This window comes from Providencia sp. 2023EL-00965 (assembly GCF_033550225.1).
In the GTDB taxonomy this organism is placed as follows: domain Bacteria; phylum Pseudomonadota; class Gammaproteobacteria; order Enterobacterales; family Enterobacteriaceae; genus Providencia; species Providencia manganoxydans.
In genome coordinates this window covers 230,687-288,357 of the sequence record NZ_JAWUEH010000001.1, presented here as the reverse complement: position 1 = coordinate 288,357, position 57,671 = coordinate 230,687, and the positions used below count along the sequence as shown (strand labels likewise).

General features: G+C 39.6%; 53 protein-coding genes, 1 tRNA gene and 1 other annotated feature (2 of these 55 running past the window's edge). Of the genes, 25 read left to right on the top strand and 29 right to left on the bottom strand.

The genetic code is table 11. The features are described from left to right. Positions 1 to 2,168, bottom strand: the 5' portion of a protein-coding gene (topA, locus tag SC428_RS01330) for a type I DNA topoisomerase (RefSeq protein WP_140179542.1). Its footprint begins 427 nt before the window's first position; only the first 2,168 of its 2,595 coding nucleotides appear in the window; the start codon lies at positions 2,166 to 2,168; the stop codon falls past the left edge of the window. A gap of 290 nt (positions 2,169 to 2,458) precedes the next feature. Here topA and SC428_RS01325 point away from each other — a divergent pair, with 290 nt between their 5' ends. Further along, on the top strand, positions 2,459 to 2,707 hold the full coding sequence (locus SC428_RS01325; protein WP_070928116.1) for a DUF2498 family protein: 249 nt from the start codon (positions 2,459 to 2,461) through the stop codon (positions 2,705 to 2,707). A gap of 92 nt (positions 2,708 to 2,799) precedes the next feature. On the opposite strand, the gene sohB is transcribed toward SC428_RS01325, so the two are convergent. After that, complete coding sequence (gene sohB / locus SC428_RS01320) at positions 2,800 to 3,846, bottom strand: protease SohB (protein ID WP_318705632.1); 1,047 nt, start codon at positions 3,844 to 3,846, stop codon at positions 2,800 to 2,802. A 178-nt stretch (positions 3,847 to 4,024) separates the two neighbouring features. Here sohB and SC428_RS01315 point away from each other — a divergent pair, with 178 nt between their 5' ends. Together SC428_RS01315 and cobO are read left to right on the top strand one after the other, a co-directional pair. Further along, positions 4,025 to 4,789 (top strand): YciK family oxidoreductase, encoded by a 765-nt coding sequence (locus tag SC428_RS01315; protein WP_070928120.1) that lies wholly within the window; start codon positions 4,025 to 4,027, stop codon positions 4,787 to 4,789. A gap of 4 nt (positions 4,790 to 4,793) precedes the next feature. Next, the gene (cobO, locus tag SC428_RS01310) at positions 4,794 to 5,384 is read left to right on the top strand and encodes a cob(I)yrinic acid a,c-diamide adenosyltransferase (protein WP_070928122.1); all 591 of its coding nucleotides are present in this window, start codon (positions 4,794 to 4,796) and stop codon (positions 5,382 to 5,384) included. 133 nt (positions 5,385 to 5,517) lie between these two features. Here the strand turns inward: cobO and SC428_RS01305 are convergent, their stop codons facing one another. The 4 genes from SC428_RS01305 to rnm form a co-directional block, all read right to left on the bottom strand. After that, complete coding sequence (locus SC428_RS01305; protein ID WP_070928124.1) at positions 5,518 to 6,426, bottom strand: hypothetical protein; 909 nt, start codon at positions 6,424 to 6,426, stop codon at positions 5,518 to 5,520. A gap of 165 nt (positions 6,427 to 6,591) precedes the next feature. Continuing rightward, positions 6,592 to 7,509, bottom strand: a complete 918-nt coding sequence (gene rluB / locus SC428_RS01300; protein WP_070928463.1) for a 23S rRNA pseudouridine(2605) synthase RluB — start codon at positions 7,507 to 7,509, stop codon at positions 6,592 to 6,594. A gap of 136 nt (positions 7,510 to 7,645) precedes the next feature. After that, positions 7,646 to 8,266 carry an L-threonylcarbamoyladenylate synthase gene (locus SC428_RS01295; protein ID WP_070928126.1) on the bottom strand — a complete coding sequence of 207 codons (621 nt, stop codon included), beginning with the start codon at positions 8,264 to 8,266 and terminating at the stop codon, positions 7,646 to 7,648. Between the two features lie 289 nt (positions 8,267 to 8,555). After that, complete coding sequence (rnm, locus tag SC428_RS01290) at positions 8,556 to 9,428, bottom strand: RNase RNM (RefSeq protein ID WP_318705626.1); 873 nt, start codon at positions 9,426 to 9,428, stop codon at positions 8,556 to 8,558. Between the two features lie 167 nt (positions 9,429 to 9,595). Then, positions 9,596 to 9,696 (top strand) — a sequence feature (Trp leader region). Positions 9,697 to 9,723: 27 nt separating this feature from the next. Here rnm and SC428_RS01285 point away from each other — a divergent pair. The 7 genes from SC428_RS01285 to SC428_RS01255 all read left to right on the top strand — a co-directional run bounded on the left by SC428_RS01285 (position 9,724) and on the right by SC428_RS01255 (position 16,903). After that, the gene (locus tag SC428_RS01285; RefSeq protein WP_070928130.1) at positions 9,724 to 11,298 is read left to right on the top strand and encodes an anthranilate synthase component 1; all 1,575 of its coding nucleotides are present in this window, start codon (positions 9,724 to 9,726) and stop codon (positions 11,296 to 11,298) included. Continuing rightward, on the top strand, positions 11,298 to 11,906 hold the full coding sequence (locus SC428_RS01280; protein WP_070928132.1) for a glutamine amidotransferase-related protein: 609 nt from the start codon (positions 11,298 to 11,300) through the stop codon (positions 11,904 to 11,906). The genes SC428_RS01285 and SC428_RS01280 overlap by 1 nt, the downstream gene beginning before the upstream one ends. A 21-nt stretch (positions 11,907 to 11,927) precedes the next feature. Further along, positions 11,928 to 12,929 carry an anthranilate phosphoribosyltransferase gene (gene trpD, locus SC428_RS01275; RefSeq protein ID WP_070928134.1) on the top strand — a complete coding sequence of 334 codons (1,002 nt, stop codon included), beginning with the start codon at positions 11,928 to 11,930 and terminating at the stop codon, positions 12,927 to 12,929. 1 nt (position 12,930) lies between these two features. Continuing rightward, positions 12,931 to 14,289, top strand: a complete 1,359-nt coding sequence (gene trpCF / locus SC428_RS01270) for a bifunctional indole-3-glycerol-phosphate synthase TrpC/phosphoribosylanthranilate isomerase TrpF (RefSeq protein ID WP_070928136.1) — start codon at positions 12,931 to 12,933, stop codon at positions 14,287 to 14,289. Between the two features lie 64 nt (positions 14,290 to 14,353). After that, the gene (gene trpB / locus SC428_RS01265; protein ID WP_070928138.1) at positions 14,354 to 15,544 is read left to right on the top strand and encodes a tryptophan synthase subunit beta; all 1,191 of its coding nucleotides are present in this window, start codon (positions 14,354 to 14,356) and stop codon (positions 15,542 to 15,544) included. Further along, positions 15,544 to 16,350 carry a tryptophan synthase subunit alpha gene (gene trpA / locus SC428_RS01260; protein WP_070928140.1) on the top strand — a complete coding sequence of 269 codons (807 nt, stop codon included), beginning with the start codon at positions 15,544 to 15,546 and terminating at the stop codon, positions 16,348 to 16,350. Before trpB ends, trpA begins: the two co-directional genes overlap by 1 nt. Positions 16,351 to 16,588: 238 nt before the next feature. Next, a complete protein-coding gene (locus tag SC428_RS01255) occupies positions 16,589 to 16,903 on the top strand; it encodes a BON domain-containing protein (RefSeq protein WP_070928142.1) in 315 nt (104 codons plus the stop codon). A 293-nt stretch (positions 16,904 to 17,196) separates the two neighbouring features. Here SC428_RS01255 and ompW read toward each other — a convergent pair whose 3' ends face one another. After that, positions 17,197 to 17,835, bottom strand: coding sequence for an outer membrane protein OmpW (ompW, locus tag SC428_RS01250; RefSeq protein ID WP_070928144.1), 639 nt, complete (start codon positions 17,833 to 17,835; stop codon positions 17,197 to 17,199). Positions 17,836 to 18,249: 414 nt separating this feature from the next. Here ompW and SC428_RS01245 point away from each other — a divergent pair, with 414 nt between their 5' ends. Then, complete coding sequence (locus tag SC428_RS01245; protein WP_070928146.1) at positions 18,250 to 19,002, top strand: YciC family protein; 753 nt, start codon at positions 18,250 to 18,252, stop codon at positions 19,000 to 19,002. Between the two features lie 61 nt (positions 19,003 to 19,063). On the opposite strand, the gene SC428_RS01240 is transcribed toward SC428_RS01245, so the two are convergent. Then, positions 19,064 to 20,818 (bottom strand): SulP family inorganic anion transporter, encoded by a 1,755-nt coding sequence (locus tag SC428_RS01240; RefSeq protein WP_140179532.1) that lies wholly within the window; start codon positions 20,816 to 20,818, stop codon positions 19,064 to 19,066. Between the two features lie 227 nt (positions 20,819 to 21,045). Between SC428_RS01240 and SC428_RS01235 the strand changes: the two genes are divergently transcribed. Continuing rightward, positions 21,046 to 21,603 carry a septation protein A gene (locus SC428_RS01235; RefSeq protein ID WP_140179530.1) on the top strand — a complete coding sequence of 186 codons (558 nt, stop codon included), beginning with the start codon at positions 21,046 to 21,048 and terminating at the stop codon, positions 21,601 to 21,603. Between the two features lie 53 nt (positions 21,604 to 21,656). Here SC428_RS01235 and SC428_RS01230 read toward each other — a convergent pair whose 3' ends face one another. Further along, positions 21,657 to 21,851, bottom strand: a complete 195-nt coding sequence (locus SC428_RS01230) for a YqaE/Pmp3 family membrane protein (protein ID WP_070928148.1) — start codon at positions 21,849 to 21,851, stop codon at positions 21,657 to 21,659. A 406-nt stretch (positions 21,852 to 22,257) separates the two neighbouring features. Between SC428_RS01230 and yciA the strand changes: the two genes are divergently transcribed. Further along, positions 22,258 to 22,674 carry an acyl-CoA thioester hydrolase YciA gene (gene yciA / locus SC428_RS01225; RefSeq protein ID WP_070928150.1) on the top strand — a complete coding sequence of 139 codons (417 nt, stop codon included), beginning with the start codon at positions 22,258 to 22,260 and terminating at the stop codon, positions 22,672 to 22,674. 65 nt (positions 22,675 to 22,739) lie between these two features. Here the strand turns inward: yciA and SC428_RS01220 are convergent, their stop codons facing one another. Both SC428_RS01220 and SC428_RS01215 read right to left on the bottom strand, forming a co-directional pair. Beyond that, the gene (locus SC428_RS01220) at positions 22,740 to 23,477 is read right to left on the bottom strand and encodes a TonB family protein (protein WP_318705615.1); all 738 of its coding nucleotides are present in this window, start codon (positions 23,475 to 23,477) and stop codon (positions 22,740 to 22,742) included. A 120-nt stretch (positions 23,478 to 23,597) separates the two neighbouring features. Further along, positions 23,598 to 23,780 carry a YciY family protein gene (locus tag SC428_RS01215; protein WP_081335948.1) on the bottom strand — a complete coding sequence of 61 codons (183 nt, stop codon included), beginning with the start codon at positions 23,778 to 23,780 and terminating at the stop codon, positions 23,598 to 23,600. 308 nt (positions 23,781 to 24,088) lie between these two features. Here SC428_RS01215 and cls point away from each other — a divergent pair, with 308 nt between their 5' ends. Beyond that, complete coding sequence (gene cls / locus SC428_RS01210) at positions 24,089 to 25,549, top strand: cardiolipin synthase (RefSeq protein ID WP_070928152.1); 1,461 nt, start codon at positions 24,089 to 24,091, stop codon at positions 25,547 to 25,549. A gap of 21 nt (positions 25,550 to 25,570) precedes the next feature. Further along, positions 25,571 to 25,903: an HI1450 family dsDNA-mimic protein gene (locus tag SC428_RS01205; RefSeq protein WP_318705612.1), complete on the top strand. Its 333-nt coding sequence runs from the start codon at positions 25,571 to 25,573 to the stop codon at positions 25,901 to 25,903. Positions 25,904 to 26,004: 101 nt separating this feature from the next. On the opposite strand, the gene oppF is transcribed toward SC428_RS01205, so the two are convergent. From oppF to SC428_RS01170, 7 genes are all read right to left on the bottom strand, one after another. Beyond that, entirely contained in the window at positions 26,005 to 27,006 is a 1,002-nt protein-coding gene (oppF, locus tag SC428_RS01200; RefSeq protein WP_318705610.1) for a murein tripeptide/oligopeptide ABC transporter ATP binding protein OppF, read from the bottom strand. After that, positions 27,003 to 27,992 carry an ABC transporter ATP-binding protein gene (locus SC428_RS01195; RefSeq protein WP_070928159.1) on the bottom strand — a complete coding sequence of 330 codons (990 nt, stop codon included), beginning with the start codon at positions 27,990 to 27,992 and terminating at the stop codon, positions 27,003 to 27,005. Before SC428_RS01195 ends, oppF begins: the two co-directional genes overlap by 4 nt. Before the next feature lie 11 nt (positions 27,993 to 28,003). After that, the gene (gene oppC / locus SC428_RS01190) at positions 28,004 to 28,912 is read right to left on the bottom strand and encodes an oligopeptide ABC transporter permease OppC (protein WP_070928161.1); all 909 of its coding nucleotides are present in this window, start codon (positions 28,910 to 28,912) and stop codon (positions 28,004 to 28,006) included. A 15-nt stretch (positions 28,913 to 28,927) separates the two neighbouring features. Continuing rightward, positions 28,928 to 29,848, bottom strand: a complete 921-nt coding sequence (oppB, locus tag SC428_RS01185) for an oligopeptide ABC transporter permease OppB (protein ID WP_070928163.1) — start codon at positions 29,846 to 29,848, stop codon at positions 28,928 to 28,930. Between the two features lie 237 nt (positions 29,849 to 30,085). Continuing rightward, on the bottom strand, positions 30,086 to 31,726 hold the full coding sequence (gene oppA / locus SC428_RS01180; RefSeq protein ID WP_070928167.1) for an oligopeptide ABC transporter substrate-binding protein OppA: 1,641 nt from the start codon (positions 31,724 to 31,726) through the stop codon (positions 30,086 to 30,088). Positions 31,727 to 31,821: 95 nt separating this feature from the next. Further along, positions 31,822 to 33,381 carry an ABC transporter substrate-binding protein gene (locus SC428_RS01175; RefSeq protein ID WP_318705788.1) on the bottom strand — a complete coding sequence of 520 codons (1,560 nt, stop codon included), beginning with the start codon at positions 33,379 to 33,381 and terminating at the stop codon, positions 31,822 to 31,824. 676 nt (positions 33,382 to 34,057) lie between these two features. Further along, positions 34,058 to 34,702, bottom strand: coding sequence for a YchE family NAAT transporter (locus SC428_RS01170; protein ID WP_070928169.1), 645 nt, complete (start codon positions 34,700 to 34,702; stop codon positions 34,058 to 34,060). A gap of 620 nt (positions 34,703 to 35,322) precedes the next feature. Here SC428_RS01170 and adhE point away from each other — a divergent pair. Then, on the top strand, positions 35,323 to 37,986 hold the full coding sequence (gene adhE / locus SC428_RS01165; RefSeq protein ID WP_070928173.1) for a bifunctional acetaldehyde-CoA/alcohol dehydrogenase: 2,664 nt from the start codon (positions 35,323 to 35,325) through the stop codon (positions 37,984 to 37,986). Between the two features lie 115 nt (positions 37,987 to 38,101). On the opposite strand, the gene SC428_RS01160 is transcribed toward adhE, so the two are convergent. Continuing rightward, on the bottom strand, positions 38,102 to 38,731 hold the full coding sequence (locus SC428_RS01160) for a thymidine kinase (protein WP_070928175.1): 630 nt from the start codon (positions 38,729 to 38,731) through the stop codon (positions 38,102 to 38,104). 550 nt (positions 38,732 to 39,281) lie between these two features. Between SC428_RS01160 and hns the strand changes: the two genes are divergently transcribed. Beyond that, positions 39,282 to 39,692, top strand: a complete 411-nt coding sequence (gene hns / locus SC428_RS01155; protein WP_070928177.1) for a histone-like nucleoid-structuring protein H-NS — start codon at positions 39,282 to 39,284, stop codon at positions 39,690 to 39,692. A 426-nt stretch (positions 39,693 to 40,118) separates the two neighbouring features. Here hns and galU read toward each other — a convergent pair whose 3' ends face one another. Further along, positions 40,119 to 41,048 (bottom strand): UTP--glucose-1-phosphate uridylyltransferase GalU, encoded by a 930-nt coding sequence (gene galU / locus SC428_RS01150; protein WP_404826904.1) that lies wholly within the window; start codon positions 41,046 to 41,048, stop codon positions 40,119 to 40,121. A 172-nt stretch (positions 41,049 to 41,220) separates the two neighbouring features. Beyond that, a complete protein-coding gene (rssB, locus tag SC428_RS01145; RefSeq protein WP_318705604.1) occupies positions 41,221 to 42,231 on the bottom strand; it encodes a two-component system response regulator RssB in 1,011 nt (336 codons plus the stop codon). Positions 42,232 to 42,361: 130 nt separating this feature from the next. Here rssB and SC428_RS01140 point away from each other — a divergent pair, with 130 nt between their 5' ends. The 3 genes from SC428_RS01140 (at position 42,362) to SC428_RS01130 (ending at position 44,135) form a co-directional block, all read left to right on the top strand. Further along, positions 42,362 to 42,841 carry a YchJ family protein gene (locus tag SC428_RS01140; RefSeq protein WP_070928183.1) on the top strand — a complete coding sequence of 160 codons (480 nt, stop codon included), beginning with the start codon at positions 42,362 to 42,364 and terminating at the stop codon, positions 42,839 to 42,841. Positions 42,842 to 43,063: 222 nt separating this feature from the next. Then, positions 43,064 to 43,912, top strand: coding sequence for a formyltetrahydrofolate deformylase (purU, locus tag SC428_RS01135; protein ID WP_070928185.1), 849 nt, complete (start codon positions 43,064 to 43,066; stop codon positions 43,910 to 43,912). 138 nt (positions 43,913 to 44,050) lie between these two features. Then, a tRNA-Tyr gene (locus SC428_RS01130) sits at positions 44,051 to 44,135 on the top strand. A gap of 1 nt (position 44,136) precedes the next feature. Here SC428_RS01130 and SC428_RS01125 read toward each other — a convergent pair. After that, on the bottom strand, positions 44,137 to 45,012 hold the full coding sequence (locus SC428_RS01125; RefSeq protein ID WP_070928469.1) for a LysR family transcriptional regulator: 876 nt from the start codon (positions 45,010 to 45,012) through the stop codon (positions 44,137 to 44,139). A 455-nt stretch (positions 45,013 to 45,467) separates the two neighbouring features. Between SC428_RS01125 and xthA the strand changes: the two genes are divergently transcribed. Further along, positions 45,468 to 46,289 (top strand): exodeoxyribonuclease III, encoded by an 822-nt coding sequence (gene xthA, locus SC428_RS01120; protein ID WP_318705603.1) that lies wholly within the window; start codon positions 45,468 to 45,470, stop codon positions 46,287 to 46,289. 55 nt (positions 46,290 to 46,344) lie between these two features. On the opposite strand, the gene SC428_RS01115 is transcribed toward xthA, so the two are convergent. The 3 genes from SC428_RS01115 to SC428_RS01105 are packed head-to-tail and all read right to left on the bottom strand — an operon-like array spanning position 46,345 to position 49,886. After that, the gene (locus tag SC428_RS01115; protein WP_140179518.1) at positions 46,345 to 48,276 is read right to left on the bottom strand and encodes a DNA topoisomerase III; all 1,932 of its coding nucleotides are present in this window, start codon (positions 48,274 to 48,276) and stop codon (positions 46,345 to 46,347) included. 3 nt (positions 48,277 to 48,279) lie between these two features. After that, positions 48,280 to 49,320: a selenide, water dikinase SelD gene (gene selD / locus SC428_RS01110; protein WP_140179516.1), complete on the bottom strand. Its 1,041-nt coding sequence runs from the start codon at positions 49,318 to 49,320 to the stop codon at positions 48,280 to 48,282. Between the two features lie 14 nt (positions 49,321 to 49,334). Beyond that, the gene (locus tag SC428_RS01105; RefSeq protein WP_070928192.1) at positions 49,335 to 49,886 is read right to left on the bottom strand and encodes an NAD(P)H nitroreductase; all 552 of its coding nucleotides are present in this window, start codon (positions 49,884 to 49,886) and stop codon (positions 49,335 to 49,337) included. A 310-nt stretch (positions 49,887 to 50,196) separates the two neighbouring features. On the opposite strand from SC428_RS01105, the gene sppA reads away from it, so the two are divergent. From sppA to pncA, 3 genes are all read left to right on the top strand, one after another. Then, the gene (gene sppA / locus SC428_RS01100; protein ID WP_070928194.1) at positions 50,197 to 52,056 is read left to right on the top strand and encodes a signal peptide peptidase SppA; all 1,860 of its coding nucleotides are present in this window, start codon (positions 50,197 to 50,199) and stop codon (positions 52,054 to 52,056) included. Between the two features lie 185 nt (positions 52,057 to 52,241). Beyond that, positions 52,242 to 53,261, top strand: a complete 1,020-nt coding sequence (gene ansA / locus SC428_RS01095; RefSeq protein ID WP_070928196.1) for an asparaginase — start codon at positions 52,242 to 52,244, stop codon at positions 53,259 to 53,261. Further along, complete coding sequence (gene pncA, locus SC428_RS01090) at positions 53,248 to 53,904, top strand: bifunctional nicotinamidase/pyrazinamidase (protein ID WP_070928199.1); 657 nt, start codon at positions 53,248 to 53,250, stop codon at positions 53,902 to 53,904. The genes ansA and pncA overlap by 14 nt, the downstream gene beginning before the upstream one ends. A 47-nt stretch (positions 53,905 to 53,951) precedes the next feature. Here the strand turns inward: pncA and SC428_RS01085 are convergent, their stop codons facing one another. The 4 genes from SC428_RS01085 to msrB all read right to left on the bottom strand — a co-directional run bounded on the left by SC428_RS01085 (position 53,952) and on the right by msrB (position 57,223). Next, complete coding sequence (locus SC428_RS01085) at positions 53,952 to 54,215, bottom strand: bacteriocin immunity protein (RefSeq protein WP_180355057.1); 264 nt, start codon at positions 54,213 to 54,215, stop codon at positions 53,952 to 53,954. After that, positions 54,215 to 56,047, bottom strand: a complete 1,833-nt coding sequence (locus tag SC428_RS01080; protein ID WP_318705595.1) for a colicin-like bacteriocin tRNase domain-containing protein — start codon at positions 56,045 to 56,047, stop codon at positions 54,215 to 54,217. Before SC428_RS01080 ends, SC428_RS01085 begins: the two co-directional genes overlap by 1 nt. Positions 56,048 to 56,413: 366 nt before the next feature. Beyond that, entirely contained in the window at positions 56,414 to 56,716 is a 303-nt protein-coding gene (locus SC428_RS01075; protein ID WP_070928202.1) for a YeaC family protein, read from the bottom strand. 93 nt (positions 56,717 to 56,809) lie between these two features. Then, the gene (gene msrB, locus SC428_RS01070) at positions 56,810 to 57,223 is read right to left on the bottom strand and encodes a peptide-methionine (R)-S-oxide reductase MsrB (RefSeq protein WP_070928204.1); all 414 of its coding nucleotides are present in this window, start codon (positions 57,221 to 57,223) and stop codon (positions 56,810 to 56,812) included. A gap of 355 nt (positions 57,224 to 57,578) precedes the next feature. On the opposite strand from msrB, the gene gapA reads away from it, so the two are divergent. Beyond that, positions 57,579 to 57,671: the start of a glyceraldehyde-3-phosphate dehydrogenase gene (gene gapA / locus SC428_RS01065; RefSeq protein ID WP_318705591.1), read on the top strand. Its footprint extends 903 nt past the window's final position; only the first 93 of its 996 coding nucleotides appear in the window; the start codon lies at positions 57,579 to 57,581; its stop codon lies off the right edge, out of view.

Here is a 57,671-nt window from a genome sequence, read left to right as displayed (position 1 = left end):
CGACCTGTTTTTAGGTGCATTTCAGAACCACATTTATCACACTCAACTACTGGGCCATCATACCCTTTAATGCGGAACTCACCCTCTTCGATTTCGTAGCCTTCACAAGCGGGGTTGTTACCGCATACATGCAGTTTACGTTGGTTATCGACCACATAGCTATCCATCGCAGTGCCGCATTTTGGACAACGACGTTTCGCACGTAACGCATTGGTTTCTGCATCATCACCTTCAAGAATATTCAGAACTTCATGTTCAGGAATAAGGTTGATGGTTTTCTTACAACGCTCTTTTGGTGGTAATGCATAACCTTCACAACCAAGGAATACCCCTGTCGATGCTGTGCGGATCCCCATATGACGTTCACAATCAGGACAAATGATGGATGTGATCACCATTGGGTTAGTACGCATGCCACCTTCTTCAGGCTCTTTTTCTGCAATATTAAGTTGCTTACTAAAGTCTGAGAAAAACTCATCCAGTACCGCTTTCCATTCAGCCTCATGGTTAGCAACATGGTCGAGCTGATTTTCCATGCGAGCAGTAAAATCGTAGTTCATTAGGTCATTGAAGTTCTCTTCCAGCCTATCAGTAACGATTTCACCCATTTTTTCAGCGTAGAAACGACGATTCTCAACTTTAACATAACCACGGTCTTGAATAGTCGAGATAATGGCCGCGTAAGTTGATGGGCGTCCAATACCCCGCTTTTCTAGCTCTTTAACCAGTGATGCTTCACTAAAACGCGCTGGCGGCTTAGTGAAATGTTGGCTTGGCAGCAATTCGACTAATGATAATTCAGAACCCACCTGAATTGGTGGTAATGTTTTGTCTTCGTCGTTTTTGCGTAATGCAGGCATGACACGCGTCCAACCATCAAAGCGTAAAGTACGGCCTTTGGCTTTAAGCTCGAAATCACCTGCTTTCACAGTCAATGTTGTTGAATCGTATTTTGCCGGCGTCATTTGGCAAGCAACAAATTGATTCCAAATCAACTGATACAATTTCTTCGCATCAGCTTCCATATCTTTCAGCGAATCCGTTAATACATCAACACTTGAAGGACGGATGGCTTCGTGCGCTTCTTGCGAATTCTCTTTACTGCTATAGACAATGACATCTTTTGGTAGATATTTATTACCAAAATTGTCACTGATATAACCACGAACCATATTTAATGCATCTTGGCTCAAATTGGTTGAGTCTGTACGCATATAGGTGATATAACCCGCTTCATAAAGACGCTGAGCCATCATCATGGTTTTTTTCACACCAAAGCCAAGCCGAGTACTTGCCGCTTGTTGCAATGTTGATGTGATAAACGGTGCGCTAGGTTTGCTTGACGTTGGTCGGTCTTCACGGTCGACAACTTGAAAACGCGCTTTTTCTAACAGGCCTACTGCCGCTTCAGTTTCTGCTTTGGTAACGGGTTTAAAAGGCTTACCTAATCGATGAGTAACTTCCATTCGCAATGCCGCGATATCTTTATCAGCGAGATCGGCATGGAGCTCCCAATACTCTTCAGGCACAAACGCTTTAATTTCACGTTCACGCTCAACAATCAGACGCACAGCGACTGATTGCACACGACCCGCAGATAGACCACGAGCCACTTTTTTCCATAATAAAGGCGATACCATATAACCAACCACGCGATCCATAAAACGGCGTGCTTGTTGCGCATTAACCCGGTCAATATTTAGTTCACCTGGGCTTTCAAACGCTTGTTTAATCGCATTTTTAGTAATTTCATTAAACACGACACGACTAAAGCGGGAGTCATCCCCTCCAATCACTTCGCGTAAATGCCATGCAATAGCTTCCCCTTCGCGGTCAAGGTCCGTCGCAAGATAGACATGGTCTGCATCTGCCGCTAACGCTTGTAATTCAGAAACTACTTTTTCCTTACCGGGCAAAATTTGATAATTCGCCTTCCAACCATGGTAAGGATCAATCCCCATACGTTTTACTAACGCAGCTTGAGGATCTTTTTTAACCTTTTTGGTTTTGTCGGTAGATGAGCCTGTACTCTTTTGTGAGCCGGACCCGCTTTTCGGCAGATCACGAATGTGGCCAACGCTGCTTTTTACAACGTAGCCACTGCCAAGATACTTATTGATCGTTTTGGCTTTTGCCGGGGACTCCACGATAACAAGAGCTTTACCCATATTTACCTTTACCTAAATTTCTACGATGGCGCATTTCTACATTAAAATGCACAAAATGAAAATCTCTTTTTTATATTGCGGCACAATTGCAATATATCAATATAATTTCTTTAAATTGTTTGCGTTTAAGCAAAAACTACAAAGCAAATCACGCTATGCTAAAAAGAACATAAAGTGTTCTAGCTGACTGATTTTAGCCGTATAATAACTAATTCATATCAACGAAAAGCACACACTCTACCTGATAAAATACGAGACGCAACCAATTATTTTCTTAAGGGAGCTAACTAATGCACGATGATATCCAATCTATAACACAAAACGAACTTCTTGAAAAAGCTAATGAGATCATAAAGAAACATGAAGACTACATTCATGGTATGTTTGTTGATACTGTAGAGCAACATCGCGGCACTTTAGTTTTTAAAGGTGAATTCTTTTTAGATGAAAATGGTATCCCAACCGCAAAAAGTACCGCTGCTTTCAATATGTACAAACATTTATCCCATTTGTTTTCAGAAAAATATCACCTTAAGTAATGGTACGTAATCAAAAAATTACCGGCAATCAGCCGGTAATTAATAATAGATATGAAATAGATAATTTGCGAGCAAACCAAGTCTCAATTTATTTACATAAACGGTTTTTGACCACGCTGCCACCAACGCAATAGTAGTTTGTCTACATTTTCGGACACACTACTTGTAAAACGCTCTAGCATTTTTTTACTCTGCGTATAGCGAATACCGACAATTTCCTTTGTATCAATTGAAGCAATAATAATATCATCACTCACCCCAAGCTCATCAATTAAACCTTTATCTAATGCTTGAGTACCGTACCAATATTCACCTGTAGCAACTGAATCGATATCCAATGATGGACGATTTTGATGAACAAATTGCTTAAATAGATCATGGGTTTCATTGAGGTTTTCAACAAATTTTTTACGACCTTGTTCAGTATTTTCACCTAACATAGTTAATGTTCGTTTATATTCACCAGCAGTATGAAGCTCGACATCAACATCATGTTTTTTCAATAAACGATGGATATTAGGTACCTGTGCTACCACACCAATTGATCCCAATATAGCAAACGGCGCTGCAACAATTTTTGTCGCAATACATGCCATCATGTACCCACCACTCGCTGCCACTTTATCAACAGCCACGGTTAATGGAATATTTTTCTCTTTTAAACGAGATAGCTGAGATGCCGCTAAACCATAACCATGTACCACACCACCAGGGCTTTCAAGGCGTAATAATACTTCGTCCTGCTGATCTGCAACGGCAAGTACAGCACTGATCTCTTCTCGTAAAGAGCTCACTTCACGTGCGTCCATGCTCCCCTTAAAATCGAGGACATATAAACAAGGCTTTTTAACCGCAGTCTGGCCTGTTTTCGCCCCTGCTTTTTCATTTTTTTCTTTTGTTTTCTGCTGTTTTTTAAACGCTTTTAACCACGCTTTATGTTCAGAATCATTCATTTTAACTTGTTGCATTTGACGTTGACGTTCACGGTAGTTTTCACCTAAATCGGTGATTTTTAGTTCACCTCGGCTACCTTGACGACGCATTCCAACACCAAATACAAAAACGGCAAGCACAACAATCGCCACGACAATTGTGACAACTTTGGCTAAAAATAGTCCATACAGAGAGAAATACTCCACAAAATCATCCTTCTGATATTAAGCTTAATAAAAAATAATCTCATGATTGTCGCGAAACAACCAGTAAAATAACTCTGCTTTATCGTCATGTTACTTGAATTTTTACGTCAAATTGGCTAATCATCGTAATCATGCGATGATATCTCAACATGTTAACAAAAAAGATAGGAAAATTACCATGCTCCACTATCAACCCAAACAGGATCTCTTAAGTGGCAAAACCCTTCTCGTAACAGGAGCCGGTGATGGCATTGGCCGTGAAGCTGCATTAACCTATGCCCGATTTGGCGCATCGTTGATCCTCATCGGTAGAACGTTGCATAAACTTCAATCAGTCAGTCAAGAAATTGAACAGCTGACAGGTAAAGCCGCAGATATCTATGTATTAGATTTGTTGACAGCTACCCATCAAGAGTACACCGAACTGGCACAAAGCATTGCCCAAAAACATGCTTACCTTGACGGTGTTTTACACAGCGCGGGTTTATTAGGTGTAGTTAGCCCTATTATTGAGCAGCCTGTAGTTGAATGGCATGAGGTTATGCAGGTCAACGTAAATGGCGCCTTTATGCTAACGCAAGTTTTGCTACCTCTATTACTCAAAGCCCCGAATGCCTCTTTAGTTTTCACCAGTTCAAGCGTAGGTAAACAAGGCCGTGCAGAATGGGGAGCTTATTCGGTTTCAAAATTTGCTACAGAAGGCTTAATGCAAATTCTATCTGAAGAGTATAAAAATAGTAGCTTGCGCGTTAACTGTATTAACCCAGGACGCACTCGTACTAGCATGCGAGCCAGCGCGGCTCCAAATGAAGATCCAATGACTATTAAAACTCCTGCCGATATTATGCCAATATATTTATATGTTATGAGTGATGATAGTCTACGAAAAACAGGGATCAGTTTTGATGCCCAACCTGCTCGTAACGTCAATATAACGGAGTAACCGTATGTCTCAAAGCCGACACGAACAACGCCAACAGCGCCTGAAAGAAAAAGTTGATGCTCGTATTGAATCCGCCCAAATAGAACGTGGTATTTTGCTGGTTTTTACAGGGAATGGAAAAGGTAAAACAACAGCAGCTTTCGGTACCGTTTGCCGAGCGGTCGGCCATGGGAAGAAAGCGGCGGTAGTTCAATTTATTAAAGGAAGTTGGGATAATGGTGAACGTGAGTTACTCGAACCCAATGGCGTCCCTTTTTATGTGATGGCAACAGGTTTCACATGGGAAACCCAAGACAAGGAGGCGGATACTTTAGCTTGCCTTGAAACATGGCAACATGCACGTCAACTATTGTCTGACCCATTAATCGATTTAGTGGTGCTCGATGAAATAACTTATATGGTCAGTTATAACTATCTACCATTAAGCGAAGTCATTGATGCCCTAGAACATCGCCCTGAAAACCAATCAGTTATTATTACAGGCCGAGGATGCCATCGTGACTTGCTAAGTTTAGCGGACACAGTGACAGAAATGCGCCCTGTAAAACATGCCTTTGATGCAGGAATTAAAGCACAGAAAGGTATTGATTGGTGAGTCTATTGGCTGGTGTACATATATACTCAAAATAATTCGAGAGGTAGATAGATGACGCGTAACCGTAGTCACTATGCCTTTAATGAAAAGCCCTGCAATGTGAATTATCGTGAGTATAAGTACATCAGCAATATTAATTAAGCATCAACGTACCCGCCCCAAAAATCGCCTGAGTCTGCTGCATAAACTCAGCATACTTGCGTTTTTCAAGCAATGAACGTTTATCACTCCCCATACGGCTATAAATCACCGCCATATTTGAAATATTATCGTGGTATTTATTATAGTAAAATGCTTTTCTCTGTGGATCTAAAGAACGACGAAAGTTATTAATTAGACATACGACATCTAAAGCATACATTTGCAGTGTTTCATCAGAAAAATGAGGTGGAGAAAGCGGGTAATTAAAATCTACAGTGACCGATTGCACCTCATCATTAATCAGTTTCTTAATTATTAGTTGTGAAAGTAAAACATCTTCATTACGAATTAAATCGACCAACTCTTTATGAGTTAAACATTTAGTTTTTACTTTACTCACTGTCGTCGAGCCGGCGAGTATTTCGGAAACATATTCTCCTACAGCGATATCACAATTAAATACATTATTATCAATTATATAATCATTACTACTATTGATCCTACCCACCAATTCATAGCCATCAATAACTAAAGATTGTTTATTTAAATGATAAACAGCAGGGATCCCCTCAGTGCCATAAATAAAATCATACGCATAATAAAATTGTTGGGTAGGATTTAGAATACCGCCTTTATTACCTGGATAAACAATAAACTGAACCACTTTACCCGTCGCGGTCGTCATCGAGTGAAAACCCGGACTGAGAGAAATACTGCCAACCCCATTTTTGGGGATCACAATAGGCTGATAATCGATTAAAAATATGAAACTATCCGATGAGTCATTAGTAAAATAAAAACGCCCACTTTCAGGAATTACTGTTTGGTTACTATCACAACCACTTAAACTTAATCCTAAACCCAATACCATGACAGCCGACATTAACCGAAATCCATTCATATAAAATAACACCCTGTTTTACTGCTACTAACAAATAAAATATCGTAAATACAGAATATTCTCAATTATGTATTTGTACTTTTGTGACAAATACATTATCAAAATTAATAAAAAAGGCTATGGATCACTCCATGGCCTTTCCAAAAAATAATGATAAATGATTTGTTAGATGCGGGTACGACGCTTAGCCGTTGGTCTTGATGACTGGCGTTTTGATGCAGGTCTAGCGGCAACTTGTGAGTGACGTTTAACCGCACGACGGATTTGATTGGCTTTAATACGTCGTTGATCGCGTTCAACCGCCACTTTAGATTCGGTTTCGGCCTCAAGTTCAACTAATTCTCTTAAATAGTTAGTTTGTTCAAGCCCTAATTCAGTCCAACCACCGCGAGGTAAACCTTTTGGTAAGTCAATATCACCGTATCTAACACGGATCAGGCGGCTAACTTGAACACCCACAGCTTCCCAGAGTCGACGAACTTCACGGTTACGGCCTTCAGTTAAGGTTACGTTATACCATTGGTTCATTCCCTCACCGCCACGATATGAAACCGTTTTAAATGCCGCTGGGCCATCTTCTAGTTGAACACCTTGAGTTAACTGACGAATTTTTGCATCTGTGATTTCACCAAATACACGCACAGCATATTCACGTTCTACTTCACGGCTTGGATGCATCAGACGATTAGCTAATTCACCATCGGTGGTAAATAATAGCAATCCGCTAGTATTCACATCTAAGCGGCCTACAGCAATCCAGCGTGCACCAACTAGCTTAGGTAAGCGAGTAAATACGGTTGGACGCCCTTCGGGATCATGACGAGTACATAGCTCTCCCTCAGGCTTATAATATGCCATCACACGGCAAATCTCTTTTTCTGGCTCTTTAATGGTCAGAATACGGCCATCCATACGGATTTTAGTCGCAGGTTTTACTTCAATGCGATCACCTAACGTCGCCATTTTACCATCAACACTGATGCGACCTTCTTTCAAAAAGGCTTCAATTTCACGACGGGAGCCATGCCCAGAGCGGGCAAGAATTTTTTGTAACTTCTCAGTTTTTTGCGGTTTAGCGCTCATATAACCCTCAAATGTCGCCTTCACAGGCGTCAATAATTTTTCGTGAACTATCACAAAAAATAATGAATAAGAAAACCTGCGCATTATACACAGGTTTTCAAGGATCCCCTATTAATAATCCTTTGACTAAAAAAGCTTATTCAAACGGTGATGGATCACCTGTACCCACACGAACCACCACGGGTGCATCATTAGTTAAATCAATAACCGTGGTCGGCTTTTGGCCAATGTAGCCACCATGGATCACCAAATCGACCTGCTTACCCAGTAAATCACGAATTTCCTCAGGATCAGATTGAGTAAAATCATCCCCAGGCATAATTAGGCTGGTTGACATCAGAGGTTCCCCCACGGCTTCCAATAAATCACGTGCAATCGGGTTTGCAGGAACTCTTAAGCCTATCGTTTTACGTTTTTCATTCATTAAACGGCGTGGTACTTCTTTAGTCGCCTGAAGGATAAATGTATAGTTACCTGGTGTATTATTTTTGATTAAACGAAATGCACTATTATCAACATGTGCATAATTTGATAGCTCTGATAGATCACGGCACATCAACGTAAAATTGTGATTCGCATCCAGTTGACGAATACGACAAATGCGTTGTAATGCATCTTTATCTTCTAATCGGCAACCAATTGCATACCCAGAATCGGTTGGATAAACGATCACTCCACCTTGATTTAAGATTTCAACGCTTTGACTGATTAAGCGCGGTTGTGGATTATCCGGATGGATATAAAAAAACTGGCTCATACAGACCTCGGTTCTTTATTCTTGACAGCATCATCCGGTAAAAAACCTGAAAATGGCACTATCTACTCGCAATTAACAACGCATCAATAAAACTGACGCAGCTTCTTTCATTGGATGTATTCTACACCGCATTTACGATATATACTCTAAATAATTCAAGGTGCAACTAAGCTGCAAGTGAACGAGTCGCCGAGAACTTAGAGAATTATGTGGCAGCCATGAGTGAAGCTAACCACCATAAATCAACCTAACGCATTCCAACTTGCAGCATGATGAATATCACCATGTGTTATCGCGTTTTTACCTCATCCCACAGCCCCCAAACTGCTTGTTCATCGTCAGGAAGCCATAAGTTACGGCCCAATTCAATCCAAGAGCATGGCCGATGAAAATCGGAACCCACAGAAGTCTTCAAATCGCTCACTCGTGCGAGTTCAGCGAGATATTGTTTTTCATTCGGTGCTTGTTGACAATGAGAAACCTCCATCGCGTCCCCCTGACAATCTTTAAAATAAGCCACCAAACGTTTAAGCCATTTATTGGACAGTTGATATTTAGAGGGGTGAGCTAAAACCGCAATACCTCCAGAGCGATGGATAGCATCAACGGCATCTTCAATAGAGCACCACTTTGCAGGGACATACCCCATTTTACCTTTCGATAAATAACGCTTGAAAACATTATTGATATTTTTCTCTTTGCCAATTTTAACTAAATATTGCGCAAAGTGTGCTCGGGTTACTTGTCCACCAGCGGAAATTTTTGATGCATTCTCCCAAGCATCGGGAATACCAACTTTTTCTAGCCGACGCCCTATTTCAATTCCACGCTCTAAACGTAACGCAGATTGTTTTTCTAATAATTGCCTCATCACAGATGATGTTGTAGAAAAATTTAACCCAACAATATGAATTTCCATGTTTTCCCACATAGTGGAAATTTCAACACCATTAATCAATTCCAATGGACGTTGAGTTTGCAAAAGGTACTCACGAGCTTTGATAACGCCGTCACAGGTATCATGGTCAGTAATGGCAAGCACATTTACGCCCATTTCGATAGCCCTTTCAATCACTTCAGCAGGTGTCAGCTCACCATCTGAAGCATTGGTATGACAATGCAAATCATATCGTGTCATCAATGGGCTCGAAATTTGTGACATAAGGTAATCATCTCCTTTTCCAATTACGGAATATTTTTCCTGAATATAAATAACAAACTACTTGACACAATCAATGTGATCCAGTTTACTAGTACACAAGACGGCAGCAATGCCGATATTAATTTGATTATCCAGAGAGGCACTGTATGGCTGTTATCAATCTATCAAATCGTTGGTGGCGTAACTTCCCAAATTGGGCGGAAGACGCACACGCATAGATTCGATATGCCTCAGCGCCAAACCCGCCCTAGTCTGCGGGTTTTTTTATGTCTAAAAATCGTTAAAAGGCAACAAAATGAATAAGCAAAACACAACATTAGCACATTTTAGTTTTCTGGATAGCCCAATTAACTATCAGCAAGACCCAACATTACTGTTTAACCACCTTTGCCAAGAGGTTCCTGCGACCATGTTATTAGAATCCGCAGAAATCAATAGTAAAGCGAATTTACAGAGTTTATTAATTGTCGCAAGTGCCCTACGTATTCGCGCGTTTGGTCAGCGTGTCGAAATTGAGGCATTAACACCAAATGGTGAAAACTTACTGCCTATCATGGCTGAGCAATTAGCAGATAAAGCACTACGGTGTGAATTATCAGCTCAGCACCTGACAATTAACTTCGGTCAACCAAGTCATGAACTCGATGAAGATAGTCGTTTAAAAAGTGCTTCCTGCTTAGATGTTCTAAGGTTACTACCAACTCTCGCACAAGCCAGTACTCAACAGCCCGAAAATTTATTTATTGGTGGATTATTTGCTTATGATTTAATCGCTAGTTTTGAATCTTTACCGGCGACAAAAACAATCAATCAGTGTCCTGACTACTGCTTCTTCGTGGCGGAACACTATTTAGTGATCGACCATCAAAATCAGGCTGCACGTCTGAAAAGCTGTTTTTTTACTGATAATGTGGAACAACAACAAACGATTAAACAACGTCATGATGAAATTATTTCAGCATGTCGTCCTTTTTTATCGCCTCTAGCATTAGGGACCACTGAGACATTTGCCGTTCACACCAATAAAAGTGATGAGCAATATTGTGCAGTGGTTAACTCAATGAAAGAAGCCATCTATCGTGGTGATATTTTTCAAGTGGTTCCATCACGTAAATTTTCGGTGCCTTGTCCTTATCCACTCATTGCCTATCAAAAGCTCAAAGCACAAAACCCAAGCCCTTACATGTTTTTTATGCAAGACAATGATTTTTCACTGTTTGGTGCGTCACCAGAAAGTGCACTGAAATACAGCTCAAGCACTCGGAAAGTCGAAATATACCCAATTGCAGGTACACGCCCTCGCGGTCGTGATGCTTCAGGCGCTATCGATTTAGATCTTGATAGCCGCATAGAACTCTCCATGCGTACTGATCATAAAGAGCTGGCAGAGCATTTTATGTTAGTTGATTTAGCGCGTAACGATTTAGCGCGTATTTGTGAAGCTGGTAGCCGTTACGTTGCCAATTTAACTAAGGTTGACCGTTATTCATTTGTAATGCACTTGGTCTCACATGTTGTGGGTACTCTGCGCGCTGATTTGGATATTTTTCATGCTTATCAAGCTTGTATGAATATGGGAACCCTCACTGGAGCGCCCAAAGTGCGTGCCATGCAATTGATTGCTGAATATGAACAAGAGCGTCGAGGCTCCTATGGTGGCGCGGTTGGTTATTTCACAGGCAAAGGCGACTTCGATACTTGTATCGTGATCCGTTCCGCTTATGTCGAGAATGGCGTAGCTACCGTCCAAGCTGGTGGTGGCGTCGTACTTGATTCTTCACCTCAAGGAGAAGCCGATGAGACACGTAACAAAGCTCGCGCAGTGATCCGCGCAATTGCCCAAGCCCACCAAGCAGAGGAGTTATTCTAATGGCGAACATCTTATTACTCGACAATGTTGACTCTTTTACTTACAACCTCGTAGATCAATTACGCTCTGGTGGTCATCACGTGGTGATTTATCGTAATACCGTTAGTGCGGAGCATATTTTATCAGTTTTAAATCAAATGGAATCGCCGCTACTCGTGCTCTCACCTGGCCCTGGAAAACCAAGTGATGCGGGCTGTATGCCAGAAGTTTTACAACAAGTGATTGGTAAAATTCCTGTGATCGGTATCTGTTTAGGGCATCAAGCCATTATTGAGGCTTATGGGGGTCATGTTTCTGCCGCAGGCGAAATTCTTCATGGTAAATCATCCATGGCAACTCATGATCAACAAGCCATGTTTAGTGGTTTAGATAACCCAATACCTGTTGCTCGTTACCACTCTTTAGTCGGCAGCCAAGTTCCCGAGCAACTCACTATCTGTGCACAATCAAATGGCATGGTCATGGCGGTACGTAATGATCACGACCGTATTTGCGGTTTTCAATTCCACCCTGAGTCTATCTTAACCACTCAAGGGGCAGTGTTACTTGAAAAAACCGTAGCATGGGCGCTTTCGACCCCAATTAGCACAACAACATCATCGCGTTAACAGGGAAGAGAGAACCTAATTATGCAAACTATATTCGATAAATTATTTCGCGCTCAAACATTAACACAGCAAGAAAGCCAACAGTTATTCAATGCCATAATTCGTGGCGAATTAACAGAGGCACAATTAGCTGGTGTATTAGTCAGTATGAAAATGCGAGGTGAACAGCCGGAAGAAATTGCCGGTGCAGCATTAGCTTGCCTTGAAAATGCGCAGCCGTTCCCACGCCCTGAATATCAATTCAGTGATATTGTCGGTACCGGTGGTGATGGTGCAAATAGCATTAATATTTCAACGGCAAGTGCTTTTGTTGCTGCACAAGCTGGGATCAAGGTTGCCAAACATGGTAACCGCAGCGTTTCTAGCCGTTCAGGCTCATCTGATTTATTAGCCTCTTTTGGTATTTCACTTGATTTAAGTGCTCAAAGTGCTCGTGATGCTCTTGATGAATTGGGGGTCTGCTTCTTATTTGCGCCACAGTATCACAGCGGTTTTCGTCATGCAGCTCCCGTACGTACTCAGTTAAAAACACGTACATTATTCAATGTGTTAGGTCCATTAATCAATCCGGCACGCCCACCAATTGCGTTGATTGGGGTGTATCAAGAATCGTTAGTAGAGCCCGTAGCAAAAACACTACAAATGCTTGGTTTTACTCGCGCTGCTGTGGTACACAGTGGAGGTATGGATGAAGTTTCTCTTCATGCTACAACACAGGTTGCTGAGTTAAACCAAGGTGTTCTTTCCTTCTATCAACTAAACGCAACTGATTTTGGTTTACAGACTTATCAGTTATCTGATTTAGAAGGTGGTACTCCTGATGAAAACCGAATTTTACTCACCAATTTGTTACAGGGTCACGGAAAGCCTGCACATGAAGCTGCGGTTGCAGCAAATGTTGCCATGCTAATGCGTATTAATGGCCATGAAGATTTAAAACAAAATAGCGAACACGCTCTGAATATTATTCGTAGTGGTAGCGCGTTTGACCGAGTCACTGCACTAGCTTCAAGGAACCAATAAAATGAAAGCGACTGTATTACAAAAAATTGTTGATGATAAACGCGCCTACCTTGTTGAGCGTAAAATCAAACAGCCACTAGAGAGCTTTATCGATACAATAACGCCATCAAGCCGCAGTTTTTATGAAGCACTATCAGCAAAGCGCCCTGTTTTTATACTTGAATGTAAAAAAGCGTCACCTTCCAAAGGACTGATTAGAGCTGATTTTGATCCTGCTGTGATTGCAAGTATTTATGCGCCTTATGCATCCGCTATCTCAGTGTTAACCGATGAAAAATATTTCCAAGGCAATATGGAATACCTGACCATTGTCAGTAATACCGTTAAACAGCCCGTGTTATGCAAAGATTTTATTGTTGATGCGTACCAAATTTACCTAGCAAGACACTATCAAGCTGATGCAATTTTATTAATGCTATCAGTACTCGATGACCAAGAATATGTCGCCCTTGCTGAGGTTGCCCATCAATTAAATATGGGTGTATTGACTGAAGTCAGTAATGAAGAAGAGCTTGAACGTGCGATTCAACTTAAAGCACAAGTGGTAGGCATTAATAATCGTGATTTACGCGATCTGTCTATCGATTTAAATCGTACTCGCCAGCTCGCACCAAGGCTACCAACAGGCACTGTCGTGATCAGTGAATCAGGCATTCACCGCCATCAACATATTCAATCATTGAGTGAATTTGCTAATGGCTTTTTGATTGGTAGTGCATTAATGGAACAAGCTGACATCGGCAAAGCCTTACGTAACCTCGTAACTGGTGAGCACAAAGTGTGTGGATTAACCCGCGGACAAGATGCTAAAGCGGCACTGGCCGCAGGAGCAACTTATGGTGGGTTAATTTTTGCAGAAAGCTCCCCACGAAAAGTGACACTGTCACAAGCAAGGCAAATTATCCACGCCGTTCCACTTAAATATGTCGGTGTGTTTCGCGATCAATCTGCCGATTTTGTGGCTCATATGGTAGAGCAGCTTGCTTTATCAGCAGTACAGCTGCATGGCAATGAAGATGCAAACTACGTGCAAAAATTACGTGAAACTTTGCCTACGCATTGTGAAATTTGGAAAGCCGTTAATATGTCACACCCCGATTTTAGCCAATTCGATGAACAACCTATAGATCTTTTATTACTCGATAATGGCCGCGGTGGTAGTGGTAAAACTTTTGATTGGAACATGATCCCCACAAACAGTAAGTTTCGATTTATGGTCGCAGGTGGACTAAATGCAGAAAATTGTCGTCAAGCTGCCAAATTATTGTGTAATGGACTTGATTTCAATTCAGGCGTTGAAATCGAACCGGGTATTAAAAGCGAACAAAAAATTAATCAAGTATTCAGTTCACTCGCTTAATCGACAAGCACATTTAAAACTGAACATAATACGCATATAGAATAGAGATTAAGAGACAAATAAAATGAGTAAACTAGACCCCTACTTTGGTGAATTTGGCGGGCAATATGTCCCAGAAATTTTAATTCCAGCCCTGAATCAACTGGAAGAAGCGTTTATTGATGCACAGAATGACCCGACATTCCTAGCCGAATTTCATGATTTATTAAAAAACTATGCAGGTCGCCCTACCGCGTTAACCTTATGTCGTAACCTCACTGAGGGAACCAAAACTAAACTGTATTTAAAACGCGAAGATCTGCTACACGGTGGCGCCCATAAAACCAACCAAGTATTAGGCCAAGCACTGTTAGCAAAACGCATGGGGAAAAATGAGATCATCGCTGAAACAGGCGCAGGACAACATGGTGTTGCAACCGCACTGGCATGTGCATTACTGAATATGAAATGCCGCATCTATATGGGGGCGAAAGATGTTGAACGTCAATCTCCTAACGTTTTCCGTATGAAGTTAATGGGTGCAGAAGTGATCCCTGTGCACAGTGGTTCTGCAACGTTAAAAGATGCTTGTAATGAAGCACTTAGGGACTGGTCTGGTAGCTATGAAAAAGCACACTACCTACTTGGCACTGCGGCGGGTCCTCATCCGTATCCAACCATTGTACGTGATTTCCAACGTATGATTGGTGATGAAGCCAAACAACAAATTTTAGAAAAAGAAGGCCGTTTACCTGATGCCGTAATCGCATGTATCGGCGGTGGCTCCAATGCCATTGGTCTGTTTGCTTCTTTTATCCCTGAAGAAGATGTCCGTCTTATTGGTGTTGAGCCAGCAGGCTTAGGAATTGAAAGCGGACAACATGGCGCACCATTGAAACATGGTCGCGTTGGTATCTATTTCGGCATGAAATCGCCAATGATGCAAACCCATGAAGGGCAAATCGAAGAGTCTTACTCCATTTCCGCAGGTCTTGATTTCCCATCCGTTGGCCCACAACATGCTCACTTAAATAGCATAGGTCGCGCTGATTATGTTTCTATTACTGATGATGAAGCATTGACTGCATTTAAGCTCTTATCACGCAAAGAGGGAATTATTCCTGCCCTTGAATCATCCCATGCCCTCGCCTATGCACTAAAAATGGCCGAGCAAGAGCCTAATAAAGAGCAATTGTTAATTGTTAACCTATCAGGTCGTGGTGATAAAGATATTTTTACCGTGCACGATATTTTGAAAAGTAAGGGAGAGATCTAATGGAACGTTATACTAAGCTTTTTGAACGTTTAAATAGTGTTAATCAAGGTGCTTTCGTTCCATTCGTCACACTTGGTGATCCTGATGCTGAACTTTCACTAAAAATTATTGATGCATTAATCGCGGGTGGTGCTGATGCCTTAGAAATTGGCATTCCCTTCTCTGATCCTCTCGCTGATGGTCCAACGATCCAAAATGCTAATCTAAGAGCATTTAAAAGTGATATCACGCCAACACTATGCTTTGAATTACTAGCACGAGTGCGTCAAAAACACCCCAATATACCCATTGGGCTGCTGGTCTACGCAAATCTAGTTTTCAGTAATGGCATTGATAACTTTTATTCACGTTGCCAACAAGCTGGCGTCGATTCAGTTTTAGTTGCTGATGTGCCTATGCGTGAATCAAAGCCATTCCGTGAATCTGCTATGGCGCATGGTATTGCGCCAATATTTATCTGCCCGCCAAATGGTGATGATACACTACTTAAAGAGATCGGTGAATATAGCCAAGGCTACACCTATTTGTTATCACGCGCGGGTGTGACAGGCACTGAGCAACGAGCGCAAATGCCTCTTACTAACCTCATCAACAAATTAAACCATTATCAAGCGGCCCCCGCACTACAAGGTTTTGGGATTTCAGAACCGGCTCAAGTTGCTGAAGCCATTGCTAATGGTGCAGCAGGTGCAATCTCAGGCTCTGCGGTGGTTAAAATTATCGAAAACAACCTGCAACGTCCTGATACTATGCTGGCTGAGCTCACCCAGTTTGTGGCTAATATGAAGGCCGCCACTGTAAGATAATCTCAAACATAGCATTCTATTCGCCATACCTTTGTATGGCGAATTTACCCTCTCTCATCTCAATTAGACCATTTTAGTTGTATCTTTAAGTTGAATTTTCCCCTATTTCTACTGATACTAAAATTATCAGTGACAATCATTTACTTTATAGTGATTACTCGCTGAAAACTAAATAGCAGCTCTTGCTGAATAACATAACAACCAATAGTTTGTCGTTCGACACGTTAGGAGAGAAAGGATGAAATTATTAAAGTCTGTTGGCACACTACTTGTTGCCACTTTTATGGCATTCACACTCGCTGCTTGTGCACCTACGTCTAAATCAGAAGGCACTGGTGGCTATATCGATGATACGGTCATTACAACTAAGGTTAAATCTGCTTTGCTTGCGGAGAAAGATTTAAAATCGACACAAATTAGTGTTGAAACATTTAAAGGTCGAGTGCAATTAAGTGGCTTCGTTGATTCTAAAGCCAGCGCAAATAAAGCAATCGAAGCGGCTCGAAATGTAAAAGGTGTTCAATCTGTTATTGACTCGATGAAAATACGTTAATATTTTCAATCCAAACTTAAAATATCAGTCCTATTCGGGCTGATATTTTATCACTCTTGTTAATAGTATTTTTTGTTTTATAAAATAAGACTTGTTATGAATATGTTTCCATATCGTTACGGTAATATTTTTAATTTATATTGAAAACTAATAAGATTAGAAATTAAATTCTTAACTGATTATACTTTTTTATCGACTGTTTCCATTATAACAAAAAACCCGAGAATACTTATTCCCGGGTTTCCTACTACCTAACATCCATTTAATATCAGATTGCGTCCTGCTAAATTCAATTAGAAGCGGTAACCGACACCAAACATAAATACGAATGGGTCAAGACGAGTATCCACTTTTTGTTGTTCACCGTTAAATTTAAATTTAACGTCTGTATCAATATCCATCCACCACAGAGAGGCGTTTAACATCCAGTTTTCAGTCAGCATATAGTCCATACCAGCTTGTGCTGCGAAGCCCCAAGAACTAGATAAATCAAGGTCACTCAAGCCTAGCTGTTTAGCACCTGAATTGAATTTTTCGTCAAAGAAGAACGTGTAGTTAATACCTGCGCCTAAATAAGGACGTAATTTGTCTTCTTTGCTACCAAAATAATATTGTGCCATTAATGTTGGTGGTAAATGATGAACTGTCGCAATATTACCTAGTTCACCTAAACTAACTTTATGCTCAAATGGCGTTGCAGCTAATAATTCCACACCGATATTATCGGTCACCATGTAGCTGAATGTCAGACCTAATTGAGTATTATTATTCGCATTAAAATGGCCAAGCCCGCCTAAGACATCGTCAGAGCCTGCATTAGGACGAACAGTTGCAGTACCTGCACGGAAAATAAAGTCGCCTTCTTGATGAGCAATTGAAGCAACTGGAGCTAATGTTGCAGCAGCTAAGACAAGCGCAGTGAGTTTTTTCATTATCAATCCCATTCCTGTGTTTTTTTATTTGGGTGAAATATACCCTTTAATTTTATTTAATGTTCAAATCAAGATCACATCTTTTAATAAAAGAAGCATAATCTGACTAGAGTGAATTTATTATTTCATTTGTAATTTTTTTAATTTTGATTTAAATCAATTTTTATTAGATATATATAAAAATAAAAAAATACTATCGTTATTTTTATATTATTCAGCCAATAAAGTTATATTTAAAATACACCTTTATCCTGATTAAGAATTATTACTTAATTATTATTTGAGAAAATTTTGTGTTTTTCGCTTACTATTTACGACTAACACTAGGTCTTTTCTGAACTTTCTCTACCTATGAGGTTGATACTCAGTTACAATCAGCTAAAAATTTTACCCTTTGTAGATAGGAGCAGTTACATGTCCATTTCGGCCAACTCACTCATTAGTGATAGTATTAACTTTTTTAAGAATCAGTTGGGTGGCCTATCCACAATTGTATTGCTAGCAACCGTCGTCAGTGTCATCATTTATTCGATGATGATCCCAAGCGCTCAGATGATTTCAGTCTTAGTAGATGCACAAGCTCAATTTATTAAAGCAGGAAACTCAGGGCTACAAGATTGGGTTCAAGGGCTTTCTGAAGAAGAGAAAAGTAGCATCTTACGTGTCTCTTTTGGTCTGATCCTATCAGTGACTTTCGGTAGCTTGATATTAATTTGCGGGGTTTTAGCCTATATTGCAGGGCTATCACGCGGGGAAGATATGACTGGCACCCAAGCTTTATTAGCCTCACTCCCTAAAGCACCCTCTATGTTTTTACTGTTAGTCGTATGCTCATTGCTAGTTCAACTAGGTACCACCATCATGGTGTTTCCCGGCATTGTATTAGCAATCGGTTTTTCTTTAGCACCTGCGATTTTGATCAGTGAAAATGTCAACCCATTCAATGCAATGGGTAAAAGCTGGAAAATGGCGTATGCAAATTGGCGGTTAGCCCTTCCTATGGTACTGATTTGGATGGCCTCACAAATGCTAGTTAGCCTACTAATGAGTAGTATGCAGATGAATCACATCGTCAGCAATGGCGTTTCATTCCTAATAAATAATATTATTGCAGCATTTGCTCTGATTTACTTCTATCGCCTTTATATGCTGATCACTCAAAAATAGTTGCAACATAAATCACCACTAAAAACTGCACCGTTTAGGTGCAGTTTTTCTACTCATCAACTCAAGATTCATCTGGCTCTACCTGAACACGCGTAGTCGGCACTTCTCGCTCGTCAATTTCCTTTTGCTGTATTTGCTGTTTACTTTGAATCAAGCGAATTGCAAAATAAATATCAGGTACTACCAATAGATCATCATCTGAACGATTAATCTTATTTTTTTCTAACCAGCGATTTATTGATGTTCGGCGCCCTGCCAAAACTAATGTCACGCCTTTAGCTTTCAGTGCCGTAACAATATCATTCAATGCAGAAAAGACACTGACATCATTATGTGTAAAGCTAACCGCAGCATCCACAATGACCCATGCAGGCCTCTTGGGTTGATTATCAATATGTTTATTCAATCGCTCTTTAAAATAATTCACATTAAAGTAAGTCAATGGTGAATTGAATCGATAAATCAGTACCCCTTCAACAGGCTGGATATCATTATCTTTTGACATTGAATGCAGCATTCCTTGGTCGTCAACACCTAATAGCTGATCTGTCGGACGAAAAATCACTCTAATAAATTGCAATAAGCCTAACAAAACTGCTAAACCAACACCATTGATCAAACCTGAAATCAGCACTGCACCGAGTGTAAAAATACACAGCGTAAACGCTTCTTTGTTACGTTTACGCATTGAAAAAATACTACGAACACTGAGTAATGACCAGGTTGATACAATCAACACCATTCCTAAAGCAGGCATTGGAATATAACCAAGTAAATCAATTGAAAACAACAGAACCGCGAGAATAGCTAACGCAGCAACAATCGAGACTAATTGCGTTTTTCCTCCCATCATGTCGTTCACCGCAGTACGGCTACTGGCTGCACTCACGGCAAATCCTTGTGAAAATGCAGAGGCAATATTCGCCATGCCTAATGCTCGTAACTCTTGATCGGCATCGACGTTATAACCATTTTTGCTCGCAAAACTACGTGCCGTCATCATAAAACTCACAAAACTGATAACAGCTAAGTTTAAGGAAGGCGTGATCAAATCACGCATCAAAGCAGGGTCAAACTGCGGCATAGGGATAAAAGGAAGGCCACCACCTAAATCACCAACAATACTAATACCATACTTTTCAACATCAAAGACATAACTGACCAAGGTTGCAAAGAGCATCGCTATCAGTAATGATGGCCACATATTTCTCACTCTTTTGATCACAATGATGATAGCTAACGTACCAAGTGACATTAATAAAGTAGGAATATGGGTACTTAATAGTGAGGTAGGAAAAGCAATCAATAGTTCAATAAAACCACTAGGTAACGAAGTAATACCAAATATTTTACCTAACTGACCTAAAATAATGGTTAACGCGACCCCATTCAACAGGCCTTGTAAAATCGGTCGAGAAAGAAAATCAGCAAATGTTCCTAGCCTAAATCTCGCAGCAATTAAACACCACAATCCCGTCATAAAACTCATTACGATGATTAATTGCCAACGAATCGAATCATCGCCCAGAGCTAATGGGCTCACGGCGGCAGCGATAACGGCACAAGTTGCCGCATCAGGACCGATAATTAATTGCCTTGATGTACCAAATAATGCATAAATGATCATCGGTAAAATACAGGCATATAAGCCGATAATGGCATTAATACCCATTAGTTCGGCGTAAGCAATAGCAACAGGCAATGCAACTGCTGCAACAGATAAACCCGCTTTAACATCAGGGCCAAAGTCCGCCATACGGTAGTTAAGTAACGTCGCTAAACCGGGCATCCAGACAAACAGTCTTGCCTTTATCATTGTTGGAAAATTCTCTAGAAATTAATATGTTAAACTATATCAGACATTATATATATCTGAAGTATCAAAGATTATCTATCTCTTAACTCAAATAAAAGTAAAATAGTGCAAATATGATTGGTAACAAGGCGTGTTTATTGGTAAAAAGAAGCAAATTTTTAACAATTAGCGCGAAAATCGGTTAAACTATCCTATTATCTTTATGCGAGGCCGTGGTATCCACCGTTATGAAACAACTTATTGATTTTATCCCTCTGGTGATTTTTTTCATTGTCTATAAAACTTATGACATTTTCTATGCCAGCGGTGCTTTACTTGTCACAACACCACTGGCTTTGCTCGCAACTTACTTGATTTATAAAAAGGTTGAAAAAGTTGCTAAAATCACCTGTTTAATTGTGATGGTTTTCGCTTCTTTAACCCTCATTTTTCACAGTGATGCCTTCATTAAATGGAAAGTCACCATTATTTATGCGCTCTTTGCTTTAGCACTGCTTATCAGCCAATGGTTTACCAAAAAACCGTTGATTCAAAGAATGCTCGGCAGCAATCAAGAAATTAAGCTCCCAGATAGCCACTGGGCTAAGCTAAATAGCGCATGGGCCATTTTCTTTATTATCTGTGCAGCACTTAACGTCTATATCGCTTTTTGGTTATCTCTCGATACGTGGATGAACTTTAAAGTATTCGGCTTAACTGCTGGAACGTTGATCTTTACTGTTTTAAGTGTGGTGTATATTTATAAAAATATGGCTAAAGAACACCCTCCTGAAGAAAATCAATAGCCACTCTTTTATCATCTTTCATAAAAAAACCTGCATTAGCAGGTTTTTTTATATCAGCGCCCTCTTCCCAACGCCTGATCAATTTTTTTATCCGTATTGTACTGTGATAATGCATATACCGACCAAATTGCTGCGGGAAGCCAACCAATCAAGGTAATTTGTAAAACAAGGCAGATAATCCCTGCGAATGGACGACCGATGGTAAAAAATTGCAGCCAAGGTAATAATATCGCGAGTATTAGTCTCATTTAATCTCCCAACTTCAGTGTTAGAAAACCTACAAACATTATAAATAGTTAACCAACAATATATACTCTCAATAATTCGAGGTGCAGCTAAGCAACCAATAAACACGTCGCCAAGTGCATGGAAAATAATCTAGATAGTACAAGTTAACACCGTCACTATATCGTAATAAAAAACGCTGTAACTTGAAGTAGATGAGTATAGAACGCAAAAAAAGCTTTTTATAGCATCTTTGAATATCTTTAGTCTATTTACCAATACTTTACTCTTCAGTTTACCATTATCATCATATTGAATTGGTGCTTTTCGCAGCGATAGCGCTAACCAATAATGATTCATCGTGACTGCCAGTGTCATTCTAGTTTATGATTAGCCCGAATTTGATAATGACTATTTAAAGAGCTTGTTATGCAATTACCTAATGGGGAATTAGTTTTACGTACTTTAGCCATGCCAGCTGACACTAACGCAAATGGTGATATTTTTGGTGGCTGGTTAATGTCCCAAATGGATATTGGCGGTGCAATTTTAGCAAAAGAAATTGCACTTGGCCGTGTTGTTACGGTTGCAGTAAATGGGATCAAATTTCAAAAGCCCGTTGCTGTTGGTGACGTGGTTTGCTGTTATGCACGTTGCTTAAAAACAGGGAAAAGCTCCATCACTATCAATATCGAAGTATGGGTCAAAAAAGTGGCTACAGAACCTGTCGGTCAACGCTATCGTGCAACTGATGCCGTATTTACGTATGTTGCAGTCACAGATGACAATACGGCGCGGGAGTTACCAAAAGATAAGCAACACTTTCAATTAGAAAGCACAGAATAATCATTAAGTTAATAAAAATGCCCTGAAAGGGCATTTTTATTTATCATATCAAATAACTAATTAAATTAAACTTGACTGACAGTTCCATCAATTTTGAAATAAATTTCAGTGACATAACCTTTAGCTGGCAACTTTTCAAATGCCCAACGGTTCATGGCTCGTTTGACATCTCGTTCAAATAGCCCTTTAGGTGAAGCTTCGACAAACTCTATATTTGTCACTCGCCCATCTTCATCAATATCATAACGAACCTTAACATAACCATCTTTCCCTAAACGACGTGCACGTTCAGGATAGGCTGGCGCTTGTTTACGAAGTGCCTGAGGCCCACGTTTGCTGGTTGATTGATTATTAGTCGCACCCGTATTTTTTGCTGTCGTATTTGCTGTTGATTTTGGCGCTGCTGTCTTAAGATCAGATAATGGTTTTAAATCACTTTTCGCTAACTGTTTATTTACAGGCTTAGGATCGTGCTTGATTTCACGTTTTTCTTCTTTCTTAGGTTTAGGCTTTTTCTTAACTTCAGGCTTCTTCTCAAGCACAATCGCGGGTTTTACGACTGGCTCAGGCTCAACAATAGGTTCAGGCTCTGGTTCCGGTTCCGGTTCTGGCTCAACAACGGGTTCAGGCTCCGCTGAAACAGGCTCTACAGCAGGTTCATCTGCCTCAAAGGCTATCATGGCAACTGTCATAGGCTCTACAACAGGTGCCATTTTTGGCTGATTAAAAATCCATGCCATAGCCAATCCAGCATGAATAGCCAATGAAATGATGATGATAAGAGGCCAACGGATCCAACGCATAAGAATTTTCTACCCTAAGACAGTATACAAACCTAAAGAATATAGATGATAGTTTAAATGCAAATAGCAATCATATTCAATAAGGTTTGTCACTCAAAGTGAAAATTGTGAAATCAGACCTCAATGTCCCCACTCATTCCATTGTGTAAATAACAAAGAACGTCGCCTTTTATAGATATCAATTTTTCTTAATGAGTAGATGTGCATATTACGTCTCGAATGCCCTTCCAGCCAGCGACGGCGACGACGCAATGACTGTCTTAACATCCGCCAGCGACCCACTTCATGCCTACTGCGTTTCATTTTTTTATCCTTCTTTTACTCTGTTTAACCACCCACTAAATTTGGCAAAATATTATAGACCTTTGCGAGTCAGAACCAAACAATATGGTGAGTTAATACTAAAATGCCCACTTGCTCTGATAGTGACTAAATAAAACTATCAGTAGAAGTAATTGTTTTTTCGTCATTAATCTATATGATTTAACGAAGCTTTTTATATGAAATTTTGCTAAATTCTATAAAGTTTAGTACCAATTTTAATTTGATATGGTCTATTTCTTTTTTTGACTGATTTTACACTCTCCTATTTGTGAGGCATGTAATCGATTATGGCAACAGTATATACGCTATTAAGCTGGTTATTGTTTTTCTTCTATTGGCTAATTATTGCTGCAATTACCGTTAGAATTTTGGTTAAACGGCGCCCTGTAACATCAGCAATGACATGGTTATTAATTATTTATATCCTGCCATTAGTAGGTATTATCGCCTACATCGCCTTTGGTGAGCTCCATCTCGGTAAGCGACGCGTCGATAAGGCTCAACAAATGTGGCCTTCTGTTGCTACTTGGTTAGAGAATTTGCGCCACTCTAAACATATTTTTGCTTCAGAAAATAGCCCCGTCGCTGAGCCCTTGTTCCAATTATGTGAAAAACGCCAAGGCATTGCAGGGGTTAAAGGCAATCGCATCCAATTAATGACGACCTGTGAAGAGTCACTAAAATCCATTGTCAATGATATCAATAATGCCCAACACTCGATTGAGATGGTATTTTATATATGGCAACCAGGAGGGTTGGTCGATGGAGTGACTGAAGCACTTCTCAATGCAGCGAAACGGGGTGTTAAATGCCGTATTATGGTCGATTCCGCTGGTAGCTGGCACTTCTTCCGTAGTGACTACCCAGATAAAATGCGTGCTGCGGGGATTGAGTTTGTCGAATCCTTAAAAGTTAATTTAATGCGCTTTTTCTTACGCCGTATGGATCTACGCCAACACCGTAAAATTATTGTTATTGATAACTATATTTCATATACCGGCAGTATGAACATGGTTGATCCACGCTACTTTAAACAAGATGCAGGTGTGGGTGAATGGGTTGATATCCTTGTACGTATGGAAGGCCCAGTAAGTACCACATTAGGGATTGTGTACGCATTTGACTGGGAAATGGAAACTGGCCAACGCATTTTACCACCACCACCAGATACCAACATAATGCCTTTTGAACAAGCAAACGGCCATACCACCCAAATGATCGCATCGGGTCCCGGCTTTCCCGATGAATTAATCCAACAGTCATTAATGACAGCGATTTTTTCTGCGCGTAAACAGTTAATCATGACCACACCTTACTTCGTGCCGAGTGATGATTTATTACATGCAATCTGCACCGCTGCAATGCGTGGCGTTGATGTCAGTATTGTGATGCCTAGGCAAAATGACTCGTTCCTTGTTCGCTGGGCAAGTCGTTCATTCTATACTGAACTACTCGAAGCCGGCGTCAAAATTTATCAATTTGAAGATGGCTTACTCCATACCAAAAGTGTCCTAGTTGATGGCGAACTAAGCTTAGTTGGCTCGGTAAACTTAGATATGCGTAGCTTATGGCTGAACTTTGAAATCACTGTGGTGATTGATGATAAAAATTTTGGTAGTGACTTAACACTTGTGCAGTATGATTATATTGCACGTTCAACACGTCTTGAAATTGAAGAATGGGAACAACGCCCATTTTGGAATCGAGTGGTTGAACGTTTATGCTATTTCTTTAGCCCATTATTGTAATTTTAAATTTTAGGAACAGTCATGACTCAGCCACAATCTCTTAAACTTATCGATGAAGACGAAATCATTGAAATAGCCTATGACTTGTTCCTAGAAGGCGCTATGGAAAATTTAGAACCTGCTGATCAAGTGATTTTTGCTCTGCAATTTGAAGAGTGTGGCGCTGCTGAAATTGTGCCTCTGAGTCATCATTGGCAAGATATTATTCAGCCTGAATTTAATTTAGAAAATTTTAGTGAAGTCGTTATTGGCCTAGCGCAATCCGATGAAGATGACATTAATGACATTTTTGCTCGCGTTTTGATTAGTCGAGATACAATTCGCCCTTTTAACCATATTTTGTGGAAACGTTAAGTCGTTTTGGCCTCCCCTTAGCCTCGACAATAACTCACCATCATCGTGTTCTATATTCATCACAATGATATCAAAAAGGGCCTTACGGCCCTTATCTCAATTTAAAGGGGATCAACTTTTAAACAAGACACCGCATGTTTAAAACTACCTTCAAGTAGTGGTTTAGTTTTAGCGCACCCTTCATCAGCCAGTGGACAACGAGTTCTGAATACACAACCTGACGGTGGATTAATGGGTGATGGTAATTCCCCTTCTAATAATTCAATAGTCTTGGTTTTTTCTTTATCAGGATCAGGGACTGGAACTGCTGACATCAGTGCCTTAGTATAAGGATGAAGTGGATTATTATAGACTTCATCATAAGTTCCTAATTCAACAGCATTTCCTAAATACATGACGAGTACACGATCTGAAATATGCTTTACGACTGCCAAATCATGAGCGATAAAAATCAGTGATAGCCCCATTTCTCTTTGCAGTTCTTGCAATAAGTTAACCACCTGCGCTTGGATTGACACATCCAATGCAGAGACGGGTTCATCGCAAATCACTAATTTAGGCTCAAGTATCAAGGCCCTTGCAATGCCAATTCGCTGACATTGTCCCCCTGAGAATTCATGGGGATAGCGATTGATTAAATTAGGCAATAAGCCAACTCGCATCATCATTTTTTTAACTTTGTCAGTCACTTCTGACTGAGGCATTTTTGAATGATATGTTTTTAATGGCTCAGCAATAATGTCGCCTATGGTCATTCTTGGATTCAGTGATGCCAAAGGATCTTGGAATATCATTTGAATGTCACTACGAACATCTCGCCACTGTTTTTCAGTCTGCCCAAGTAAATCACGCCCTAACCAACTGACTGTACCACCCGTTGATTTCACGAGGCCAATAATAGCGCGGGCAAATGTCGATTTACCACATCCCGATTCACCAACAACACCTAACGTTTCACCTTCATAAAGGCGCAGTGTTACCCCATCAACGGCTTTCAAACTCTTATCTGGCTGCCAAAACCATTGATTTTTATCTCGGATCGCAAAATGCACTTTTAATTCGTTAACTTCCAGTAAAACAGGACGATTTTCATGTTGTGTCATAGCAACTCCTCCACTGGTTTAAAGCAAGCTCTTAAACGGTTTGCTGAAAATGCGCTCAGTGCAGGCTCTTGTTCAACACATTGTGCGTTTGCATATTGGCAGCGCGGTGAAAATGGGCAACCTTTTGGTAAGCGTAACAGGTTTGGTGGGTTTCCGGGGATCGTTGCTAGGCTTTCATCGTCACCATCTAAACGGGGAACCGCAGCAAGCAAACCTAATGAATATGGATGAGATGGTTGATAAAAAATATCACGTGCCGTGCCATATTCCATAGTCCGACCTGCATACATCACCAAGACTTTATCACAGACCCCAGCGACAACACCGAGGTCATGCGTGATCAAAATAATTGCAGTGTTAAATTCCTGCTTCAGTTCATTCAGTAATGTCATGATCTGTGCTTGAACTGTGACATCCAATGCTGTGGTAGGTTCATCGGCGATCAGTAGTTTAGGTTGACACAAAAGTGCCATCGCAATCATGACTCGTTGGCGCATCCCCCCTGAAAACTCATGCGGATACATATTCATGCGTTTACGTGATTCGGGCATTTTAACTGCATCAAGCATCCGAACAGACTCTTCATACGCTTGTTGTTTTCCCATTCCTTTGTGAAGCATAAGCACTTCAGATAATTGCGTACCAATTTTTAAGTAGGGATTGAGTGAAGTCATTGGGTCTTGAAAAATGATTGAGATCTCTTCCGCCCGCATCTTATTTAATGCTTTCTCTTTTAAATTTAAAATTTCGCGACCATTAAAAATAGCTGAACCACCAATTTTACCATTACGAGCCAAAAGCCCCATTAATGCGAAAGCGGTTTGTGACTTACCGGAGCCTGATTCACCGACAATGCCAAGTGTTTCACCTGCCCGTAATTCAAAGTTTAGCTTATTAACTGCCGTCACATTGCCATCAGGGGTGGTAAAAGTCACATCCAAATCTTTTACGCTCAATAGAGGGTTTGCTGATTTAATTTCTGACATAATAATTCCCTCTAGCGGTCTTTCGGATCGAGGGCATCACGTAAGCCATCACCGATAAAGTTAAAACAAAACAGTGTCACAACTAAAAATCCAGCTGGGATCAACAATAACCATGGCGTAACTTCCATAGAATTTGCACCATCACTTAATAAAGCCCCCCAACTACTCAAAGGCTCTTGCGTACCTAACCCTAAGAAACTCAAAAATGATTCAAACAAAATCATACTTGGTACTAACAACGAGGCATAGACCACCACAACCCCTAATACGTTTGGTACGATATGACGTAAAATAATATGACGAGTACTTACACCACACACTAACGCAGCTTCAATAAACTCTTTACGCTTTAAGCCAAGGGTTTGACCACGAACAATACGCGCCATATCTAACCAAGACACCATACCAATCGCAACGAAGATCAAGAGAATATTAGTACCAAAGAGAGTGACTAATAAAATAACGAAAAACATAAACGGAAATGAATTTAATATTTCCAGCAAACGCATCATGATGGAATCGACCTTCCCACCCACATATCCTGCAAGAGAGCCATATAACGTCCCAACAATTACAGCGACTAACGCCGCAGCCACTCCAACCATTAGCGAGATCCGCCCACCAATCGCAACCCGAACGAGTAAATCACGTCCTGATGCGTCAGTTCCAAAATAGTGACCACTCGCCATATCTGGTGGCATTGACATCATTTCCCAATCAGTATCGTCGTATAAAAAAGGCGATAACATGGGGGCAAATATCACAAATAACGTAATTAAAAACAGAATACATAAGCTAAAAATTGCCGCTCGGTTATGCATAAATCGACGACGTGCATCTTGCCACAAGCTACGCCCTTCAATATCTAATTGCTCAGAAAGCTTTTCCAGAGCTTCACTATTCTTTTGATTCAATAACATAGTGTCTTCTCCAGATTAATAGCGAATTTTAGGGTCGATAACGGCATATAACACATCAACAATCGCATTAAAGGCAATGGTTAATACCCCCACTAAAATGGTCAAGCTCAATACTAATGAGTAATCACGATTCAGAGCCCCATTAACGAAGAGTTGCCCTATTCCTGGTAAACCAAATATTGTTTCAATCACCATTGAACCCGTAATGATCCCAACAAAAGCAGGTCCCATATAAGAGAGCACGGGAAGTAACGCAGGTTTCAACGCATGACGTAAAATAATGGTTTTTAATGGTAATCCCTTAGCCCGAGCTGTTCGAATAAAGTTCGAATGCATAATTTCAATCATTGAACCACGGGTAATACGTGAGATGCTCGCAATATAAGCAAGCGACAGGGCAACCATAGGTAAAATCATATGTTTGATGTTTCCACCATCCCAGCCACCACCGGGGAGCCACTTCAAATGAATAGCAAAAATTAGCACTAATAGCGGTGCCACTACAAAGCTTGGGATGACAACCCCCGTCATGGCGAATCCCATGACTGTAAAATCCCATTTACTATTTTGATTTAGGGCTGCAATAACCCCTGCTGATACACCAAAAAATACTGCCACAATGAATGCCGTTGCACCTAGTTTTGCCGATACTGGAAAGGCTTTCGCGACAAGGTCGTTAACGCTGTAATCTTTATATTTAAATGAAGGGCCAAAGTCGCCTTTTGATAACTGCACTAGGTAACTAAAATATTGTTTATACATTGGGTCATTTAAGTGGTATTTGGCTTCAATATTTGCCATTACCTCCGGTGGTAGTTTACGCTCCCCAGTAAATGGACTTCCTGGTGCTAACCGCATCATAAAAAATGAAATAGTAATAAGAATAAAAAGTGTCGGAATCGCTTCAAGTAAACGACGTAAAATAAATTTTAACATTGCCCTTTCCTACTTTGTTGCTTAGTCGGACCAATAATCATATTAGTGTCCGGCTCCACAGAGCCGGACTGAGGTTGCTGACGAAGCGGGATAAAAGCGTGATTTTTCCCGCTTCGTGTTATCAGCCGAAAATCAATAAATTGATTTTCCTCGTTTATTTCAGAACCCCTAACGACTGCCGCCAAACATGATAGTTTGCCAGTAGTCGTTATCCGGCTCCGTAGAGCCGGACTGTTATTAGTGCTTGATAATATAAAGGTCTTTAGTGTGTAGGTTATCTAATGGGTCTTTTCCGGTATAGCCACCTACATACGGTTTAACTAAACGTGTATTCACATAGTAGTAAAGTGGTACAACCGCTGAATCCTTATCAAGAATTTTCTCTGCTTGGCCATATAACTCAGCACGCTCTTCATCTGTCTGCACTTTTAGCGTCTGCTTCATCGCCGCATCAAAATCTTTATTTTTATAGTGAACAGTATTATTACTGCTGTTAGAAAGTAACATATTGAGGAAAGAAGAAGGTTCATTATAGTCAGCACACCAACCTGCACGAGCAACATCATAAGCGCCTTGATGACGACTATCTAAAAATGTTTTCCACTCTTGGTTTTCTAATTTAACTTCTGCACCAATATTTTTCTTCCACATAGAAGATGCCGCAATAGCAATACGTTTATGCAGGTCAGATGTGTTATATAACAAATTAAACTTCAATGGATTAGATTTATTATAGCCAGCCTCTTCAAGCAACTGTTTAGCTTTTTCGTTACGTTGCTCTTGTGTCATATTTGCATACCAATCTGGCTTTTCAGTTTTCATGCCACTAGTAAATGGTGGTGTAAAACCGTAGGCAGGAATATCACCTTGCGCTTTCACCTTATAGGTGATCACATCTCTATCCATTGATAATTTTAGTGCTTCTCTGACACGCGGATCATTGAATGGTGGTTTTTCGTTATTTATTTCATAGTAATAAATACATAAATATGGGTTAACACGCAGCTCATTTGGCATATTTTGCTGCAACGTTTTAAACTGTTCGATAGGTAAGTTACTATAAGTCATATCGATTTCGCCGCTACGATAGCGATTAACATCGGTAACTTCAGATGAAATAGGTAAGAACGTAACCTGATCAATAATTGTATTTTGGTTATCCCAATAAGTAGGACTGCGCTCTAATACAATACGTTCGTTAACAGTCCAGTCTTTTAGTTTATAAGCACCATTACCAACAAAGTTTTGTGGTTGTGTCCACTTAGCACCATATTTTTCAATCACTTTTTTATTCACTGGCGACATTGAGGAGTGGATTAATAATTTAGGGATATAAGGAACGGCCTCGCTAAGTTCAAGCACTAGCGTATGGTCGTCTAATGCTTTAACTCCCAGCTCCGAAGGTTTTTTCTTACCGGTAATAATGTCATCAACATTATTGATATGTGCATATTGGAGGTAACTTGCATATGGAGAGGCAGTATCTGGATCAACTATACGTTGGAAACTATAGACAAAATCATGAGCGGTGACCGGATCACCATTTGACCACTTAGCATCATCACGAATTTTAAATGTCCACTCTTTGAAGTCTTTATTATCCCAACTCACCGCCGAGCCCGGTAAAATTTCTCCATTTGGCCCAACAATGGTTAACCCTTCAAACAGATCACGTGCCAGCGCAGATTCAGGAACCCCTTCGATTTTATGAGGGTCAAGAGATTGTGGCTCTGAGCCATTATTGCGCACCATGACTTGCTTTTCTGCAAGCTCAACACCTGCTGGAACGGTTGCTGCAAAACTGCTAGTGATCCCTGTTGCCATTAAGCCAGTAGCAACGCCTAATGCAACCATGGTTTTATGAATTTGTTTACTCATCTTATCCGTTACTCCCATACCATACTTAATTGTTATGTTGTTGATTGTGATGCTTACCAACTCGGTAAACTGTTTTTGTAATTATTTAATAAATATTAATTAGATTGATTTATATATAACCGCTTAACATCCATATAATCAAGAGGGTCTTTTCCTTTAAATCCTCCAACTGATGGATTAACTAAGCGAACACTGACTCGGTAATAAACAGGAATAATCACTGAATCATGATCAAGCAATGCTTCCGCTTGCTGATAAATTTGTTTCCGTGACTCATCATTCGGTGCAATCAATGCTTTCTCTAACAGGGAATCAAATTGTGCGCTTTTATAGAATGTGGTGTTATTACTACTATCTGAAAGCATCATATTTAAAAATGCAGAAGGTTCATTGTAATCCGCGCACCACGTCGCACGTGCCACATCATAATTTCCATCGTGGCGGCTTTGTAATGAGGTTTTCCACTCTTGATTTTGCAGTTCTACTTCTGCTCCAATGTTTTTCTTCCACATTGAAGCGGCTACGATCGCTTGCTGTTTATTTTGATCAGATGTGTTGTAAAGCAGTGAGAATTTAAGAGGATTAGCTTGGCTATAGCCTGCATCCGCAAGAAGCTCTTTAGCCTTCTGATAACGTTTTTCATCACTCCATGTCGCCCACTCTGGTGGCGAAAAATCCCCATTGTTAATAAATGTTGGAGTGAATCCATATGCGACGATTTGACCTTGCGCCATGATTTTATCGGTAATGGTTTTTCTATTTAACCCAAGTTTAAGTGCCTCACGTACCCTTGGATCAGTAAATGGTGGCTTGTTGTTATTAATTTCATAATAAAAAGTGCATAGATAAGGACGAACGTATAATTCATTTGGCCGTTCAGTTTGCATTTTTTTATAAATTACTGGTGGAATGGCTGAGTTACTAATATTGATTTCACCACTGCGATATCGATTAACATCACTGACTTCCGATGAAATGGCTAAAAAAATTGCTTCATCAATTTGAGTGTTTTGATTATCCCAATACTGTGGGTTACGCTTCAGAACAATGCGTTCATTAACTATCCATTTATCTAATAAATATGCACCGTTACCAATAAAATTATTAGGCTGAGTCCATTTATCACCATATTTCTCAATCGCTTTTTTATTGACCGGTTTCATTGGTGTATGGCTGAGCATATCAATAAAATAAGGAACTGGATGACTCAATGTGACTTGTAGATGTTTATCATCAAGTGCTTTGACACCAAGTGTCTCAATGGGCTTTTCGCCTTTTAAAATTTCTGCTGCATTTTCAATATAGGCACTTTGCAAGTAACTCGTATAGGGTGACCCCGTTTTAGGATCTGCTAATCGCTGCCAACTATAAACAAAATCTTGAGCTGTTACTGGTGTGCCATCACTCCATTTGACACCATCACGAAGTGTGAATATCCATGTTTTATAGTGATCATTTGACCAACTCTCAGCAACGCCAGGGGTTACTTTTCCATCAACATCCGTGTAAACCAACCCTTCAAGCAAATTCATAATAATGCTCGACTCTGGAGAGCCTTCGACTTTATGAGGATCCAGTGACGCCACCTCAGAGCCATTGTTAATTGTAATAACTTGTTTAGTTTCTGATGCTACCGGTTTGCTGTAAGCCTGCATTGCAATAAAAAAAATAGGCAGTGAACACAAACTCTTTTTAAGAAAATTCATTATCACCCTCGACATTTATTGGTGTTGTTACAGCAAAATTCAACATCCGATTTATTATTTTACATTGTGGTAGGCGCCTAACTTAGGAGCATACCTTCCTCTTTTAAGATTAGTTTTGATAATTCAAAATTAGGGGTCATAATACGTTACAAGCCATTAACATCACATACGGACTTTAGCTCAATTAAAGCAAACAAAAAGTCTCACACCTCGTCAAGTAGTGGATTTATCTGTTATGGGCCAATTTAGTAAGCTAGTGTCTGTTTAAACATATCATTAACATTGCGTAAATTAAATAGCGTAAAAATTTACTCAGCTCACATTTCCTTACTTTTTATGCCTTCTTTGACAAAAAATGCGGCATATTATTATAATCAACAGCGATCATTAGCAGTACAAAATAACAGCATATTAATGCGCGCAACCTATTTTATTTTTGTGACTATTATCGGTTAAAACTATATTGCTAGTTTATTGATTTAATTTATAAGAAAAGAAATAAACTGATTTTTTTTAGTAGGTCGTGTTTAGTCGGAATACTATTACTAATATAGAATAGTTCTAATTAACCATCACCTAGGCGATAGTTAATTAGATTAAATTATTCATATTATGATGAGAGATGTTATAGCAGGCCGGGAAATATCGCTTTAACGCCTGTGACAATAAACTCAATTCCCAAGGACATCAAAAGTAATCCCATAATACGTGTCACAACGTTAATCCCTGTTTGCCCTAAATAACGGACGAGCAAAGATGCCGAACGGAACAATAGCCAACAACAAAATGCAAACACAATACTGGTTAGCGCTAATCCGACAAAATTCTGCCAACCATTCCAGCGTGATGACCAAACAATACAAGAACTGATAGCTCCAGGGCCTGCCATCAAAGGCAGTGCTAAAGGAACAACACCAATACTGTCTCGTACTGCTGTTTCTGTTTTTTCTTGTTTATTCTGTTTATCTTCACCAATTTTTCCACTGATCATTGACATGGCAATAGTCACAATCAATATCCCCCCAGCGATACGAAAGGAATCAATGGAAATGCCAAATAATTGGAGAATTGAGTCACCGATCAATAAAGATGTACATAAAATGATAGCCACTGAGGTATTTGCTATCGTATTTGTTTTATTACGCCCTGCACTGCTTTGGTAATTAGTCATACTAATAAACACAGGCAAGATCCCGACTGGGTTTACTAACGCAAATAAACCGATAAAAAACTTTATATAGCCTGATAAATCAAGTAATCCTGCACCCACACACTCACACCTTAATCAAGGATCTCATTTGAGAAGCAAAATACACACTCGCCATTCTTCAAAACACCACTTGGCGATGAATGACAACACTATCTATTCACGCTAATCGCCATATTTTAATAGCCATAAAGCTCTAGCACTAACCATTTAGTTGTGCCTCGAATTATTTTTAGTGCGACTATTATAGTTTATCATTAAATACAGGAAATACATTGCACTAGACACTATTTTACTTATTAAATCTGTTCGCTTAAGCCAAATTTACTTTAAAAGTGTTTTTTATCTAAACGATTAATAAAATAGTTTAGTGTTAGGTCAATTTTAGATAATCAGGAATAAAATCCAAATTTGGCTTGCTGAAAGGAGTCAGCTTTGGGTTTTTGTGATTTAGATCACATCAATAAACCTAAATAATGTTAATCTATTCTTAACTGATAGAGAGAGTTGATTTAAGGGAAATAAGTTTTTCGCATTGATTTTAAAGCTTTTTAAGCCAATAAGCGGATAAACAGAATAGAGTAATAAATATAAACTATAATTATCTACTAAATTTTGTTGTGTTGTTTCGGATGCACTGCTCATTGGCTTAAAAAGTTTAACATTTATCAGGAGTAATCTCTATGTCAGTAACTAATGTTACCGAACTCAATGACCTCGTTGCTCGTGTCAAAAAAGCTCAGCGTGAATTTGCTAACTTCTCTCAGGAGCAAGTTGACCGTATTTTCCGCGCCGCAGCGCTTGCCGCAGCAGATGCTCGTATCCCTCTAGCCAAGCTTGCCGTTGAAGAATCAGGAATGGGTATTGTGGAAGATAAAGTGATTAAAAACCACTTTGCTTCAGAATATATCTACAATGCCTATAAAGATGAAAAAACCTGTGGTGTGCTTTCTGAAGACCCAACGTTTGGCACAATTACTATCGCTGAACCTATCGGTATTATCTGTGGTATTGTGCCAACAACCAACCCAACTTCAACCGCTATTTTTAAATCACTAATTAGTTTAAAAACGCGTAATGCGATCATTTTTTCCCCACACCCTCGCGCAAAAAATGCAACCAACAAAGCCGCTGAGATTGTATTAAAAGCAGCGATTGAAGCGGGTGCACCAAAAGATATTATTGGCTGGATTGATGCCCCTTCCGTTGAGTTATCCAATGCTCTTATGCATCACGATGACATTAATTTGATCTTGGCAACAGGTGGGCCTGGCATGGTAAAAGCGGCCTACAGTTCAGGTAAACCAGCAATTGGTGTTGGTGCAGGTAATACACCGGTTGTTATTGATGAAACGGCTGACATCAAACGTGCTGTCGCTTCAATTCTAATGTCAAAAACATTCGACAACGGTGTGATCTGTGCTTCTGAACAATCGGTCGTTGTGGTAGATGAAATTTATAACCAAGTACGCGAGCGTTTTTCTAGCCATGGTGGCTATATTCTGCAAGGCAAAGAGTTAAAAGCAGTTCAAGAAGTTATTTTGAAAAATGGTAGTCTCAATGCTGCTATTGTTGGGCAACCGGCATATAAAATTGCTGAAATGGCCGGAATTTCTGTACCTGAAACGACTAAGATCCTGATCGGTGAAGTCAAAGTTATCGACGACTCTGAGCCATTTGCTCATGAAAAACTGTCCCCGTTACTGGCGATGTATCGCGCTAAAAACTTTGAAGAAGCCGTAGAAAAAGCTGAACTGCTGGTTGAAATGGGGGGTATTGGTCATACCTCTTGTTTATATACAGATCAAGATAATCAGACAGCTCGCGTTAACTACTTCGGCGTGAAGATGAAAACAGCACGTATCTTAATCAATACCCCGGCTTCACAAGGTGGTATCGGTGATTTGTATAACTTTAAATTAGCGCCTTCTCTCACATTAGGTTGTGGTTCTTGGGGTGGTAACTCAATCTCAGAAAACGTAGGACCAAAACATTTAATCAATACTAAGACTGTGGCGAAAAGAGCTGAAAATATGTTATGGCATAAACTTCCTAACTCCATTTATTTCCGCCGTGGTTGTCTTCCAATTGCACTTGAAGAAATTGCGACTGACGGTGCAAAACGTGCATTTATTGTCACGGATGGCTATTTATTCAATAATGGCTATGTTGATGAAGTCATCAACGTTCTAAAACAACACCATATAGAAACGGATGTGTTCTTTGAAGTTGAAGCAGATCCAACACTCAGCGTAGTGCGTAAAGGTGCCGCACAAATGAATGCCTTCAAACCTGATGTTATTATTGCATTAGGTGGTGGTTCACCTATGGACGCAGCGAAAATCATGTGGGTGATGTATGAGCACCCTGAAACCCACTTTGAAGAACTTGCACTCCGCTTTATGGATATTCGTAAACGTATCCATCGTTTCCCTAAAATGGGTGTGAAGGCTAAATTAGTCGCTATTACTACAACATCGGGTACGGGTTCTGAAGTGACGCCATTTGCTGTTGTGACAGATGATAAAACGGGCCAAAAATACCCATTAGCTGACTACGCACTAACCCCAAATATGGCGATTGTCGATGCTAACTTGGTGATGCATATGCCTAAATCATTGACTGCTTTTGGTGGTTTGGATGCGGTTACCCACGCTTTAGAAGCTTATGTTTCTGTTCTTGCAAACGAATATTCCGATGGGCAAGCATTGCAAGCACTCAATCTATTAAAAGAGTACTTACCAGCAAGTTACCATGAAGGCGCTAAAAACCCAGTAGCAAGGGAACGAGTTCATAACGCGGCAACAATTGCAGGTATTGCATTTGCTAACGCATTTTTAGGTGTATGCCACTCAATGGCACATAAACTTGGTTCTGAGTTCCATATCCCACATGGTTTAGCAAACGCCCTATTGATTAGTAATGTTATCCGTTATAACGCTAACGATAACCCAACTAAACAAACAGCCTTTAGCCAATATGATCGCCCACAAGCTCGTCGTCGCTATGCAGAAGTTGCTGACCACCTAGGTTTGACTAAAGCCGGTGATCGCACTGATGTAAAAATTGAAAAATTATTAGCTTGGCTTGAAGAAATAAAAGCAGATTTAGGTATTCCTAAATCAATACGTGAAACGGGTGTACCTGAAGCGGATTTCTTAGCTCATGTCGATAAGCTTTCTGAAGACGCATTTGATGACCAATGTACTGGTGCTAACCCTCGCTACCCATTAATATCAGAGCTCAAACAACTGTTGTTAGACTCTTATTATGGCCGCGAGTTTAGCGAACAAACTATAGCAGCACCGGCTACAGCAAAAGCCGAGAAAAAAAGCACAAAGAAATAATTAAGTAATAATATAAAAGGCACTGATTAGCTCAGTGCCTTTTATTTTGGTTTAAAAAACACTTAATCCCATACGAATAATTGTTAAATAATTTAAGATTAATCATTCAACTCAATTAGTTAAAGTTAATTGGTTTTTTAGGTATCACACCCTCATTCATGAGTTTTGCTTGTTCAATTGCTTCTGTATGGTGCTTACGGCAAACAGAGATATATTTTTCATTACCCCCTATATCAACCTGTGCACCTTCATACATAGGAATACCATCACTCCCAACTCTTAACACTTTATTTGCCTTACGGCCGCAATAACATACCGTTTTTAATTCAACTAATTTATCAGCCCAAGCTAATAAATATTGGCTACCAATAAACAATTCGCCCAAAAAGTCAGTTCTTAACCCATAACATAAAACCGGTATATCCAAGTTATCCACAATATCGCAGAGTTGCTCAACTTGCTGTTTCGTTAAAAATTGACACTCATCAATTAAAACACAATGTACTTTTTGTGTGCAATTCTCACTTTTAATGATCTCTGCCATATTTGTTATAGGCGAAAATAAAAGCGCTTCCGCAGATAAACCAATTCGCGATGAAACCTTCCCTAGCGCAAAGCGATTATCGATTTCCGCCGTAAAGATCAACGTACGCATACCACGCTCATTATAGTTATAAGAAGATTGTAGCAAAGACGTCGATTTTCCTGCATTCATTGCTGAATAGTAAAAATATAGCTGAGCCATCAGCCTAGTTCCTCTAAATTAATAAACAGGATAATTTTACCATAAAACATGTTATTAGATTAACAATCATCATCAGTTGACACTTAAAATGATGAAAGTAATAACGCTGACCACTACAGAACAATAAGATTTTATACCGATACTCTGCTGCTTTCGCTCCTATAACGGGTGAAATAACCGATTATCTTTTACAAAATATAGCTTTATTACTTCAAACATATAGCTAATTAGCTGTATCAAAAAAAGAAAATTTACGTTTAGACTCTCTTATTTGATACTTTTCTGCTAATAACACCCTACTGTTTACCACTAGGCATACCGAATTAAACCCGTAAAATTGATGCTAATTGAATCTGTTTTTTTCATTAGTTTGGATATTGATAATACTGGTATATATATATCAGTTAAAAGTTAATATTTCTTTTGTAAAAAAATTGCTTTTGGTAAAGATAACTTTTAAACTAATAGTGTAAATTAGCTATTGCAGAAAATAAAATAGCATTCTATTATTAGTGTACACAGGCCAACAATTAAATTTGAGACCAGGAAAATGAGCGAATCTTTAAAAGCATTAAATAACATCCGTACTCTTCGAGCTCAAGCAAGAGAAATTGCTTTAGAATCACTAGAAGAAATGCTGGAAAAATTAACTGTCGTTGTTGAAGAACGTCGTGAAGAAGAAAGCCTAGTTCGTGCAGAACAAGAAGAACGTACCCGTAAACTGGAAAAAGTTCGTGAAATGATTCTGGAACAAGGCGTTGATCTAAACGAGCTGCTACAAACTATGGATTCAGGTAAAGGCACTGGCACTCGTGCTAAACGTGCTGCACGTCCTGCTAAATATAAATATGTTGATGAAAATGGCGAAACTAAAACTTGGACTGGTCAGGGTCGTACCCCAGCAGTTATCAAATTGGCCATTGAAGAACAAGGTAAATCTTTAGACGATTTCTTAATCTAAGAACCTTATACTTATTCATAAAACACCCTTATATAGGGTGTTTTTTTTATCCACCATTTTAGCCTAGCTATTACTCATTGAATAATTAATATTTCACTCATTAAATAGGTCTATGACCAAATATTTCATACTCGTCAACACGCGAAGATATTACTTTAGATGCCAATTCATCTATCATAATTTGTTTTTAATCTAATTAAAAAAAGTAAAGTTATGTAATTTCACATTAGGTTCTCAAGTGCCTGATTGCATAATTAATGTATGTTTTAGCTATAAAAAAACAACCTATTTCATAGATAAATATGTAAATAATATCAAGCTATAATTTACATTAGTCACTAAACAACATTTAAAGACACCCAAATGTTAAAAAAAAAGCCAACTTCAAAAGTCAGCTTTTATTAACTACCACAAGAAAAAATCACTTTACTTGGAATTAGTAGGCTTACTTAATTTTGTCGATAAATTAGCAATCCATTCAGAAAAATCCTTACCTAATGTATCGTGCTGTAAACCATATTCGACAAATGCTTTCATGTAGCCTAATTTGTTACCACAATCATGGCTCTTACCACGTAGGTGATAGGCTTCTACTGACTCATTATTTTCCATCATAATGGCAATAGCGTCTGTTAATTGAATTTCATCGCCAGCACCTGGTGCTGTTTTTGCTAATGCATCCCAAATTTTTTCAGATAATACATAACGACCAACAATAGAAAGATTTGATGGCGCTTCTTCTTTTTTAGGCTTTTCAACCATACGTAAGATAGGTTTACTCTCACCAGGTAATAATGTATCACCATTACAGTCAACAATACCGTAATTTGAAACGTCATCTTCTGGAACAGGTTCTACAAGTATTTGACTCGCCCCAGTCTCTTCAAAATGCTCAAGCATTTCACTCAAATTAAATTTTGTTAAATCGGTACTATAACGATCTAAAATAACGTCAGGTAAAATTACCGCAAATGGCTCATTACCAACCAGAGGCTTTGCGCATAAAATAGCATGCCCTAACCCTTTAGCAATCCCTTGACGTGTTTGCATGATTGTTACATGGCTTGGACAAATAGATTGCACCTCATCCAGTAATTGACGTTTAACACGAGCTTCTAAGATTGCTTCGAGTTCAAAACTGGTATCAAAGTGGTTCTCAATTGAGTTTTTTGATGAGTGGGTCACTAAGACGATTTCATTAATCCCAGCCGCAATACACTCATTAACGACATACTGGATTAGTGGCTTATCCACCAGTGGTAGCATTTCTTTCGGAATAGCTTTAGTTGCAGGAAGCATACGTGTTCCTAAACCTGCAACAGGAATAACCGCTTTGCGTACCTTTTTATTTGCCATTTTAGTCATAACTCCAGAATTCTCCTAGGCACCTAATCCGTATATAGAGTAAACATTAATAAAGGTGCGTTTTTAGTGCGGGGAAGTATAGCAGGAATAATTTATCGATAAATAGTACAATGGCTTAATTAAGGCTATTAATGCAATTTAATGGGGTAAATTTAAACAAAACTTAAGTTTCAGGATTAAACATTAACTTAATGTTTTGATGTCCATTCCAAATACGGCATTGCCAAAAATTGCCTCGAACATCCAGATGATTTGAAGGCTGATGTTTCAATGTTCCAAGCGGTACACTACGGGATAAACTATATTGTGCATTTTCGGTCGCAACCTCCGCTTCCAAGCCTGCACTCGCTAATATAATCGCTTTATTCCGTGTATTAAAGTAGCCAAGCAAAATGGGAAATTGGCCACTAAAACCAGAATCTTCTAATAAATAATTTATCTGGTTAATAATTTTATCAATATTGGGTAATTTTTTATCTGGAAAATTAACGGCATTTTTTAGCAAATCATTAAACACGACACGGATCAAAAAAGCCGCCATAATCCCTTCTTGTGGTGAACGCTCTATATCAAGACAATAAAACCCAATCTGTGTCTCTGATATTGGTGCTAAATCAAGAAGTAAGCCGAAACGATTAACTTCATTCAACTGACGATAGTTGATTCGATAACCATTGATCACCTGATTAACTGGAGGTTGCAATTGTTTTAATACCGGTGTGATATCGTGATTATCTTCACCAACAAAAGATGAAATATTTTTGTTCTGGATATGACTCACAATGTCCGCATTGTGCTGTTCAGGGTAAAGATTAGCGTAGATAGTTCCCTTTAACTCATCTAAATTTTTAATAGGTTTAAGTAAGGCATCTTTTGCCCCCAACCTCAACATACGATCTAACTGTGTAAAGTCGGTAGTTGCAGAAATAACAATAACTGGGATCTCAATGTTTCTTGCCACCAATTCAGCCATAAACGATTCACCATTCATAACGGGCATGTTGAGATCACACAAAATGACATCAGGTGTTAAGTGTTCTGTAATGAGTCGGTCTAACGCATTTTCACCATTATCCGCCACATAAACTTGCATTCCCTGTGCCTCTAAGTACCCTTCTAAGATTGAACGAAAAATTTTTTCATCTTCAACTATGAGTATCTTTTTATTTTTCATAAGTAACCTACTTCTTGCTGTAATCGGTTATTTGCTACCAATACTATTATTCATATGACAAAATCATTGTACTTTCATTTTTAAAGTATAGTTATTTTTATACCTTATATTTATTTTTATAGAGAAAAAGATGGATCATCATCAAGAAACCCCCTGTTTTTGTGGTAATCAAGTACCTTTCAGCCACTGCTGTCAACCTTATCTCGACAATCAAGCTATTCCTGAAACGCCTGAGCAGTTAATGCGTTCCCGTTATACCGCCTATGTAGTACATAATGTCGACTACCTTATTGCAACATGGCACCCTGACTGTCACGCAAATGAATGGCGAAATGATATTCTACAAAGTTTTACTCAAACCAAATGGTTACCACTTCGTGTTATTAGTTCTTCTTATGCTAAAAATCCCGATGAAGGCTATGTGCAATTTTCAACTTGCTTTATTGATGAAAAAGCCGATCATAAGCAGCTTATTCATGAGCGTTCCCGTTTTCTTCGCATAGAAAAACGTTGGTATTACATAGATGGCATTACCCCTAAAACAAGCCGTAATGATCTATGTCCATGTGGTTCCGGCAATAAATTTAAAAAATGCTGTAACAATAATTAATGGTTATGTTTTACCCATGATAACGGAAATGCACAGTATATCGATTACCTATACATTGATATCATTCAAATCACTGTTTGATGCGCGCTATACTCTATAATTCAAGGTGTAACTACGCAGCCTGTGAAGAAGCGTAGTCACCATACCTCACTGAAAAGTGCTGCAACTTGAAGTGTGACGAGTATCAGTATAGGCATTGTCAGTTAAGGATTAGACAGCCCCATGCAACAAAAAAATGTACAAAAAAAGATCCTTCGCACTATTTGCCCTGATGCGAAAGGACTTATCGCAAAAATCACCAATATTTGTTACAAACACCAATTGAATATCGTGCAAAATAATGAATTTGTTGATCATCGTACGGGTCGTTTTTTTATGAGAACCGAACTCGAAGGAATATTTAACGATGAAACTTTGCTTGCAGATCTTGATGATGCACTCCCAGCAGGCTCTAAACGTGAATTAAATTCATCAGGCCGCCGCCGTATCGTGATAATGGTAACCAAAGAAGCACATTGCTTAGGTGACCTTCTAATGAAAAGTACTTATGATGGCTTAGATGTCGAAATCGCTGCCGTTATCGGTAATCATGATACCCTCAAACATTTAGTCGAACAATTTGGCATTCCTTTTCATCATATTAGCCATGAAGGCCTGACACGCGAGCAGCATGATGAAAAAATGACAGCACAAATCGACCAGTATCAACCTGATTATGTTGTTCTTGCTAAATATATGCGTGTATTAACGCCTGCGTTTGTACAGCATTATCCAAACCAAATTATTAATATCCATCATTCATTTTTACCTGCTTTCATTGGTGCCCGTCCATACCACCAAGCATATGAACGGGGCGTTAAAATTATTGGTGCAACAGCGCACTTTGTTAATGACAATCTTGATGAAGGCCCAATTATTACGCAAAACGTCATTAATGTTGACCATACCTTTACTGCTGACGACATGATGCGAGCAGGCCGAGATGTAGAAAAAAATGTACTCAGTCATGCACTTTATTGGGTATTAGCTCAACGCGTTTTTGTTTACGGAAACCGGACTATTATCCTGTAACACAAATATCTGCTGTTTAACTATGCACTGAGCGCAAAAAAACAGCATTCAAACAAATTTTAAAAATTAATACTTTACAGGGGCGCCTCATTTGATATGATGCCGCCCGCTGTCAACGAACACAGCAATTCAAAATCTGGTGGGATACCCAAGCGGCCAAAGGGAGCAGACTGTAAATCTGCCGTCACAGACTTCGAAGGTTCGAATCCTTCTCCCACCACCATTCAAGATTGATTTCCTCCTAATGTATCAATAATATCCGTAAAACGATTCAACACACTTGAGTGCGATTTCGACTTATAGACAAAACAACAACTCTCATCGATGATCGAATTCAAGGGTATATAATTAAGTGATTTATCATTAAGATCATTTTCTGGGTAGTAGTCAATAATCCCAATAAAATCACCAATTTGTAGAAAATTTTGGCAGCTACCAATATTATCCATTTGCCTTATACTGGCTTTATTACCTTCCAATTCTGTCTTAGCAAGTAATTCACTCATTAAACTACTCTTATAAAATGCAGGATCGCACAACCATGTACAGTTTCTTAATAGTTCCATAATATTATTTTGGTACTTATCATATAATTCGCTACGACAATAAACACCTAATGATGCATTTTCTATTTTTCTTTGCAGTGAAAACCTTTCACTAATAACGGGTTGAGAACTTAATATTACCGTATTACCATCATAGTCGACTATTTCATCGACTTCCTCATAATTAAATCTCAATATATTAATTTGAACATTATTTTTATTAGCAGCCTGATAAAGATTAACTAAAAAGTTTTCCTTACCCCAGTCATAATAAATGTTAGCTTCATTGACAATATATCCTGTAAAATGTTTTTTAGTTATTTCCTTCTCCTGCAAGTAAAGATCGCGCAAATCATTATATAACTCTTGGCCATCTTTAGTTAAAGTCATGCCAAATTTTTCTCTTTTAAATAATCGCTTACCTAGGCTTGTTTCGAAGTCTTTAATCGACTTGGCAATGGGTGGCGTAGTGCGGTTCATCACCCTAGCAGCCTTACTCAATGAGCCATTTTCAACCACCGCCATAAATGCCTCTAATTTTCTTGAAAAGAACATATCTATGACCCCATTCTGTTTATTAAACATGCAGGATTCAACATTATTAACCATTAAAAACAATACGTTGAATAGCCCATTATTTGACATATCGATGAAAAATTTAATTTAACTTTTCATTGAATGAGTAACAATATTTCATAAAAGTATTTTTATATTTTCCAACATGGCAAAGCAATATATTATACTGTTTCATTTCATTATTTTTTATGGCTCGACTATTAAATCACATTAAATATAAATCACCAATTGGAAATCGATGAACATATTTTTCATTAATTGTATAACTAATAATCTTATTTAAATTTCGGAATAAAACATTAATATTATAATTAGAAATGTAAATATTCAGTTATGATAATTCAATCGCTGGTTAAATAGTTATTAAATAGTTACAGTCTAGCTATCATCTGTTAGAATCAACGAGTTCAGAAAAATCTATTAGGTGATAAAACATGAAATTTATCTCGTTCAATATTAATGGCCTACGTGCTCGTCCACATCAGTTGGCTGCTATCATTGATAAACATCAGCCAGAAGTGATTGGTCTTCAGGAAACCAAGGTTCATGATGACATGTTTCCTTACGATGAGGTGAGTAAACTCGGCTATCATGTCTTTTATCACGGTCAAAAAGCACACTATGGGGTTGCACTATTAACTAAAAATCAACCCGTTGCAGTTCGTAAAGGTTTTCCTACTGATGAAGAAGATGCCCAACGTCGAATTATTATGGCTGATATCGAAACCAGTAATGGTTTACTCACCGTCGTCAATGGCTACTTCCCTCAAGGTGAAAGCCGTGACCATCCAATAAAATTTCCAGCTAAACAAAAGTTTTATCAAGATCTACAAAACTACATAACCTCAACTCAAACACCTGATTCGCAACTACTGATCATGGGCGATATGAATATTAGCCCAAGTGATCTTGATATCGGTATTGGTGAAGTTAACCGTAAACGCTGGTTAAAAACGGGGAAATGTTCGTTTTTACCTGAGGAACGCGAGTGGATGGATAGGCTACTCAACTGGGGATTAGTCGATACCTATCGCACGATGAATCCAGAGGTTGATGATTGCTATTCATGGTTTGATTATCGTTCTAAAGGGTTTGATGATAACCGTGGCCTACGCATAGACTTGCTATTAGCCTCAACGGCACTGTCGCAACATTGCGTTGGCACAGGTATAGATTATGACATTCGCGGAATGGAAAAACCTTCAGATCACGCCCCTGTCTGGGCTGAATTTGATTTAACCAAAGCTGCTCCCTAAATAAGTCGCAGGAACTCGATAGGAGGTTGCTTTCCTCCTATCATTTAAAATGTGACTATTGATGATTACTTGGCTGAGCCTTTTTCTTTGATTTGGCAGACTTTTTGTCGCCTTTGCTTTTCGTCACAGGCGGGAGTTCTCTAAAAGCACGCAGGTTAGTAAACTGGCGAGCTTGATGGATCAATTGAGTTAATGTCGCACTAAGTGGGTTCATAAAATCATCATAACGAGTTTGTTTTTCACTAATTTGCGTCAAAATCGATTCCCAATGTGCCGTCATATCCGGTAATGTTGCCATATCTGGTAGCACATGAATTAGTGCTCTACCGGCTGGTGATGAGTGAATATAACGTCCTTTTTTGAATAAAAACTGACGCTTAAACAATAAATCAATAATCCCTGCACGTGTCGCCTCAGTGCCTAATCCATCTGTTTCACGGAGTACTTTTTTTAAAGCTTTATCTTGAACAAATCTCGCGATACCCGTCATTGCTGATAACAATGTTGCATCTGTAAAAGGCCTTGGTGGCTGAGTTTGCTTTTCAATCACTTCACCTTTTTCACAAAGTAACTCATCACCTTTTGCAACAATAGGGAGCGGTGTACCATCATTTTCGGCATCACGTTCTTTATTGCCTAATACGACCCTCCAACCAGCTTCAGCTAAAAAACGTGCTTTAGCAATAAATTTGCCCTTCTCGATTTCCAATTCAATAGTACATTTACGATAAACGGCATCCGACATAAATTGAATAATGTATTGACGAGCAACTAATTGATAAATATTCGCTTCATTTTCAGTAAGTTTTACTGAAACCGCTTTTGCCGTTGGAATTATCGCATGGTGTGCATCCACTTTTTTGTCATCCCAACAACGGTTCTTTTTATCTAATTCAGGTAGTTCAAATTGCGTTAAATCAGGTTGATGAACTGAAATCGCATTCAAAACAGAATGACGCCCAGCAAAATGTTCATCAGGTAAATAACGGCTATCTGAACGCGGGTAAGTAATCAATTTATGGGTTTCATATAAACGCTGACAAATATCCAGCACTTCTTGAGCGCTTAAGCCATATTTTTTTGCCGCTTCAATTTGTAATGCTGAAAGAGAAAATGGCAAAGGTGCGATTTCAGATTCGCGTTTATCTTGATATTGCGTAACAAATGCAGGTTTCCCTGTAATACGTGATACCACATGTTCAGCCAGTGGGCGATGAAACAAACGCCCCTCTTCATCTTGGTAATCAATACAGGAATCACTCGGCTGCCAAATCGCCACAAAACGCTCTTCTTGTGGCGTGATGATATGCGCTCGTACTTCGAAATAATCTTTTGGTACAAAATTTTCGATATCTTCATCACGGCGAACAACCAAACCTAATACTGGCGTTTGTACCCGACCAACTGAAAGAACGCCTTGGTAACCGCCTCGTTGTCCTAATAAGGTATAGGCACGAGTCATATTAATGCCATACAACCAATCGGCTCGCGCTCGCGCTAATGCTGAAACGCATAATGGGATAAATTCGCGGTTTTCACGTAAACGTTCGATCGCTCTTTCAACAGCTTGAGGGTTGAGATCATTAATTAAACAACGTTTAACTTGCTTTCTTTTCTCACCTTCAAGATTTAAAAAATCGAGAACTTCATCTACCAATAATTGCCCTTCTCTATCAGGGTCCCCAGCGTGTACGATCTCTGTTGCCTGTTTGAGAAGGGTATCAATGGTTTTAAGTTGTTTAGTTACTGCGGAACGTGGTTTTAACAACCATTTTTCAGGGATAATAGGAAGATCCTGCAAATTCCAGCGTGCATATCGAGGTTCATAAGCATCAGGCTCCGCTTGCTCTAGCAAGTGACCGATACACCATGTGACCATTTGGTCAGCACCACATTGGATAAAGCCATCCCCCCTTTTGTGAGGTTTAGGTAGCACATCCGCAATTGCCCGCGCAAGGCTAGGCTTTTCCGCAATAAACAAACGCATGAATTAATCTATCACTTCAATTAAAGGTACATTGTCCCGATGGGGTAATAATTTACCGATAGACTGTAACAAAACACCTTGCTGATGTGCAATGTCTTTAATTTTAGCTACTTCAGAAGGTTCTACTGCGATCAATAGCCCACCCGATGTCTGAGGATCACATAATAGCTTACGCTGAGCATCACTCATTGGCCCAATCAGGTGCCCATAACTATCGAAATTACGCTGAGTGCCGCCAGGAACACAACCAGCCTCGATATAGTGTTCTACATTCGCCAGTTTAGGAACTTGATTGAAATAGATTTCAGCGCGTACTTGAGAACCTTCGCAAATTTCACTCAAATGTCCCAATAAACCAAATCCAGTGACATCAGTCATCGCTGTCACACCCGCTAATGGTGCAATCACCGCACCTAATTTATTCAGCTGGCACATAGTTTCAGCGGCTAAATTCTGATGCTCTTGCGCCAATACACCTTTTTTCTCTGCGGTTGTGAGTACACCAATACCTAGCGGTTTAGTTAAAAATAATTCACAACCTGCTGTTGCTGCACTATTTTTTTTCACATATTCAGTATTAACAACCCCTGTCACCGCTAGTCCAAAAATAGGTTCTGGTGCATCAATCGAGTGTCCACCAGCCAATGATATTCCAGCATCCGCACACGCTGCTCGTCCACCTTCTATCACCTCTCTGGCAACCTCAGGGGGTAATTTAGCAATTGGCCATCCTAAAATGGCGATAGCCATAATCGGTTTACCGCCCATCGCAAAAATATCACTGATCGCATTTGTTGCGGCAATACGCCCAAACTCATACGGTGAATCAACGATTGGCATAAAGAAATCTGTGGTGCTAATGATACCGATACCGTTCCCTAGATCATAAACAGCAGCATCATCTTTAGTTTCATTGCCAACTAACAGATGTGGATCATGAAACTTAGCTTGTTCTGAATGCAAAATTTGCTCTAACACTTTTGGGGCAATTTTACAGCCACAACCAGCACCGTGACTGTATTGTGTTAATCTAATTTTTTCCATAACAATTGGCCTTATTAAAAGTGAGAAACGAAGTTTTGCATGTCTGGCATTTGCACTTTCGTTGGCGCTTTTAGTTCTGGAGTTCCTAAATAAAGGAAGCCCACAATATGATCGTTTGGTTCACATCCTAAACCCTCACGGACAATTTCATCTTCTGTCCATGAGCCTGAGCGCCAAATTCCACCAAACCCTTGTGCGACTGCCGCCATTTGCATGGCTTGTACAGTACAACCTGCCGCTACAATTTGCTCCCACTCTGGAACTTTAGGATGATTTTGTGTTTTTGCGATAACCGTTATAATTAGCGGCGCTCTAAACGGTGCATTACGTGCTTTTTCTTCAACTTCAGCCCCTAACTTGCCTTCCTTTGCTGCCTTCTCAAGTAACTGACTAAAGCGATTTAACCCTTCACCTTGCATAACCACAAAGTGCCAAGGACGCAATGCGCCATGATCAGGTGCACGCATACCCGCAGCCAAAATATTCTGCAATTCATCACCTTGTGGTGCGGGAGTTGTTAGCCGTGAAGCTGAACGACGGTTCAATAAAAGGGTTAAAGCATCCATATTCATCTCCGATTCAGAGTAAACTGATATGATAGTCATTCAAACAAGCAATCATTATCACTCTAATTTAATGATCACGTGCTAATAAAGTTTGCAGCGGAACCCAGTTTGTCATTCAGCTACCGGCCAACATCATGGGCTCTACTTGATTAATTGATTGAATTATATCATCTATATGTTTTGAAAAATATCATCACGATATTGTACAACGCGCTAAATCGCTTTGTTATGCATAAAAATATCATTCAATTGCAGACAACTGTTTTTATTTCATTAAGATATCAGTGCAAATTCGTGTGTTGGAGAAAATATGCGTCAAATATGGGAGATCATCGCCACTGTCTTTAAATTTAGCTGGCGAATACTAAATTTTATTCGGGAATTGGTATTCAATACCATTTTCTTAGTACTGTGCTTTTTAGTCATTGGTTCGATAGCATTATATCAATCCGAATCAAAGCCTGATCCAAATTACTTTGGTGCACTTTATGTTGATTTACAAGGTGTTGTCGTTGATCAAGTTTCAACACCAGATCCCTTTGGTCGTATGAGCCGTGAACTGTTAGGCACGCCAAACAGTCGTATGCAAGAAAACGCCTTGTTCGATATTGTGGATACTATCCGCAACGCAGCAACCGATGATCGCATCACCGGTATGGTACTCCGCTTAGATAATCTTGTCGGCGCAGATCAACCTTCTCTTAATTTTATTGGTAAGGCAATTGCTGATTTCAAGAGCTCGGGAAAACCAATTTACGCCGTTGGAGATGGTTATACCCAGTCTCAATATTACTTAGCAAGCTATGCTGATCAGATTTTTATGGCGCCACAAGGAATGGTCGGTATACAAGGTTTTTCTACTAATACACTTTATTACAAATCACTGTTAGAAAAACTGAAAGTAAGTAGCCATATTTTCCGTGTTGGTACCTACAAATCAGCGGTAGAACCCCTGATGCGTGACAACATGTCCCCAGAAGCTCGAGAGGCAACCAAACAATGGCTAAACGCGCTATGGGATAACTACCTTAATACACTCGCGCAAAATCGTAAAACCAATGTTCAAGGGATCTTCCCCGGTTCTGAAACATTAGTCAGTAAGCTCCGTGCGGTAGGTGGAGATAGCGCACAATACGCTTTAAACCAAAAATTGGTTGATAAAATTTATACCCGTGAACAAGCTGAAAATGTGCTTAAAAAGCAGTTTGGTTGGAATAAAGATGATAAACATTTCAACTATATCAGCATTTATGATTACTCTGGAAAACTAACCAATATTGGCACAGAAACACCGGCAGGTAATATCGCTGTCATCGTTGTGCAAGGTGCGATAATGGATGGCCCTCAAGCACCGGGTATCGCAAGTGGCGATCTTATCAGCACACAAATTCGTGATGCTCGCCTTGATCCGAATATCAAAGCTATTATTTTACGCGTCAATAGCCCTGGCGGTAGCGTAACCGCTTCGGAATTAATTCGTAGTGAACTTGCTTCAGCTAAAGCGGCGGGTAAACCCGTTGTCGTTTCTATGGGCGGTATGGCTGCCTCTGGCGGTTATTGGGTTTCAACCCCTGCCGACTACATTATTGCCAGCCCAAGTACAATAACGGGTTCGATCGGTATTTTTGGTGTGATCAATACGTTTGAAAATGCCTTGGACTCTGTCGGTGTATACACTGATGGCGTTTCGACAACCTCTCTTGCAGATATTTCTGTGACAAAAGGAATTAGCTCTGAGTTTTCCGATATGATGCAAGTCACCATTGAAAATGGTTATGAAAACTTTATTAATTTAGTGGCTAAATCACGACATAAAACTCCCAAAGAGATTGATGCTATCGCTCAAGGCCGTGTTTGGATAGGCAGTGATGCGAAGAAAATTGGTTTAGTTGATCAGCTAGGTGATTTTGATGATGCGGTTAATAAAGCAGCTGAACTCGCTAAACTCGATTCCGTTGAACTCGATTGGATGCAGCCTGAGTTGACCTTTATGGATCAACTAATTTTAGAGATTAGTAATAATGCACAGGCCGTTATGCCTGATATGTTACAAGTTTTTCTGCCGCCATCGGTTGCAACCGATATCCGCCAGCAAGCTCAGTTTTTCTTAAAAATGAATGATCCACAAAATCGATATGCGTTTTGTTTAAACTGCGCTGAAATTAACTAACCTTTTAACCCCTTTAGTTAAACTAAAGGGGTTCCAACGTTTTATCATCAGTCAATGCCACTTAAACAGTAGATAACCACAATTAAATCGTTCAAAATTGTTATAACATCAAATGAAGTCAGCATTAACAATCATCCATATGATTATTAACTGCTAATCCAGTACCGACTAAGCTAGGTAATGAAATGCAGAAGAAATCGATTTACGTTGTGTATACCGGAGGAACTATCGGTATGCGCCACTCCCCCCAAGGCTACATTCCTGTTTCAGGACACTTGCAAGCGCAGCTAGCTAAAATGCCTGAATTCCACAGACCAGAAATGCCTGCATTTACGATTAGGGAACACCAGCCTTTAATTGACTCTTCTGATATTACCCCAGAAGATTGGCAAATTATCGCTGACGATATTAGTGCTAATTATGATAGCTATGATGGTTTTGTTATTTTGCATGGCACCGATACCATGGCTTATACCGCCTCAGCATTATCATTTATGTTAGAAAACTTACGTAAACCCGTTATTGTGACAGGGTCACAAATACCCTTAGAAGCATTACGTTCAGATGGGCAAACCAACTTACTAAATGCCTTATATTTAGCCGCTAATTATCCGATTAATGAAGTTGGCTTATTTTTTAATAATAAATTGTATCGGGGCAATCGTACTGTCAAAGCGCATGCAGATGGCTTCGATGCATTTACATCGCCTAACTGCTCTCCTTTAATGGAAGCTGGGATCCATATACGTACTTTTAATACATGCCCTGCACCTATTGGTATTGGTTCTTTGATCACTCATCGCATCACACCGCAACCCATTGGTGTTGTCATGCTTTACCCAGGCTTATCCATTGAGATTGTGCGTAATATTCTTCAACAACCTGTTAAAGCACTAATTTTACGTTCATATGGTGTAGGAAATGCGCCTCAGCAGCCTGAATTACTAAAAATCCTCCACGATGCTACAAACCGAGGTATTATTGTGGTAAATCTGACTCAGTGCATTTCGGGTCGTGTAAATATGGAAGGTTATGCGACAGGTCATGCCCTCGCTGAGGCAGGTGTCATTAGTGGGTTTGATATGACATTTGAAGCAGCATTGAGCAAATTACATTATTTACTTAGTCAAAATTATACACCGGCACATGTTCGGGAATTAATGCAAAATAATCTAAGAGGCGAACTCAGCTATGCCGATGAATAAGCAAAGCGAGGATTTGGTTAAATCCGCGTTACTTTTAGTAGACTTACAAAATGATTTCTGTACTGGTGGTGCACTTGCCGTTGCAGATAGTGACATTGTAATACAGACAGCAAACAAAGCCATAGAGCTTTGCCAAAAGCAAAATATTCCCATTATTGCCAGTCAAGATTGGCACCCTGCGAACCACCTCAGCTTTGCCAGTAATTCAGGCACTCAAGTGGGGGATATTGGTAAATTAAATGGAATTGCGCAAGTTTGGTGGCCCGATCACTGTGTACAAGGAGAGTATGGCGCTGAATTTCATCCTGAATTAAATCGAGACGCAATTGTTGAGGTATTTACGAAAGGTGAGAACCCACAAGTTGATAGCTATAGTGCGTTTTTTGATAATGATAAAATTAGCCAAACTCGGTTACATACTTGGCTACAACAGCAACAAATTACCCAGTTATTTATTATGGGAATAGCCACCGACTATTGCGTCAAATTTACAGTCATGGATGCACTAAAGTTAGGCTACAACGTCGATGTCCTGATTGATGGTTGCCGTGGTGTCAATCTATCAGCCATGGACAGTGAACTCGCTTTAGCTGAAATGTCACAAAAAGGCGCTACTTTACTGACGACAGATTCTTTGCAATAAATAAAACCACCCAAATACACATTGGGTGGTTAGTGTTATATGGAAAGTTAACCGACTTTAAAACCTGGTTTCCCTTGCTGCGCTCTCCACTCTTTCACTTCTTGTACAACGCCTTCTGGGGTATCTGGTCTGTTTTTATTAGGGTAATAAATTAAATCCGAACCAGATGGATGCTCACTAAGCCTTTTAAATTCAAGAAGAGTGGCGATATCCTCTTCCTCTGTCGTATTCTCAACATTAAATAATTTTCGAACAAAAGCGATAAACTCTGCTTCTGTGTAATCACTAATACTGTTTTTTTTTGTCATCATTATCCCTTTTTATGTATTCCGATATGCCTTTTTGGCGTTACTACTCGTAAATTATCTATACCATATACTTCTCCACCCTGAGCTATAGGCTCTTCATGATGTAATTCAAACTTGACTCGTCCACCAACCTGTTCTTCTTCAATAGGAGCAGGAGCTTTACCTTTTTTTATGTTGCCTTTGTTAGCATCACAAAACTGCTCAAGTAGTTCAGGATCTTTCGACACCTCTTCCCAAAATGCTTTTCTAAACTCATCAAAGGTTTTAAATTTTTTCCCTCGAAGTTTTTCGGCAATTTGCTCTGGGATTGGGACACCATTGTCTTTATTTGCATCTTCCAACCACTGCTCGCCAACCACCTCACCATTTCCTGTTACCGTTCCTTCTTGCCTGCGCTTATTTTCCTTAGCAACTTTATCTTCTGCTGCCGCGGTTTTATCTTCCGCGTCTTTGACTTCAGCTTCCGCAAGCGCCAATATTTTTTCAGCATCATCAATAAGTTTTATTGAACGCAGAAAACGTTGGTGCAGCTCATCATACAGCTCAATCAGCTTATCACGTACAGCTAGCGCTACACGTCGTCCCCCTTCCGTGGGAGCTTCAATATTATTAACCTCTAAAACGTCTGCAACATAACGAGTAGCACCATGCTGCATTAAAAAAGCTAAATTTGTCGGCGAATCAATAATCGCATTGAGATGCAACAACACGCTGCCGTCACGATAACTTGAACCTAATCCACTGATCCAATCATCAAAACGAATTTCTAACGGATGTCGCTGTGGATCGGTAAAAGCTAACGCTTCGGAGGTATTCTGTAATGCCTGTAATTGTCGTTGACGTAACCCTAAATTAGCTCTTGCCGAAGAGAGCTGGCTTTGTGCTGCTGCCAGCTCTCGTTCTGCGGCTTCGATGGGATGAGTGTCTAAAAACTCCTCATCGCGCCTTTTGGCTTCTTCAACTTCGAGCGCTAGTTGCTGAGATGTATGTTGTTTAGAGATGGAAAGATAAATTGGCGCATGCTCATCACCAAAATCAACGATATGGTGGGTGGTTTGCGCTACAGGGCTAGGTAATAGTGAAACAGGCAACACACTTTCAATAATGGCAGGGGAGCTGGCTAATCCTCTAGGTTCCCTCATATCAACATAGACTTGCAATGGTGGTTGATTAGGAACAGCAGCAACAGAATAAACGCTCGTACGGCGAGTTCTTGTCGCTTTAACGACAGAAACTTTACGGTCGGTTTTAGTCAATGCAGTGACTTTCTGTTCTGTTACTGGATCAATAACAGGCTCTGCAATGACCTTTGCTGTAACTTCCTGTAATTGAGCTATTGAACTAATTGGAGTATCCGTTACAAGGCTTGCAGGAAGTGCTGTCACACTATAGGTTTTGTCCTGCAAGTTTTGTCTAGCAACAATATCGGCTAACTGTCGCTGATGTTCTGCAAAATAAGGGTCAATATTGTCTGGCGCAACGGGGGTGGGATAAATTGCAGAAATCGTAAATCCTACAGCTCGAGCAGCTATTGGTGCTGAATTAATCACCTTTGCAACCAATTGAGCTAATGGAGTAGGTGTAGAACGAACGGCACTTACTGTGACACCCCATGTTCCTTCCACTACAGCAATGGTGACAGGGAGTAGAATAAGTGGGTTAATGATGGCTTGTTTTTCAGGTGTTTGGCTAAAATTTACAGAACGTGAGTGAGAGCTGCCACGACTCCCCCCCGAATCCCCTCGCCCTTCTGGACCTGTTCCTCTTCCATTGTTGTCATCACTATCGGGGCTTGCTGATACGCTCATGCTGTCATGAGAATCATTATTTGCCATAAAATATCCTTATTTATTAGCAAGATTAAAAGGACTGTTTATCGAAACAGCCCTTTTATGCTATCTTTATGGCAAAACCTGATAAATAATATTAATTATCAATAACTAAGGAGTTTTATTAGATTAAATTACAGGTGAAATGAATATAAATTAAGCCAAACACAGAACTTAAAAATGCGTTTAGTACCCTATATTCTATTGGTGATTAAAAACCATTGGGGAAGCTATTTGTAAGAAAGGAAATAAATTAAACAAGCTAAAAATCGGTTATTTAAACCGAAGTATTAGAATGAAAACAGGTTCTCGTTATGGAGTATTATTGATATGGCTCGCCTCTTATTAGCTTTAAGAGGCGAGCTAATGAAATTAATCTTGATTTTGCGGTTTCAATGTCGCCAATATATCACCTTGAAACATGGATTTGAGCTCCTGCTTACTTTTCATCGTAATTTGCCCATCCGTACCAATTGTCATATGTTCTGGTGAATGATTATTCCTTGATTGCCACAGCATCACCATTTGTAGGCTATGCTCTTTCTGCTCAGGCGTTAATGCGACCCCATCGGGCCATTTACCCAACTCAACAGCGGTCACTAAGCGCTGATAAATTTCAGGGGTCATTACAGATAACAATTGTTCTAATTGCTCAGGCGCTAATTCAACGCTCACATCATACTCCTTCAATTGATACAGCTAGCGATACCCAGAAAGCTGAATCGATATTGCTATTGTTATTTTAAACTATCAGCTAGCGTCAGCACCCTATCCACGGGTCTTTTCACCCGTTTGCTCATCGATGAAGCTTAACGATGCTGAATTAATGCAGTAACGCTGACCCGTAGGTTGCGGACCATCTGGAAAAACATGCCCTAAATGCGCATTACAGTTTTGACAGCGCACTTCAATCCGATGCATACCATGAGAAAAATCTTCGATATATTTAATCGCTTCTTCGCTGACTGGCTGATAAAAGCTTGGCCAGCCACATCCTGCATCAAATTTTGTCTCAGAAAGAAATAATGGCGTGCCACAACATAGGCATTCATACACACCATCTTTACGGTTATGCAATAACGTTCCTGTAAAAGGTCGTTCAGTGCCCGCTTGTTGAGTCACATATTGCTGAATATCATTTAGCTCCGATAAATCAATCGGTTGCTTATCTTTATCTGTCATATAAAACCCAAATACTGAAAGATTAAGTGGTATTAAACTAATAATACACCAATTTAACGCAACAAAAAATTAACAACGAAATCAGTAAATCTATTCTAAACTAATTAACAGCGTGCTTTGTATATGGATTTGTGACCGGTTTCACATATATCACTGATAGCAGGTTCCTTTATCTGTGCACAATCCCGATAATACGTGCGGATGTATTTGCCTCTAAAGTGGCTGACAAGTAAGCAATTAGTGCGACTAGATTTGATTTTTTTCAATAATTGACACGATTCCGCTTGACGGCTGGCAAGGTTTTGGTAACTTTAACTACAACTTAATTCACGAATAAATAGCTGGTGGAAATACTATGACTATCAAAGTAGGTATTAATGGTTTTGGTCGTATTGGCCGTATCGTTTTCCGTGCTGCACAAGAGCGTTCTGATATCGAAATCGTTGCT

Excerpts from the sequence above, each read along its gene's own strand:
- msrB (WP_070928204.1), bottom strand. The coding sequence starts at position 57,223 with ATGACAGATAAAGATAAGCAACCGATTGATTTATCGGAGCTAAATGAT.
- oppF (WP_318705610.1), bottom strand. The coding sequence starts at position 27,006 with ATGACACAACATGAAAATCGTCCTGTTTTACTGGAAGTTAACGAATTA.
- SC428_RS01140 (WP_070928183.1), top strand. The coding sequence starts at position 42,362 with ATGGATCATCATCAAGAAACCCCCTGTTTTTGTGGTAATCAAGTACCT.
- trpB (WP_070928138.1), top strand. The coding sequence starts at position 14,354 with ATGAGTAAACTAGACCCCTACTTTGGTGAATTTGGCGGGCAATATGTC.
- yciA (WP_070928150.1), top strand. The coding sequence starts at position 22,258 with ATGCAATTACCTAATGGGGAATTAGTTTTACGTACTTTAGCCATGCCA.
- oppC (WP_070928161.1), bottom strand. The coding sequence starts at position 28,912 with ATGTTATTGAATCAAAAGAATAGTGAAGCTCTGGAAAAGCTTTCTGAG.
- SC428_RS01315 (WP_070928120.1), top strand. The coding sequence starts at position 4,025 with ATGCTCCACTATCAACCCAAACAGGATCTCTTAAGTGGCAAAACCCTT.
- SC428_RS01125 (WP_070928469.1), bottom strand. The coding sequence starts at position 45,012 with ATGTTCTTTTCAAGAAAATTAGAGGCATTTATGGCGGTGGTTGAAAAT.
- trpD (WP_070928134.1), top strand. The coding sequence starts at position 11,928 with ATGCAAACTATATTCGATAAATTATTTCGCGCTCAAACATTAACACAG.
- cobO (WP_070928122.1), top strand. The coding sequence starts at position 4,794 with ATGTCTCAAAGCCGACACGAACAACGCCAACAGCGCCTGAAAGAAAAA.
- SC428_RS01175 (WP_318705788.1), bottom strand. The coding sequence starts at position 33,381 with ATGCAGGCTTACAGCAAACCGGTAGCATCAGAAACTAAACAAGTTATT.
- SC428_RS01080 (WP_318705595.1), bottom strand. The coding sequence starts at position 56,047 with ATGGCAAATAATGATTCTCATGACAGCATGAGCGTATCAGCAAGCCCC.
- SC428_RS01325 (WP_070928116.1), top strand. The coding sequence starts at position 2,459 with ATGCACGATGATATCCAATCTATAACACAAAACGAACTTCTTGAAAAA.
- SC428_RS01105 (WP_070928192.1), bottom strand. The coding sequence starts at position 49,886 with ATGGATGCTTTAACCCTTTTATTGAACCGTCGTTCAGCTTCACGGCTA.
- SC428_RS01295 (WP_070928126.1), bottom strand. The coding sequence starts at position 8,266 with ATGAGCCAGTTTTTTTATATCCATCCGGATAATCCACAACCGCGCTTA.
- SC428_RS01220 (WP_318705615.1), bottom strand. The coding sequence starts at position 23,477 with ATGCGTTGGATCCGTTGGCCTCTTATCATCATCATTTCATTGGCTATT.
- rluB (WP_070928463.1), bottom strand. The coding sequence starts at position 7,509 with ATGAGCGCTAAACCGCAAAAAACTGAGAAGTTACAAAAAATTCTTGCC.
- pncA (WP_070928199.1), top strand. The coding sequence starts at position 53,248 with ATGCCGATGAATAAGCAAAGCGAGGATTTGGTTAAATCCGCGTTACTT.
- SC428_RS01160 (WP_070928175.1), bottom strand. The coding sequence starts at position 38,731 with ATGGCTCAGCTATATTTTTACTATTCAGCAATGAATGCAGGAAAATCG.
- SC428_RS01255 (WP_070928142.1), top strand. The coding sequence starts at position 16,589 with ATGAAATTATTAAAGTCTGTTGGCACACTACTTGTTGCCACTTTTATG.
- purU (WP_070928185.1), top strand. The coding sequence starts at position 43,064 with ATGCAACAAAAAAATGTACAAAAAAAGATCCTTCGCACTATTTGCCCT.
- oppB (WP_070928163.1), bottom strand. The coding sequence starts at position 29,848 with ATGTTAAAATTTATTTTACGTCGTTTACTTGAAGCGATTCCGACACTT.
- SC428_RS01195 (WP_070928159.1), bottom strand. The coding sequence starts at position 27,992 with ATGTCAGAAATTAAATCAGCAAACCCTCTATTGAGCGTAAAAGATTTG.
- SC428_RS01240 (WP_140179532.1), bottom strand. The coding sequence starts at position 20,818 with ATGATAAAGGCAAGACTGTTTGTCTGGATGCCCGGTTTAGCGACGTTA.
- SC428_RS01280 (WP_070928132.1), top strand. The coding sequence starts at position 11,298 with ATGGCGAACATCTTATTACTCGACAATGTTGACTCTTTTACTTACAAC.
- SC428_RS01305 (WP_070928124.1), bottom strand. The coding sequence starts at position 6,426 with ATGAATGGATTTCGGTTAATGTCGGCTGTCATGGTATTGGGTTTAGGA.
- SC428_RS01215 (WP_081335948.1), bottom strand. The coding sequence starts at position 23,780 with ATGAAACGCAGTAGGCATGAAGTGGGTCGCTGGCGGATGTTAAGACAG.
- trpA (WP_070928140.1), top strand. The coding sequence starts at position 15,544 with ATGGAACGTTATACTAAGCTTTTTGAACGTTTAAATAGTGTTAATCAA.
- SC428_RS01085 (WP_180355057.1), bottom strand. The coding sequence starts at position 54,215 with ATGATGACAAAAAAAAACAGTATTAGTGATTACACAGAAGCAGAGTTT.
- rssB (WP_318705604.1), bottom strand. The coding sequence starts at position 42,231 with ATGAAAAATAAAAAGATACTCATAGTTGAAGATGAAAAAATTTTTCGT.
- SC428_RS01205 (WP_318705612.1), top strand. The coding sequence starts at position 25,571 with ATGACTCAGCCACAATCTCTTAAACTTATCGATGAAGACGAAATCATT.
- SC428_RS01245 (WP_070928146.1), top strand. The coding sequence starts at position 18,250 with ATGTCCATTTCGGCCAACTCACTCATTAGTGATAGTATTAACTTTTTT.
- hns (WP_070928177.1), top strand. The coding sequence starts at position 39,282 with ATGAGCGAATCTTTAAAAGCATTAAATAACATCCGTACTCTTCGAGCT.
- cls (WP_070928152.1), top strand. The coding sequence starts at position 24,089 with ATGGCAACAGTATATACGCTATTAAGCTGGTTATTGTTTTTCTTCTAT.
- trpCF (WP_070928136.1), top strand. The coding sequence starts at position 12,931 with ATGAAAGCGACTGTATTACAAAAAATTGTTGATGATAAACGCGCCTAC.
- xthA (WP_318705603.1), top strand. The coding sequence starts at position 45,468 with ATGAAATTTATCTCGTTCAATATTAATGGCCTACGTGCTCGTCCACAT.
- sppA (WP_070928194.1), top strand. The coding sequence starts at position 50,197 with ATGCGTCAAATATGGGAGATCATCGCCACTGTCTTTAAATTTAGCTGG.
- rnm (WP_318705626.1), bottom strand. The coding sequence starts at position 9,428 with ATGTCACAAATTTCGAGCCCATTGATGACACGATATGATTTGCATTGT.
- selD (WP_140179516.1), bottom strand. The coding sequence starts at position 49,320 with ATGGAAAAAATTAGATTAACACAATACAGTCACGGTGCTGGTTGTGGC.
- galU (WP_404826904.1), bottom strand. The coding sequence starts at position 41,048 with ATGGCAAATAAAAAGGTACGCAAAGCGGTTATTCCTGTTGCAGGTTTA.
- oppA (WP_070928167.1), bottom strand. The coding sequence starts at position 31,726 with ATGAGTAAACAAATTCATAAAACCATGGTTGCATTAGGCGTTGCTACT.
- adhE (WP_070928173.1), top strand. The coding sequence starts at position 35,323 with ATGTCAGTAACTAATGTTACCGAACTCAATGACCTCGTTGCTCGTGTC.
- SC428_RS01235 (WP_140179530.1), top strand. The coding sequence starts at position 21,046 with ATGAAACAACTTATTGATTTTATCCCTCTGGTGATTTTTTTCATTGTC.
- SC428_RS01285 (WP_070928130.1), top strand. The coding sequence starts at position 9,724 with ATGAATAAGCAAAACACAACATTAGCACATTTTAGTTTTCTGGATAGC.
- SC428_RS01115 (WP_140179518.1), bottom strand. The coding sequence starts at position 48,276 with ATGCGTTTGTTTATTGCGGAAAAGCCTAGCCTTGCGCGGGCAATTGCG.
- ansA (WP_070928196.1), top strand. The coding sequence starts at position 52,242 with ATGCAGAAGAAATCGATTTACGTTGTGTATACCGGAGGAACTATCGGT.
- SC428_RS01230 (WP_070928148.1), bottom strand. The coding sequence starts at position 21,851 with ATGAGACTAATACTCGCGATATTATTACCTTGGCTGCAATTTTTTACC.
- ompW (WP_070928144.1), bottom strand. The coding sequence starts at position 17,835 with ATGAAAAAACTCACTGCGCTTGTCTTAGCTGCTGCAACATTAGCTCCA.